Raw genomic sequence first — 57,316 nt, forward strand, 5'->3', positions numbered from 1 at the left:
TGCCGCAGCGCCGCGCGGGCCACGCCGCGCTCGCCGAGGCGCTCGCCCGGCAGAGTGGCGAACGCGCCTCCGACCGCCGGATCTGGCACCGCGCGTCCGCCGCGGCCCGGCCCGACGAGGAGATCGCGACAGAGCTGGACAGCATGGCCGCCCGCGTCGCGCAGCGCGGCGCCCCGACCGAGGCGGTGACCGCGCTGGAGCAGGCGGCCAAGCTCACCGAGGACGCGCGCCTGCGGGCCGACCGGCTGCTCCGGGCGGCGGACCAGGCCGTCGAGCTGGGTGGCCGTGACGTCGTCGTGCGGCTGCTGCGCCAGACCGAGCTGCTGCCGCTCACCTCCCGGCAGCAGGCCCAGCTGCGGTGGATCCGGGGCACTCTCAACGACGGTTCCGACGGCCGGGCGACCGGCCCGCAGGTGCTTGCCGCCCTCGCCGAGTCGGTCGCCGCCGACGGCCGGCCCGAGGAGGCGCTGCGCATCCTGTGGAGCGCCGCCCTCCAGTGCTTCTGGATCGAGCCGGGCGCCGAGGCGCGCCGCCGGATCGTCGCGGCCGCCGAAAGCCTGCCGGTGCCGGCCGCGAACCCGCTGCTGCTGGCGATCCTCGCGTACGCCGCGCCGCTCGACCGCGGCGCCGTAGTCATCGACGGCCTGCGGGAGCTGGCCGAGCAGCCCGTCATCGACCCACAGGCGGCCCGGCTCCTGGGCTCCGCGGCGGTGCTCGTCGGGGCGTTCGAGCAGGTGGAGAGCTTCTCCGCGGCGGCGCTGCCCGGGCTGCGCGCCCAGGGACGGCTTTACCTGCTCACCCGTACCCTCGCCCAGCAGGCGTGGAGCGCGGTGCACCGGACCAACCTGAACGTGGCGATCCCGGCCGCCGAGGAGGCGGCCCGGCTCGCCCTCGAGACGGACCAGCCGCAGATGTACGGCACCGCCGTGTCCACCCAGGCGATGCTCGCGGCGCTGCGCGGCGAACCGGACCGCGCTCGGGAGCTCGCGGCGCGTGCCGAGGCGATGAGCGTCGCCGCCGGCGTGCGGCCGGTGCTGGCCACCGTGCAGATGGCCCGCGGCCTGGCAGCCCTCGGCGAAGGCCGGCACGAGGAGGCATACGAGCACCTGCGCCGTCTGCACGACCCCGCCGATCCGTCGTACCAGCTCGCGCTGCGCTGCTACGTGGCGGCCGCGTACGCCGACGCCGCCGCCGGAAGCGGCAACGCCGGCGCGGCGCGGGGGGTGCTGCGCGAGCTGGAGGAGGTGGCGCGGACGACGCCCGCGCCCGCGCTGCACGTGGGCCTGCCGCTGGCCCGGGCGCTGCTCGCCGACCCGGCGGACGCACAGGCCCGGTTCGCCGACGCGCTCGCCGCCGACCACGCCCTCTGGCCGTTCGCCCGGGCGTACGTGCAGGTGGCCTACGGCGAGTGGCTGCTGGACCAGGGCGATCCCAGCTCGGCCCGGCCGCTGCTGCGCACCGCCCGCGACACGTTCGACGCTCTGGGCGTCGTGCCGTGGAGCGACCGGGCCCGGCGCGGGCTGCGCGCCTGCGGGGAGGCCAGTGCCGACCGCGTCCTGACGGCCCGCGACAAGCTCACCCCGGTGGAACTGCAGATCGCCCGCCTCGCCGCCGAGGGCCTGTCCGACGAGGAGATCGGCGAGCAGGTCTACCTGTCCCGCCGGACGGTCGGCGCACACCTGGCGCAGCTGCTGCCCAAGCTCGGCATCGACGCCCGGGCGGACCTGCCCGCCCTCCGCCGGGACCGGGCGGATTGACCCGCGCCGGCGGCAAGGGGTGGGCGGCCCGCCTAATCGGACATGGCAAGCCCGCTCCCGACACGAAGAAAGCAGGGTTTCCACGTCTAGGCCGGGAGAGGTCGGCCTACCAGGGCCGCTCCCTCCCGGGAAGCATCAACGCCGATGCCCTGGCACGACCAGCAGGGTGATCGAATTCGCCGGGTACGTCGCAGTGACCCGGCCCTGGTGCACCATGAGATCGTCACCGCGCACGATCGAGTTGAGATCGGCCGGGCTGTAGGTGAACCGCTGCGCCCTGGCGTTGCCGTGCAGTCCGGCGATCGACAACGGTGAGGTCAGATCACCGCCGGTCTTGTTGATGACCATCAGGGTCAGCGCCTTGTCGCGCGAGCGCTGCGCCCCGTACACCGCCAGCTGTCCTTGATCGCTGCTGGCCGCCGACACGCTCACGTCGCCGAACCGGCTCCCCGCGCCGTCGTAGTTGCGATACATCCGGAACGCGTAGGCGCCGGGCTGCGTCGGCTGAGGTTCGCCCCAGATGGTCGCGAGGTCGAGACCCTCACGCCCGAAGATGCCGAGAACGTCGGCCTGCGCCAGGGCGCCGTTGATGTCGTCCAGCGCGCCCCAGTTGTACTCGGTGATCGCGGTCTTCGTGCCGGGGTAGTACTGCGCGACCCACTCCTTCATCTTGCGGATGAACTGCAGGGGCGGCGCGTTCACGCCTGTGGGGCCGATCCAGGACTCCTCGACGTACGTCGGGTCCCACAGCGAACGCGTGGACCGCAGCCGCCACGCGTTGGACTCGGGGTCCTTCCCGCCGTTGATCTGCGGGTAGTAGTGCTGGTCGAAGTAGTTCAGCATGCGCTTGCCGCCGTGGGCGTCGCTGTAGTCCTTCATGTTCTTCAGGAACCACTGCGACAGGTTGAGCCCGCCGTGCGCGGCCGCGTCGGCGCCCGGCGCACATCCGTCCACCCCGGACGCGACCCACTCGCAGTATCCCCAGCCGGACGGGCCGAGCACCGCGGCGCTCGGGTCGGCGGCCTTGATGGCCGCGGCGGTCGCGGTGCTCTTGCTGCCCAGCTCGTCGTACGAGACCGCCTCGGGGTGCACGTCGCGGTGCGTGGAGTTCCACAACACCGGCTCGTTGTCGAGCTCGTAGATCGACACGCCGCCGCGCGCCGCCGTACCGAACTGGCTCACGAGATGCGACACCATCTCGCCGTCGAACGAGGCGTCCACCGGGATCGAGGTGTCCTCAGGCACCGCCCCGGTGAGGTTCGCGTTGTTGAGCCTGCCGTTGCCGCAGGCGGCGTCCCACTGGTCGAATCCGTCCTGAGCGGGGAACCGGCTGGCAGGAAATCCGCAGGCGAACGGGTGCTGGGCGGGCGAGTCCTTGGCTACCCACCCGCTCATCGGCACGGTGACGACCTGTTTGCTGCCGCGGTCCTGGTTGGTCTTGACGAACGCCTCGACCGTGTTGTCGGGCCCGGCGACGATGTTCTCGAAGTACCAGTCGCTTCCCGTGTTGTAGGTGTGGTTCTTGAAGTTGTAACGCGTAGTCGCGTTGCCACCCCAGCGCGCCACCGGCAGGCCGATCTCGGCGGCGAACGCCGGGTCGGCGCCGTTCATGCCGTAGATGTCCGGACTGATCGGGTGCCGGGCGGCGGACAGGTCCACCGACAACGTAGGACCCGCTGCCGCCGCAGCCGGGTCCAGGGCCGCCTGGACGGTCAACGTCCCCGCCACGAAGGACACCGCTACCCCGAGCGTCGTGGCCGATCGCAGCTTCCGCCGCCGTTGAGCACCCATCATCGACGCTCCCGTCAATCGATCCATCGGTCAACAATCGAGGAGCCTGACCGGGCACTTCACCGGGGTCAAGGCGCTGCAGTCGCGCGGAGGCGGGCGGCCAGGCGGAACCGAAGAACCGTGGCCCCCCTGACTTGGTGCGTCTCCAGGTCAAGCCTTGGCCGCCCCCGTAACGACCTGGCCGCGGTTCAGGAGGACTGCCTGAAAGTTGCACGCAGCCCACGAGTTCGGCCTCTCGGCTAAACGGCGACCTGCAGATCGACTTCGTGGGCTCGGTTGACCTCTATGGTCGACAACCGCGATCACTGGACAACGTCACCACCTGGTGGTGTGACCGAAAACGATCAGGGCTGATCGCTTGGTCGGACGAGGGCGTCCAGGCGTTGATCCACGCTCACCCCGACCTCTTCCGTCTGGTCACAGGGACGGAACAGTGATCGTTGAGGAGCCTCGTCAGGACACAGCGAACCCCGCCTCCCATATACGGCAGGCGGGATTTCCGCTGGTCAACCCCTACTTCAGCAGTTGGCGGGCCATGACGACGCGCTGGATCTGGTTGGTGCCCTCGTAGATCTGGGTGATCTTGGCGTCGCGCATCATGCGCTCGACCGGGTAGTCACGGGTGTAGCCGTACCCGCCGAGGAGCTGGACGGCGTCGGTGGTGATCTCCATGGCGGCGTCGGAGGCGGCGCACTTGGCGGCGCTGGAGAAGAACGTGAGGTCCTTCACGCGGGTGCCGTGCATGGCCAGCTCCGACTTCGCGGCGGCGGCGTAGGTGAGCTGGCGGGCGGCCTCGAGCTTCATGGCCATGTCGGCGATCATGAACTGGAGGCCCTGGAACTCGGCGATGGGCTTGCCGAACTGCTTGCGCTCCTTGACGTACCCGATCGCGTAGTCGAGGGCGCCCTGGGCGATGCCGAGCGCCTGGGCGGCGATCGTGACGCGGGTGTGGTCGAGGGTGGCCAGCGCCGTCTTGAAGCCGGTGCCCGGCTCGCCGATCATGCGGGAGGCGGGGATGCGGACGTTCTCCAGGATTACCTGGCGGGTCGGCGAGCCCTTGATGCCGAGCTTCTTCTCCTTGGCGCCGAAGGTGACGCCCTCGTCGTCCTTCTCCACGACGAACGCCGAGATGCCGCGGGCCCCGGCGGACGGGTCGGTCACGGCCATGACCGTGTAGTACTCCGACACGCCCGCGTTGGTGATCCACATCTTGGTGCCGTTGAGCACGTAGTGGTCGCCGTCCTGGACGGCCCGCGTCTTCATCGAGGCGGCGTCGGAGCCGGCCTCCGGCTCGCTCAGGGCGTAGGAGAACATCGCCTCGCCGCGGGCGACGGGGGCCAGGTAGCGCCGCTTGAGCTCCTCCGACGCCGACAGCAGCAGCGGCACCGTGCCCAGCTTGTTCACGGCGGGGATGAGCGAGGACGAGGCGCAGACCCGCGCCACCTCCTCGATCACTATGACGGTGGCGAGCGCGTCGGCCCCGGCGCCGCCGTACTCCTCCGGGACGTGCACGGCGTGCAGATCGGCCGCGACGAGGTCCTTGTAGACCTCCCACGGGAACTCCTCGTTCTCGTCGGCCGCGGCGGCACGGGGGGCGATCTTTTCGTCGGCGAGCGCCCGGACCGTCTCGCGGAGCAGTTCGTGCTCCTCTGTGGGCGCGTAGAGAGGGAAGCTCATAGCGCGATACTAGGACGTCCCACGACTTGGTTACCAGTCAGTAGGGTAGCCGCCGCCCCATTCGCTCCCCTGACTGGCGATGTGACTTCGCAGAAGTGGCAGGGCGACCTCGACCAGCCGGAACGGCGGCCGTACCGTTGGGCCGTGGCCGGTTTGCCCTGGTGGTTCACAGGGCAGTTGACTGGCCCGGTACCATGCCAGATCACAAAGAGTCGGTAAGAGGGGAGCATGCCGTGCCGTACCGCCTCACCGTGCTTGGGACCGGTTACCTGGGTGCTACGCACGCGGCGTGCATGGCCGAGCTGGGCTTCGAGGTGCTCGGTCTCGACGTGGACCAGGCCAAGATCGACCGGCTTCAGGCCGGCGACCTGCCGATCCACGAGCCTGGCCTGGAGGACATGCTCCGGCGCAACCTGGAGTCGGGACGGCTCCGCTTCACCACCTCCTACGAGGAGGCGGCCCGCTTCGGCGACGTCCACTTCATCTGTGTGGGCACGCCGCAGGTCAAGGACGGTTACGCCGCGGACGTCTCCTACCTGGACGCCGTGGTCGAGTCGCTCGCCCCCCACCTCGACCGCGAGTGCCTCGTGGTCGGCAAGTCCACGGTCCCCGTCGGCACGGCCGAGCGCCTCGCCGAGAAGCTCGTACGGCTCGCGCCCGCCGGCATGCAGGTGGAGCTGGCCTGGAACCCCGAGTTCCTGCGCGAGGGGTACGCCGTGCAGGACACGCTCCACCCGGACCGCATCGTGCTCGGCGTCGCCTCGGAGCGGGCCGAGAAGGTGCTCCGGGACGTGTACGCCCCGCTGGGCGAGGTCCCGATCGTGGTGACCGACTTCCCGACGGCCGAGCTGGTCAAGTCGGCGGCGAACGCGTTCCTCGCCACCAAGATCTCCTTCATCAACGCCATGGCCGAGCTCGCCGAGGCGGCGCACGCCGACGTCAAGCAGCTGTCGCAGGCGCTGTCGTTCGACGAGCGGATCGGCGGCAAGTACCTCAACCCCGGCCTCGGCTTCGGCGGCGGCTGCCTGCCCAAGGACATCCGGGCGTTCATGGCTCGGGCCGACGAGCTGGGCGCCCACCAGGCGCTCACGTTCCTGCGCGAGGTCGACGCCATCAACATGCGGCGCCGCGGCCGCATGGTCGACGTGGCCCGCGAGCTGCTCGGGGGCGAGTTCACCGGCCGCCGGGTGGCCGTTCTCGGCGCCGCCTTCAAGCCGAACTCCGACGACATCCGCGACTCCCCGGCGCTGGAGGTCGCGGTCACGATCGCCGAGCAGGGCGGAGACGTCGCGATCTACGACCCGGCGGCGCTGGGCAACGCCCGGGCCGCGTACCCGCACCTCGGGTACGCCGACAGCGCCCTCGAGGCCGCCCGCGACGCCGACGTCGTGCTGCTCCTCACCGAGTGGCAGGAGTTCGTGCGGCTCGACCCGGAGGCGCTGGGGGACGTCGTCGCCGTGCGGAACATCGTCGACGGGCGCAACGCGCTCGACGCCGAGGCCTGGCGCGACGCCGGCTGGCACTACCGCGCCCTCGGCCGCCCCTGATCGAGCCTCCCGCCCCGGCCCTCAAACCCTGACCGGGCCGCCCACTCAGACCCTCGAACCCTGACCGGGCCTCCCGCCCCGGCCTTCGAAGCCGGGGTCAGCCGGCCCTGAGGCGGACGAGGGGCATGAAGACGTCATCCACGATCTCGATGATGACGTCGTCGGGGACCGGCCGCAGGGTCATCAGCAGCTCGTGCCTGAGCAGGTCCATCGGCAGGTCCGCCAGCCGTGGCGTGAGGCGGGCGAGGTCGATCTCCCCGCGGTCGGCGGCCCGCCGGAGGATCTTCTCCAGCCAGTGCGGTCTCCCGCGCTCGGCCAGGAACCGCTCGCGCAGCTCGGCCATGCTCGAGTCGGTCTCCGCGAAGTACTGGCCCATCTGCACGCTCACCACCGCGGCCATCTCGCCGCGCCGCGACGACGCCACCCGCAGCAGGGCGACGAGGTCGTCGCGCAGCGACCCGGTGTCCGGCACCACGACCGGGTCCCGCGCGGCGTGGTGCGCGATGGCGGCCGCCGCCAGCTCGGCGCGGTTGGGCCACCGGCGGTAGACGACGGGCCGGCTGGTCTGCGCGCGCTCGGCCACGCCCTCGATCGTGAAACCGCCGTAGCCCACGCTGACCAGCTCGTCCCAGGCGGCGTCCAGCAGCGCCTCCTCCAGCTCGGCCCCGCGCCGGCGGCTTCCGGTGTTCCCTGGCACGATCCTCCTTGAAGATACAGGCACGTATCTTATTGACGGCACCCCTTCGGGTGGATTAGATACACAAGCGTATCCAATCTTCCTCGGAGGGCATCGTGACCCAACCGTCCGCCGATCGCGAACGCCTCGACCCGGCGTTCGTCCGGCTCGCGCTCGTCATGCTGACCGGCGTCCTCGCCGTGGTCTTCGACACGACGATCGTCAACATCGCACTGGACACCCTGGGACGGCAACTCGGCGTGCCCGTCTCGACCGTCCAGTGGGTCACCACGGGCTACCTGCTCGCGCTCGGCATGGCCGTGCCGCTGACGAGCTGGCTGACGGGGCGGTTCGGCGGCAAACGGGTGTGGATGTACGCGCTGGCGCTCTTCCTGGCCGGGTCAGTCGGCGCGAGCCTCGCCCCCGGCGCGCCCGCGCTCATCGCGTTCCGGGTCGTGCAGGGCGCGGGCGGCGGCCTCATGCTGCCCGTCATGCAGACGTTGCTGTTCCGGGCGGCGGGCGGGCGCTCCCTCGGCCGGGCGACGGCGGTGATCGCGCTGCCCGCCCTGCTGGGCCCGATCCTCGGCCCCGTCGCCGGCGGTCTGATCGTCGAGCACCTCGACTGGCGCTGGATCTTCTGGGTCAACGTGCCGTTCTGCGTGGCGGGGCTCGTCCTGGCCTGGCGGTTCATGCCGTCCGGCGACCGCGACCGCGAGGCGTCGCTCGACGGGGTGGGGCTGGCCCTGCTGTCCCCCGGCATCGCCGCGGTCGTCTTCGGGCTCTCCCGGGTCGGCGCCGCCGGCGGGTTCGGCCATGCCGAGGTGCTCGTGCCGCTCGTGGCGGGCGGCGCGCTCGTAGCGGCCTTCGCGGTCCGCGCGATCACGATGGACGGCATGCCCCTCGTCGACGTGCGGCTGCTTCGCGTCCCGTCGTTCGGAGCCGCGAGCGCACTGATGTTCCTGTCCGGTTTCGTGCTGTACGGCGCCATGTTGCTGGTCCCGCTCTACTTCCAGCAGGTCAGGGGCCAGGACGCGCTCACGGCGGGCCTCCTGCTCGCCCCGCAGGGGGTCGGCCTGCTGCTGACCCGCACCCCGGCGGGCCTGCTCACCGACCGCCTCGGCGCCCGCCCGGTCGCCGTCGCCGGCCTCGCGGTGACCGCGCTCGGGACGCTGCCGTTCGCCCTGGCCGGCACGGCGACCGGGACCTGGTGGCTGATGGCCGCCCTGGTCGTCCGCGGCGCCGGCCTCGGCGCCGTGACCATCCCCATCATGACCAGCGCGTACGAGGGGCTCGCCCACGAGCAGGTCCCGCACGCGAGCGTGATCACCCGGACGTTGCAGCAGATCGGCGGCTCGTTCGGGACCGCCGTGCTCGCGGTCGTGCTCGAACGCGAGCTCGCCGGTCACCGCGGCGGCGGGCCGGCGGGTGCGGCCGCCGCCTTCGGCGACGCGTTCTGGTGGTCCGTCGGCTTCACCGCGCTCGCGCTGGTGGTGTCGGCGTGGCTGCCGTCCCGCCTCACCCGCCGCGCGGCGGCTCGCTGACCGCGCCGGGCATGCCGGCGGCCTCGGCGCGCAGCCGCTCCCCCTTGGCGTACGCCTGCTCCTTGAGCGCGGCCTGGAACTCCTCCATCCGCCGCCGCAGGCCCTCGTCGGCCGCCGCCAGAATCCGTACGGCGAGCAGACCGGCGTTGCGGGCGCCGCCGACGGCGACGGTCGCCACCGGCACCCCGGCCGGCATCTGGACGATGGACAGCAGCGAGTCCATTCCGTCCAGATACGTCAGCGGCACCGGCACCCCGATCACGGGCAGCGGGGTCACCGAGGCCAGCATCCCGGGCAGGTGGGCGGCGCCCCCGGCGCCCGCGATGATCGCCTTGAGTCCCCGCGAGGCGGCGCGGGAGCCGTACTCGATCATCTCGGCGGGCATGCGGTGGGCCGAGACCACGTCGGCCTCGAACGGCACGCCGAACTCGGCGAGCGCCTCGGCGGCCTGGCGCATGACCGGCCAGTCCGAGTCGCTTCCCATGACGATCCCGACGTCAGGCATCGACAGGTCCTCTCAGGCAGGTCACGGCGTGGTGGGCGCGGGCCCTGACCTCGTCGAGGTCGGTGCCGAGCGCGGTCACGTGCCCGATCTTGCGGCCCGGCCGCACGTCCTTGCCGTAGAAGTGGATCTTGATGCCGGGATCGTTGGCCATCACGTGCTCGTAGCGGGAGTACACGTCGGGGTCGGGGCCGCCCAGCAGGTTGGCCATGACCACGACGGGCGCGGTGAGCGACGGCGAGCCCAGCGGCAGATTGAGCACGGCCCGCAGGTGCTGCTCGAACTGGGACGTGCGGGCGCCCTCGATCGTCCAGTGGCCGCTGTTGTGCGGCCGCATGGCCAGCTCGTTGACGACCAGGCCGGACGCGGTGGCGAACATCTCGACCGCGAGCAGGCCGGTGACCCCGAGGTCGCGGGCGATCGTGAGGGCCACGTGCTGGGCCTCGGCCGCGGCCTCCTCGGACAGGCCCGGCGCCGGCGCGATGACCTCCACGCAGATGCCGTCCTTCTGGACGGTCTCCACGACCGGGTAGCTCACACCCTGCCCGTGCGGGGAGCGGGCCACCAGCACGGCGATCTCCCGCTCGAACGGCACGAAGGCCTCGGCCAGCAGCGGCACCCCGGTGTCCAGCGCCTCCCGCGCCTCCTCCGGGGTGGAGCAGACCCAGACGCCCCGGCCGTCGTACCCGCCGCGGACCGCCTTGAGCACAACCGGCCAGCCGTTCTCCGCGGCGAACGCCTCGACGTCGGCGAGCGCCGACACCCGCGCCCAGGCGGGGCACGGGGCGCCGATCGCGGTGAGCCGCTCGCGCATGACGGCCTTGTCCTGCGCGTGGACGAGCGCGTCGGCGCCCGGGTGGACGGCGTGACCCTCGGCGAGCAGCGCCCTGATGTGCTCGGTCGGCACGTGCTCGTGGTCGAACGTGACGGCGTCGCAGCCCTTGGCGAACTCCATCAGGTCGGCGAGGTCGCGGTAGTCGCCGAGCCGGGTGTCGACGACGACCCGGGCGGCGCTCTCGTCGCGGGTGTTGGCCAGCACGCGCAGGTCCACGCCCAGCGCGATCGCGGCCTGCTGGGTCATCCGGGCGAGCTGGCCCGCGCCGACCATGCCGACGACCGGCGCGGTCACGACCGGGACAGGGGGTACATTCGGCCTGTTCACGACAGGTCAGCCTACCGATTCCCGGCAGGTGCGCCCGCCCGCGGCGCCCGTTCCAGCGGCTCCGAGCCGGGGTTTCAGCCGGAGGCGCCGGAGGTGATCCCGGCGAGGGTCCGGCGCAGGCCGACCGTGGTCAGCTCGTTGTCCTTGGCGACCCTCGTGGCCAGCACCACCAGGTCGCTGCCCGTCACGGCACCCGGCGCGCTCCTGCCCGTGAACGCCCGCAGGTCGGCGGCGCTCCAGCGGGGGTGGACCAGCGAGGAGCGCCCGGACCCGGGCCGCTGCGTGTAGACGACCCGCAGGGCGTGGAACACGAGCGCCGCGCCGTCCGGCAGCGCGATGGCCCGGGACGGCCCCTCCAGCCGTACATCGGTCTCGACGCGGTCGGGGGAGGCGGAGGAGGGCGCGCGGACCAGGTCGCGCAGCAGGTCGCGCATGGGGTCGCCGGAGGCGAACCGGACCCCGCTCACCCCGGCCGCGTCGGTGAGGAAGGCCACGTGGCGGGTCGGCACGAGCCGGGCCCTGAGGGCGATCCCCGGGTCGGCCTCGGCCGCCCGCACCTCGCCCTCGATCGCGGGCGCGTCGCCGACGACCGGGATCGGCCCGGCGCCCAGCCGCCACCGGCCCTCCGAGCGGACGAACACGAAGTAGGCGGGCTTGGGCTTGCGCGCCAGCACGGCGAACCACGGTGCGTCGCCGGAGCCGCCCTCCGAGTCGGGCAGGTAGAACTCCGGGTCGGTGTAGGCCGTGAACCCGGGGGCCGGCCGGCCGTTCCTGGCCGCGTCACACAGGGACTCCCCCAGGGCGGCCTCGGCCCAGGTGGTGAGGTAGGCGATCTTCGCGCAGTCCTTGTGCTTCCAGGCGTCGCCGAGCTCGCCCAGGCCGTCGAAGGCCGCTTCCGCGTCGGCCTGCGTGATCGCGACCGCCGCGGTGGAGGGCGAATCGCCGGGGCCGCCCGGCGTCTCGCTCGCGCTCTCGTTTCCGCATCCCGCCAGAAGGACGAGGCCGAGCCCGAGGGCGGTGATTCTGCGCAGCACGGTGGTGGCCACCTCTCGGGGACAACGCAGACACCGGATGGGGATGATCCGGTCGGCGGAGAGCGTAGCCCGTGTCGCCCCGCGTTATCTCTCATAGTGGGATATTTCTTGAAATGTTCTTTGTCGGACTGGGCAGAATCACACGGGGGCGGTCGTAACACCACCATCCGCCCTCTCTACCGGTAGCCTGGGAAGACCTCGCCGCCGACCAGGAAGGACCTGCGGGACGTGCAGATTCTTCGCCGCGCCTACGAGCGGTTCGCCGTGCTCGTCCACGAGCTGCTGAAGTTCGGCGTCGTGGGCGCTCTCGCCTTCGTGGTCGACTTCGGCGGCACCAACCTGCTGCGTTTCGGCGTGGGCCTCGGGCCGCTCACCTCCAAGGTGCTGGCCACGGTCGTCGCCGCCACCCTGGCCTACCTGGGCAACCGGTTCTGGACCTTCCGGCATCGCGAGCAGACCGGCCTCGCCCGGGAGTACGTGCTGTTCTTCCTGCTCAACGGCGTCGGGCTGCTGATCTCGCTGCTCGTGATCGGCTTCGTCTCCTACTCGCTCAAGCTGCACGACCCGCTCAGCTACAACATCGCGCAGGGCATCGGTCTCGTGCTCGGCACGCTGTTCCGCTTCTGGTCGTACAAGAAGTGGGTGTTCCTGGCGGCTCCGGAGCTGCCCCCGATCGACGACGTGAAGGCCGCTCCCGGCCCGCTCTCGACGCGCTGACCGCTCGTTAGGCCGGGCCGCTCCCGGCGCGCCGAGGCCGCCCGCCAGGCCGGCGTCACCATGAGGCCATGAGGGACGACGGATCCTCGGCCGCCGGTGAGCGCGTTCGTCGCGGCTCGCGGCTTGCGTGTGGTGCTGCCGAGACGCTGTGGCCGCCCGGGTAAAGGGATCAGGGCCTTCATGCGTAATTGGGGCGTGGAGCAAAGAGGACGAGAATTCAGCACGTTCTACACCGCCTCCAAGGATGACTGCCTGCGGATCGTGCTGGTCAACGTCGGCGACAGGCAACTCGCCGAGGACCTGGTGGCGGAGGCGTTCACCCGGGCCTGGACGTCCTGGCGCAAGGTGCGCGAGCACCCTGTGCCACGCGCCTGGGTGGTGCGGACAGCGCTGAACGCCCACGTGTCCTGGTGGAGGCGTCGCCGGCGCGAGCTGACAGTGGACGATCCGACAGCGTTCACAGGCCTGGAGGACAGCCATCTGGCGCATTCGGCGGACGTGGATCTCGACCAGGCGCTGGTTGCGGCGCTCCGGCGGCTTCCGCTCAGGCAGCGCGAAGTGATCACGCTAAGGGTCTTCTTCGACCTGGATACCGATGCCACGGCGAAGCTGCTCGGCATCTCCCCGGGGACCGTTGGCGCGCACCTGCACCGGGCGCTCGCCACGCTCCGCGCGCAAACACATTCCTTCAGCGACCAGGAGGTCACCTCGTGAACGACGACGACATGCTGGCGGCGATGCGAAGCTCCCTCACCAGAACCAAGGACGCCCTCAGCCACGTGCGCATGGGCCAGCGGCCCGAAGCGATCATGGCTCGGGCCCGCGGACGCCGGCTGCGCGGCGTTGCGGGGGTGGGCACGGGCGGCCTGGCGCTGGCAATCGGCGTGGCGCTGTCCTTGTCCGGCGGGACGTCTGCAGCGTCCGGCGACCAGCCCGGCGCTCCCAGCAGATCGTCCGGCTCCCGGGCGGTCCACGTCAACCTGGCCGCATGGTCGGTCAATACCTCGCCGGACGGCGTGGTGGAGGTGACGATCCGCGAGCTGAAGGACCCAGCGGGGCTGACCAAGACCCTGGCTGACGCCGGAGTCCCCGTGGTGCTGACGTCCGGGCACGTGTGCTCATCCCCCGACGACAAGCTGCAGGTCTCCGAGGTGGTGCACAAACTGCCCGGAGACGGCGGCCTCGCGATGGCGATCGACCCGGAGGCGATGCCGGCCGGAACGGAACTGGTGATCGGGATCGGCACCCTCCATGTCGGCGGGATCGAGGACGGGCCCGCTGCGGCGCTTGGCCTGGAAAAGAAGGGGTCCCCGCTGAACTGCCCCGGAAAGCCCAAAGCCAACGACTAGCACCGGCCGCAAGCCAGGACGGCCAACCACACGACGGCCTGAGCCGTGAACCCAGTGCAGGCGGGCTCACGGCCACCTGACGCGCCGACCACCGACCCTTGGCCGGGTTTGATCACGCAGCCTTGGGTCGGGGTCGGCCCCAGCTTTGTGGGCTACCGCCGTCCGGGACCCCGGACGGCATGTCACCAGACCCCGGTGAACGTCGGTGGTCAGCCCACTTAGGCCGGGCCGCTCACCACCCGGCGGTCGCGCTCGCTGTCGGTGACGTGGCGCAGGAAGATGGCGAACGTCGCGGGACTGCGCTTGACCAGCTCCAGCCGGCCTCCGTCGGCCGCGACGAGGGCCCGCGCTAGCGTGAGCCCGAGACCCGTTCCGCCCCCGCCGCTGACGCTGCGCTCGAAGACCTTCTGGCCGAGCGCGTCGGGGATGCCAGGGCCCTGGTCGGCCACCTCGATCACGATCGACCGCTCGGTGCTGGACGTGTTGATCGTCAGCGCCCCGTCGCCGTGCTTCAGCGAGTTCTCCAGGAGGGTGGACAGCACCTGGCTCAGCCCGCCGGTCGTGCCGAGCGCGCTCAGCCCGCGGTCCCCCGCGAGGATGAGCGAGCGCTGGGCCCGCCGGAACGCGGGCTCCCACTCGGTGATCTGCTGCTCCACGACGTCGTCGACGTCGATCGGCGCCGCCTGGGCGTGCCGCTGCCTGCGCGCCGCCGCGAGGAGCTCGTCGATCACCGCCGTGAGCCGTTCGACCTGCACGATTGCGGCCTCGCCCTCCTCGCGGACGATGCCGGGCTTGTCTGCGGCGGCGACGATCTCCTCCAGGCGCATGGTGAGCCCGGTGAGCGGCGTCCTCAGCTGGTGGGACGCGTCCGTGGCGAACTCACGCTCCCGCGCCAGCAGATCGCTGATGCGCAGGGCGCTGCGGTCCAGGACGTCGGCCACGAGGTCCAGCTCCGGGATGCCGGAGCGGTGCCTGCTGGGGCGCGCGTCACCCGAGCCGAGCCGCTCCGCGATCTTGGTAAGTTCCCGGAGCGGCCGGCTGAGGCGCTGTGACGTTATGGTGGCGAGCCCGACCGCGGCGCCGAGCGCGACGATCCCGAGCACGGCGGTGAACACCAGCCGCGCGTGGATGTCCTGTTGTATCTGGGCCGCGTCGCGGCTCACGAGGACGTACCCGTTCTCGGACCGCGCCTCCTCGGTCAGCTCCCGTCCCCCCGGCGGCGGCGTGCCGACCTCGAACGGCTGGGCCCCCCGGACGAAGACCTGGAGGTACCGGTCCGGGTAGTTCTTCGCGAGCTGGTCCGCGTTGATCCCCTGCTGCTGGCCGAGCGAGTACTCCACTCCGATCAGCAGGCGGTTCGCCTCGGCTCTGAGCTCCTGGGCGGCCTCGTCGTTGATGAGCCGGACGACGACCACGCCCAGGGGCACGCCTAACAGCAGGACCGGTATGACCGCCACGAGCAGCATGGAGGACAGCAGGCGCCGGCGCACGTGCTAGCTCCTCCCCGACGACCGCCTCACGGCGGCCTACTCGCGCTCGAAACGGAAGCCGACCCCTCGGACCGTCGTGATGTATCGCGGCTTGGCCGCGTCGTCCCCCAGCTTGCGGCGCAGCCACGAGATGTGCATGTCGAGTGTCTTGGTCGAGCCCCACCAGTTGGTGTCCCACACCTCGCGCATGATCTGCTCGCGGGTGACGACCTTGCCGGCGTCCCGCACGAGCACGCGCAGCAGGTCGAACTCCTTGGTGGTGAGGTGCAGCTCCTTGTCTCCCATCCAGGCCCGGCGGGAGTCGGCGTCGATGCGGACGCCCTGCACTACCGGGGTCTCGGACGTTCCGCGCCGCAGCAGCGCCCGCACGCGGGCGAGCAGCTCGGCAAGACGGAACGGCTTGGTCACGTAGTCGTCGGCGCCCGCGTCGAGGCCGACGACGGTGTCGACTTCGTCGACACGTGCGGTGAGGATCAGGACCGGGGTCCCGTGTCCCTCAGCTCTGATGCGGCGAGCAACCTCCAGCCCGTCCATCTCTGGAAGGCCGAGGTCGAGAACTATCAGGTCGACGCCCCCCGACAGGGCCCTTTCGAGGGCCTGCGGGCCATCCGGGCTCACCTCGACCTGATAGCCCTCCCGGCGCAAGGCGCGCGCCAGTGGCTCGGAAATCGAGGTGTCATCCTCGGCGAGAAGTACGCAGGTCATGGATGCGATCGTAGGACCTTAAGCGATCGTTTCCTCGGTACAGCGCGCACTTTGACTTGTCGTTGACCCATCAATTGACCTGGGCAAACACTGATAAATCCCGGATAGTCATCACGCAAGGGGCCGGGCGTTCCGGGCATTCTCCCGTTATCCGGTACGGCTATGGACTAGCCATTGAAATATCGCTTTAATCGACCAACCGCCGGGGTTCACGGCGCACAGGAGACCCCTCCCGGCGGGCGGGTGCGCGGCCTGCGGACCGGGATCAGGAGGCCGAAGGAGGCTCGGCGTACCGCTGGAGGTAGAGCTGCTCTCCCAGGCTCTCGATGAGGCCGAGCTCCGTCTCCAGGTAGTCGATGTGGTGCTCCTCGTCGGCGAGGATCCGCTCGAACAGCGTCGCGGAGGTGATGTCGCCCCGCTCGCGCATGAGCGCGATGCCGGGCCGCAGGCGCCGGACCACGCCGAGTTCGAGGTCCAGGTCGGCCTGGATCTGCTCCCTGACCGTCTGCCCGATGTGCAGCGTGTTCAGCTTCTGGTAGTTGGGCAGGCCCTCGAGGAAGAGGATGCGGTCGGTGAGATCCTCGGCGTGCCGCATCTCGTCCATGGACTCGGCCCTCGTGTAGGCGGCGAGCTTCGTGTAGCCCCAGTTCTGCTGCAGCTTGGCGTGCAGGAAGTACTGGTTGATGGCGGTGAGCTCGGAGGTGAGCTGCTCGTTGAGCAGCGCGACGATCTCCTTGTCCCCCTGCATCGCACCCCTCGATCTATGCGCTGGTGACGAGGTCCTCTGACCGTTTCAGCATCGCACAGATCTTCCGCACGCAGGACGCGCAGTCCCCTCCCGCGCCGGTCGCGTCACGCACCTGACGTGCGCTCTTGGCCCCGTTCGCGATGCAGTCGTGCACCTCGCTCTCGGTGACGGCGCGGCAGATGCAGACGTACATGGCAGGAGGGGCCTCTCAGTAGGAAGGTTAGGCATGCCTAAGATAACTCACTTCGGTAAGCCTTGCCTACGTGAGGCCCCTCACAACCTGTATTAGAGGAGGACGACCGAGCGCAGCACCTCCCCGCGGTGCATCCGGCCGAAGGCCTCCTCGACCTGGTCGAGCGCGATGGTCTCGGAGACGAAGCCCTCGAGGTCGAGCCGGCCCTGCAGGTAGAGGTCGATCAGCATGGGGAAGTCGCGGCTCGGCAGGCAGTCGCCGTACCAGGAGGACTTGAGCGCGCCGCCGCGGCCGAAGACGTCGAGCAGGGGCAGTTCGAGCCGCATCTCGGGGGTGGGCACGCCGACGAGCACGACGGTCCCGGCGAGGTCGCGGGCGTAGAACGCCTGCGTGTACGTCTCCGGGCGGCCGACGGCCTCGATCACGACGTCCGCGCCGTTGCCGCCGGTCAGCTCGCGGATCGCCTCCACGGGGTCGGTCTCCCGGGAGTTCACCGTGTGGGTCGCGCCGAAATCGCGGGCCCAGTCGAGCTTGCGGTCGTCCACGTCCACCGCGATGATCGTGCGCGCGCCGGCCAGGCGGGACCCCAGGACGGCCGCGTTGCCCACGCCGCCGCAGCCGATGACGGCCACGGAGTCGCCGCGGGTGACGCCGCCGGTGTTGATCGCGGCGCCGAGCCCGGCCATCACGCCGCAGCCCAGCAGGCCGGCGACCTCGGGCTTGGCGGCCGGGTTCACCTTCGTGCACTGCCCGGCGGCGACCAGGGTCTTCTCGGCGAAGGCGCCGATGCCGAGCGCGGGGCTCAGGACGGTCCCGTCTTCCAGCGTCATCTTCTGGGTCGCGTTGTGGGTGTTGAAGCAGTACCACGGCCGCCCGCGCAGGCAGGCCCGGCACGCCCCGCACACGGCTCGCCAGTTGAGGATCACGTAGTCGCCCGGCGCCACGTCGGTCACGCCCTCGCCGACGGCCGACACGATCCCGGCGGCCTCGTGGCCGAGCAGGAACGGGAAGTCGTCGTTGATGCCGCCCTCACGGTAGTGGAGGTCGGTGTGGCAGACCCCGCAGGCCTTGACGTCGACGACGGCCTCGCCCGGGCCCGGATCCGGCACATGGATGGTCTCCAGCGTCACCGCCTCGCCCTTGCCTCGTGCCACCACGCCCTGGACTTCGTACGGCATGTCCTGCACCTCATCTTTCGCTCGGCTGGGTCAGCCTTTTCTCTGGGTCTTGCGGGTGGTCTGGTCCGCCCTGCGGAGAACGTACGGCTGCACGACTCCGAGCCCGCGGGCGGGGCGGCGGCGCAGCTTCAGCAGCTCGACGCCGGGGGCGTCGGCCACGGCCTCGGCCAGGCCGCTGTCGGCGACGATCGTGCCCGGGCGGGCGATGGCGGTGAGGCGGGCCGCCAGGTTGACGGTCGTGCCGAACACGTCGCCCATCGCCGGCAGGACCGGGCCGTACGCGAGGCCGATCCGCACGTCGGGGCCCTCCTCGTCGGGCTTGAGCTCGTCGACGAGGTCGAACGCGATGCGGGCGGCGGTGCTGGGGTCCCCCGAGGTGAACAGCACCTCGTCGCCGAGGGTCTTGACCAGGCGTCCGTCGTGGGCCGCGATCACGTCGGACGCCCGGGACTCGAACCCCTCGACGAGGTCGGCCAGGGCCAGCTCGTCGAGCTCCCGGGACACCCGGGTGAACGCCACCAGGTCGGCGAAGCCCACGGCGAGCGTGAGCCGGGTCGGCAGGACCTCCTCGCCGATCTCGGTGAGCGAGATCAGCCGGCTGGCCGCGGCGGCGAGCTGCGACCGCCAGACGTGGACGAGCGAGTGCTCGAAGTCGGGCAGCAGGCGGCCCACGGTGTCGATGACCCGGCGCAGGTCCTCGTCGCTCGGCCGTCCCTGGGGATCGAGCAGCGCCCCGATCATGATCTCGGCCTGCCACTGGGCCAGCCTGGCCGTCGTACGGCCGAGGGCCCGGGCCATGCGGATCACGGTCGCCTCGTCGAGCCGCCCCGCCTCGATCTGGTCGCGGATGCGGTGGAGGGCCTCCAGGTCGGCCTCGGTGAACGCCACGGCGTCGTCGGCGAGCGTGGCGAAGCCGAGGGCGCGCCAGATCCGCGCCGCCAGGTCCTGCGGGACGCCGGCCGCCTCGGCCACCTGACGGCGCGTGTAGACCGGTGGCGGCCCAAGGAACAGCCGCCGCATCTCGTCGGCGCCGGGGCGCCCGTTGGTGTCCACGTCCCCCTCCCCCGGCCGGCGCGAGGCGCGCCGCGTGCTCATCTCCCGTCGATGTTCCCGTCCGAGGCGTCCTCCACCAGGCGGAAGAGCTCCTGCCGGACGAGCTGGATCTTGGGGATGTCCCGGTAGTCGATCTCGCCCTTCTCGGACGCCGACTCCACCCGGAGCGTGCCGCAGCCGAGCAGCCGTTCCACGAACCGCTGGTCGGAGCTCACGCTGTTGACCTTGGCGAGCGGGATGTCGTCGTCCGACTTGTTCAATATCCCGGTGCTGATGGCGAACCGGTGCGAGGTCAGCGTGTACGACGTGGTCGTCCAGCGCAGGTAGGGGATGAAGGTCCAGAGCGTCAGCGCGACCAGCGCGACGACCGCGACCGCGATGCGGGCGTAGCCCGCGTACTCGTAGTCGCCGGGGATGAGGAAGAGCGCGGCGCCGGCGGCGGCAAGGACGACGATGAGGGCGAGGAACGGCAGGATGAGCCGCTTCCAGTGCGGATGGAACGATAGAACGACCCGCTCGCCCTCGGTCAGGTAGTGATCCGGGAGACCCATGGCGCAAATCGTGACACGTTCGCCCTGCGTTTGCATTCCCCGCGTCCGAACACCCGTAGTCGCGGGCGCGCGCGGCGCTCAGGGGCGGCGGACGTGCACCACGTCGCCCGCGCTGAGCGCGTGCTCCTCGCCCCCGGATCGGACCAGCAGGTGGCCGGACCGGTCGACGCCCGTGGCCAGGCCGCTCAGCACGCGTTCGCCCGGCAGCTCGACCCGCACCTCCTGGCCCACGGTGGCCGACCAGGCCAGGTACGCCGGGCGGAGGCCGCTCGCGTCCGGATCGCCGTCTGCCGCGGTCCACTCCCGGTAGTGGGACTCGACCTCCCGCAGGACGGCCCTCAGCAGCGGGTCGCGGTCGGTGCAGGCCGCGCCCTCGATGGCCAGGGAGGTCGCCCGGTCCACCGGGAGCTCCTCAGGCCGCAGCGAGACGTTGAGGCCCATCCCCACGATGATCGCCCCGTCGACCCGTTCGGCCAGGATGCCGGCGAGCTTGCGCTCGCCCACCAGCAGGTCGTTCGGCCACTTCAGCAGCGCGTCCACCTCGGCGAGCCGGCGGACGGCGGATGCGGCGGCCAGCCCGATCAGCAGCGACAGCCACCCCAGGCGGGCGGGCGGCACCTCGGGCCGCAGCAGCATCGAGAACGTCAGCCCCGACCGCGGCGCGGCCGACCAGGTCCGCCCGAGCCTGCCGCGCCCGGCGAACTGCGCCTCCGCGACGAGCACGGCGCCCTCGTGGGCCCCCTCCCGCGCGGCCTTCGCCAGGTCGGCGTTGGTCGAGCCGGTCCGCTCGGCCACGGAGACCGACGTCCACAGGCCTCCGGGCCGGACGAGCGCTCTGGTGAGCGCCGTCTCGGACAGCGGCGGCCGGTCGAGGTCGGCGTACGGAGAGTCGGGCATATGCCCAGGTTATCGGTCCCGGCCCGGCAGCCGTTGATCAACCCCGTGCGCCCGGGTCCGCGCGCCCGCGCCATGGCGGGGCCCGCCGGGGACGGCCCCACGGGCGGCGGCGCCGCCGATTCGTGAGACGGTGAAGGCGGCCGATGGCGGGCAGAGCTCCCCTGAGGCCGCCGCGGCCGCATGGCGGGCCGGGGATCGACCGTACGGGAGGGCGCGCATGGACACGGCTGCGGAACCGGGGGCAACGGGGACGGCGCGCCGCCCGGGACCGGTGACCCGGATCCGGGTCACCCAGGTGACCGGCGGGTCCGTCCGCGACCGGCGCGACGACCTCGCCACCGAGGAGCCCCTGGAGATCCGGCTGACGGCCGGGGGCGAGAGCCGTACGGTCGCGATCACCATGCGCACGCCGGGGGCCGACTTCGAGCTGGCCGCCGGCTTCCTGCACGGCGAGGGAATCGTGCGGCCGGGCGACATCGCCGCGATCGACTACTGCACCGACGAGGACCTGAAGCCCGAGGAGCGGTACAACACCGTCACCGTACGGCTCCGCCTGCCCGCCCTGCCCGACATCTCCGCGCTCGAACGGCACTTCCTCACGTCGAGCGCCTGCGGGGTCTGCGGCGCGGCGAGCCTCGACGCCCTGCACGACCGCTGCGCGCCGCCCGCGGCCCGCCCGCCGGTCGAGGTCGGCGCCGAGGTCCTGTACGGCCTGCCGGACCTGCTCCGGGAGGCGCAGGGCGTGTTCGGCAGGACCGGCGGACTGCACGCGGCCGGCCTGTTCACGGCCGAAGGAACCCCGGTGGGCGTCCGGGAGGACGTGGGCCGCCACAACGCGGTCGACAAGCTCGTCGGCTGGGCTCTGCTCGGCGACCGGCTGCCGCTGGACCGGCACGTTCTGCTCGTCAGCGGCCGGGCCAGCTACGAGATCATGCAGAAGGCCATGGCGGCCGGGGTGCAGATCGTCTGCGCCGTCTCGGCCCCGTCGTCGCTCGCCGTGGACCTGGCGCGCGAGTTCGGCATGACGCTCGTCGGGTTCCTGCGGGAGGAGCGGTTCAACATCTACGCCGGCGCCGAGCGCGTCCGCACCGGGAACGGCTGACCGCCACGCCCAGGCCGGCGCCGGGACGCGCCGGCCGGGGTCCGGAGGTGCCGCCGGGTCAGCCGGTGTTTTGCAGGCCGGCGGCCACGCCGTTCACGCTCAGCAGCAGCAGCGTGGACAGGCGCTCCCGCTCCTCCTCCGTGAGGTCGGCGTCGGCCCGCAGCGCCGACAGCGCGCGGAGCTGGAGATGGCTGAGGGCGTCCACGTACGGGTCGCGGAGCTGGACGGCGCGCGACAGCACCCGGCGGTTCTCCAGCAGCCGGCCGTGGCCGGTCACCTCCAGCACCAGGCGGCGGGTGAGGTCGTACTCGTCCAGGACCTGGCCGGAGAAGTCCCCCCGGCCGCCGAGGGCCAGATAGCGGGAGGCGATGGCCCGGTCGGTCTTGGCCAGCGACATCTCCGCGTTGTCGAGCATCGAGGCGAACAGCGGCCACTCCCGGTACGCCGACCGGAGCGCGTCGAGGCCGGTCCCTTCGACCGCGGCGGCCAGGCCGCTGCCCAGGCCGTACCAGCCGGGGAGGTTGACCCGGGTCTGCGCCCAGGCGAACACCCACGGGATGGCGCGCAGGTCGTCGAGGGAGCGCGGCGCGCCGAGGCCGCGGCGGGCGGGCCGGGAGCCGAGACGCAGCGAGCCGATCTCCCCCAGCGGGCTCACCAGCGCGAACCACTCGGGGAAGCCCGGCGCCTCGGTGAGCGCCCGGTAGGCCCGCTCCGACGCGCTCGCCACCTGGTCGGCCAGCCCGCGGAACCGGGCGGCCGTATCGGCCGCGCTCGACTCGACCGCGGACGTCGAGGCCAGCAGGACGGCGTTGGTGACCTGCTCGATGTGCCGCTTGGCGATGGCCGAGTGGCCGTAGCGCGCGAAGATCACCTCGCCCTGCTCGGTCACCTTGAAGCGGCCCGCCACCGACCCGGGCGCCTGGGCCAGCACCGCCCGGTTGGCGGGACCGCCGCCCCGGCCGAGCGCGCCGCCCCGGCCGTGGAACATCGTCAGCGTCACGTCGTTGGCCGCGGCCCAGGCCGTCAGGGCCGCCTGCGCGTCGTACAGCCGCAGCGTCGCGGCGGCCGGGCCCAGCTCCTTGGCCGAGTCGGAGTATCCGAGCATGACCTCCAGCCGCCGCCCGTTGTCGGCCAGGCGGCGGCGCACCGGCTCCTGGGCGAGCATGCCGTCGAGGACGGCCGTGGAGTTGTCCAGGTCCTCGCCCGACTCGAACAGCGGCACCACGTCGAGCACCGGCGCCCGGTCGCCCAGGGCGTGCCGCGCGAGCGCGTACACGGCCGCGATGTCGTCGGCGGAGCGGGTGAACGAGACGACGTAGCGCTTGCAGGCCGTCACGCCGAACCGCTCCTGGATCCAGCCGATCACCCGGATCGTGGCCAGGACCTCCTCGGTGCGCTCCGACGGCCTGCCCTCGGCGATCTCCTTGAGGGCGGTCGCGTGCACCGCTGAGTGCTGGCGCACCTCCAGCTCCGCCAGGTGGAACCCGAACGTCTCGACCTGCCAGATCAGGTGCTGCAGCTCGCCGTAGGCCTGGCGCTCGGCCCCGGCGCCCCGCAGGGAGTCCTGCGCGAGCCGCAGGTCCGCCAGCAGCTCCGACGGCGAACGGTAGGCCAGGTCGAGATCGCGGCGGCGGGTCGCGGCGACGCGGGCGGCCACGAACAGCAGCCACTGCCGGTGCGGCTCCTGCGGCGACCGGGTGGCCATCTCCGACACCAGGTCGGGGTGGTCGTCCTCCGCCTGCGCGAGCGCGGCCCGCAGCTCCGCCGACGGCGGCGTGAACGACGCGGAGAGCGTGAGCGACCGGCCGATGCGGGTGGTGGCGTTCTCCAGCGCGATCAGCACGTGCTCGGCCTGGATCTGCATGGCCTCCCGGGTCACCTTCGCGGTGACGTTCGGGTTGCCGTCGCGGTCGCCGCCGATCCAGCTGCCGTACCGGATGTACGCCTTGGCCAGCGGCTCGCGGGTGCCGGTGCCCGGCGCGAGCGCCGCGTCGAAGGACCGGTAGATCAGCGGCACCGTGCGGAACAGCGTCTCGTCGAAGGCCGCCATCGCGGTGCGGACCTCGTCGAGCGGGTCGAGCTTGGTCGACCGCAGCTGCGCCGCCCGCCACAGGATGTCGATCTCCTCGAGCATCCGGCGGTGCGCCTCCTCGCGCTCGGCCGCGCCCCGTCCGGGCGTGTTGTACGCGTCGAGCTGGGCGCTGATCCGCTGGATGGCGGTGACGACCGCCCGCCGCCTGGCCTCCGTGGGGTGGGCCGTCAGCACCGGGCGGAACTCCAGCCCCTCGACCAGCTCCCGCAGCCGGTCGTCGCCCCTGAGCCGCTGGACGGCCTCCGCCAGTGACTCCCGCAGCGGCACGTCGTCGGTGTCCCGCTGGCGCAGGATGCGGATGCGGTAGTGCTCCTCGGCCAGGTTGGCGAGGTGGAAGTAGCAGGTGAACGCGCGGGCGATGTGGACGGCCCGGTCGACGGGCCACTCGGCCACCATGGCCGCGACCTCGTCCGCCGTCGTCTCGTGGCGCCGGGCCGCGATCACGGCTTTGCGCAGCCGTTCCACGTCGGCGAGGAGGTCGGGACCGCCGTGCTCGGCGATCACCTGACCCAGGAGTCCTCCCAGGAGTCGCACGTCGGCCCGGAGCTCGTCCGGCATCTCCGCGACGGCGTTGTGTCGTTCGGCTGGAGCGATGGCGGCCATGGTTCGAAGGCTAGCGAATCCCCTTCGGTGCCCCGAGACCGGTCTCACCAATTGGACTAGACCAGTTCACGTGACGGCCTCAGGTGGGGCGGGAGACGGCGGCGAGGAGGTCGGGCAGGCGGTTGAAGCCGATCGAGGAGGCCAGGCGGCGGCCCGCCCAGGCGACCAGCAGCCCGTACGGCACGGCCAGGACGGCGAGCCAGTACGCGCCGAGCAGGACCGGCACGACGAGGGGCAGGGCGAGCAGGCCGGTGCCGAACATGGTGCCGAACGACGCGAGGAACGCCTGGCCGCCCTGGCCGGGAGCGGCGCCGCTGAAGGCGTTCAGCCGCTCCGGATAGGTGTACGGCAGGATCACACTGGACACGGCGCCGACCCCCAGGGACACGCCGAGCACGCCCCAGGCCGTCGGCGCCGCCGCGAGCGCCCACACCGCGCTTCCGGCGACCAGCCCGGCGAACAGGGCCACGACGGTCAGCAGCGGCACGGCGATGATCGCGATGGCGAGGTGCCGGCCGGCGAGGTCGGTGCGCAGGTCGCGGGCGCCGGAGAAGACGACGGCGTTCATCCACAGCGACCGGCCGTCGATGCCGAAGGAGTTGGCGGCCTGCAGGCCCACCATCAGGGCGGCCAGGCAGGCCGGCCACACGGCGAACGCCGCGCCCTCGCCCCCGCCGGGCCCCCGGGTGGAGAACATGACGACCCCGGTGACCACGATCGCGGTGAACCAGGTGATCCGGCCCCGGGGCTCCCTGCGGGCGTACTTGAGCTCCTTGGCGACGACGGCGCCGAGCATGCCCCCGGGCAGGAAGCGCCCGGACCACGACCGGCGCACCGAGCCGGCCCCGGCGGCCGTGGAGGAGTCGGGCCGCACCAGCGCCCGCTGCAGCGCGACGATCCACAGCCAGGCCACGACGACCACGACCATGCCGAGCGCGATCAGCTCGGCCACCCCGATGAGCCCGCCGTCCGCGATCGCGTGGGCGGCCAGGCCGGGCGGCGTCCAGCGGAGCACGGCGGCCGCGCCCTCCAGCATCCGGGCGGGATCGCCCGGCAGGCCGCGGTTGAGCAGCAGGTTGGGCAGCTGGAACAGCAGCAGCACGGCGACGGCCGCCACCGCGAGCAGGTCGCGCCCTCGGCGGCTGCGCAGCGCCCCCGACAGCGCGGTGGTGATCGCCCGGGATGCGACCAGGCACAGGGCGAACTCCAGCGCCACGGCCACGACGCCGAGCAGCACCCCTCCCGGTCCCCGCGCGAGCCCGGCCACGCCGCCGGCCAGGGCCGCCAGGGACGCGAGCGGCCACGGACCGGCGGCCGACGCCGCGAACAGACCGGTCGTGAGCTGCCGGGTGGTCAGCGGGAACAGCGCGAGCCTGGCGGGGTCGAGGGTCTCGTCGAGGCCGAAGGCCAGCAGCGGCACGACGATCCAGCCCACCGTGAGGAGCGTGAAGGCCGCGATCCCAAGGTTCAGGGCGACGTCGTCCGGCGCGAGCCGGATCAAGGAGAACAGCAGGAAGCCGGAGACGGCGGCCAGGACGGCCAGGGCCACCGACACGCCGAAGCCGATCTGCCTGATCGTGTCGCCGCGCAGGCCGCCCCGGACCAGGCGCAGCTTCAGCCGGACGAACAGCGTCACCATCGGCGTCCCCCGGCCGGCGCGGTCAGGACGTGGACGAGCCGAGCCACGACAGTCCCTCCTCACCGGTGCCGCGCACGCCGACGAGGTCGAGGAACGCCTCGTTCAGCGTCCTGCCCCGCCGTACGGAGTCGATGGGCCCCTGGGCCACGATCTGCCCGCGGTTCATCACGGAGACCCAGTCGCACAGCCGCTCGACCAGGTCCATCACGTGGCTGGAGAAGACGACGGTCGAGCCCGACGCGGTGTACCGGCGCAGGACCTCGACGAGCGTGTTGGCCGAGACCGGGTCCACCCCCTCGAACGGCTCGTCGAGGAACAGCACCCGGGGGTTGTGCAGCAGCGCCGCCGCGAGGCCGGCCTTCTTCCGCATGCCGGTCGAGTAGTCGACCACCAGCTTGTCCTGGGAGTCGACGAGATCCATGATCCGCAGCAGCTCGTCGGCCCGCCGGCGCACCTCGTCGAGCGGGATGCCGCGCAGCTGCCCGTTGTAGAGGAGGAGCTCGCGGCCGGAGAGGCGCTCGAACAGCCGCAGGCCCTCCGGCAGGACGCCGATGTCCGCCTTGACGCCGACGGGGTCGGCCCAGACGTTGTGGCCGTCGATCTCGACGAGCCCGCCGTCGGGACGGAGCAGCCCGGTGATCATGCTGAGCGTCGTGGTCTTGCCCGCCCCGTTCGGGCCGACCAGGCCGGCGAAGCTGCCCTTGGGGACGACGAGGTCGACGCCGCCGACCGCGACCTGCCCGCCGAACCGCTTGAACAGTCCTTGCGTGCGCACCGCATCCGCCATGTGCCTCACTCTGCCAGAACGCCGTCCTCCGCGGCCGTCGCCGCACATCCGCGAAACGATCGGCGCCGCCGACGAGTTTCCCTGGCGCGGCGGGCCACCCCCCGGCGGGCGGCGGCGGGCGGATGGCTACCCTGTGCGACATGAGTTCGGAGCGGAGCGGGCGCGGCCGGAGCGGGCCGCGACAGGCGGATCGGCCGCGTTCCGGGCGCGGAGCGAGCGGGGAAGGGTGAGCGACCGATGAGTGCCGAACGGGCCCACGAGATCGACATCCACACGACCGCCGGGAAGATCGCCGACCTGGAGCGCCGGCTCGGCGAGGCCGCGCACGCGGGTTCCCAGCGCGCGGTGGAAAAGCAGCACGCCAAGGGCAAGATGACGGCCCGCGAGCGGTTGCGGGCGTTCCTGGACGAGGGGTCGTTCGTCGAGTTCGACGAGTTCGCCCGGCACCGCTCCACGAGCTTCGGGCTGGAGAAGGAGCGCCCGTACGGCGACGGCGTCGTGACCGGCCACGGGACGGTGGACGGCCGCCCGGTGGCGGTCTTCGCGCAGGACTTCACGGTCTTCGGCGGCTCGCTCGGCGAGGTCTTCGGCGAGAAGATCGTCAAGGTCATGGACCACGCGCTGAAGGTCGGCTGCCCGGTCGTCGGGATCAACGACTCGGGCGGCGCCCGCATCCAGGAGGGCGTGGTCTCCCTCGGCCTGTACGCCGAGATCTTCAAGCGCAACGTGCATTCCTCGGGCGTGATCCCGCAGATCTCGCTGATCATGGGCCCGTGCGCCGGCGGCGCCGTCTACTCCCCCGCGCTCACCGACTTCGTCCTGATGGTGCAGGAGAAGTCGCACATGTTCATCACCGGGCCCGACGTCATCAAGACGGTCACGGGCGAGGAGGTGACGTTCGAGGAGCTCGGCGGCGCGCACACGCACAACTCCCGGTCGGGCGTCGCCCACTACGAGGCCGCCGACGAGGAGGACTGCCTGGAGTTCGCCCGCGCCCTCCTGTCGTACCTGCCGTCGAACAACATGGACGAGGCGCCGGCCTACGACGTCGAGGCCGTCCTTGAGGCGACCGACGAGGACCGCGAGCTGGACACGCTGATCCCCGACTCGGCCAACCAGCCGTACGACATGCAGACGGTCGTGCGGCACGTGCTCGACGACGGCGAGTTCCTGGAGGTCCACGCGGGCTTCGCGCCGAACATCGTCGTCGGCTTCGGCCGGGTCGAGGGGCGCTCGGTCGGCGTGGTGGCCAACCAGCCGATGAGCTTCGCCGGGACGCTCGACATCGCGGCGTCGGAGAAGGCCGCCCGGTTCGTCCGGACCTGCGACGCGTTCAACATCCCGGTGCTGACGTTCGTCGACGTGCCCGGCTTCCTGCCCGGCACCGACCAGGAGTGGAACGGCATCATCCGCAGGGGCGCCAAGCTGCTCTACGCGTACGCCGAGGCCACGGTGCCGCTGGTCACCGTGATCACCCGCAAGGCGTACGGCGGCGCCTACGACGTCATGGGGTCCAAGCACCTCGGCGCGGACGTCAACCTGGCCTGGCCGACGGCCCAGATCGCGGTCATGGGGGCGCAGGGCGCCGTCAACATCCTCTACCGCAGGGAGCTCGCGGCGGCCGACGACCCCGACGCGGCGCGGGCCCGGTTCGTCACCGAGTACGAGGACACGCTGGCCAACCCCTATCTGGCGGCCGAGCGGGGCTACGTGGACGCCGTGATCCGGCCGTCCGACACCCGCGTCCAGGTCGTCCGCGCGCTGCGCGCGCTCCGGAACAAGCGGGCCGCGCTTCCGCCGAAGAAGCATGGGAACATCCCCCTGTGAGCGAGCGCGAGCCGTACCTGACGATCATCCGGGGCGACGCGACGCCGGAGGAGACCGCCGCCCTCGTCGCCGCGATCGCCGCCCGGGCGGCGGCGGGCCGTCCGCGGCCGGCGCCCGCGGCCGCCGCGGGGCGGTGGCGGGATCCGGCGCGCGGGATGCGGCGCCCGCTCACCCACGGGCCGGGCGCCTGGCGGACCGCCTTCCTGGGCCGCTGACCACGGGCGGAACGGCGCGCCGGCGACCACGGTGCGATTACATCAGCCGAACAGGGTGTCAACCGGCCCAAGAGTTGGGACTATCTAGAAAGTGGGGGAATATAGTCAGCCGATCAACTAGTGACGAGTCCTGGAGGACACCATGGCCATCCCGGACTTCAGCGCACACGGCATTTCCGCCAAGTATGCCGTCCTCGTGGACGTGGGTTACCTGTACGCGGCGGCCGGCGAAGTGCTTTTAGGCGCCAAGGAGCGCAAGGAGTACCGCGTCTCGGCCGACGAGCTGATCCAGTCGCTCCAGAAACACGCCCTCGAACGCATTCCCGGCGAGCTGCTGCGCATCTACTGGTATGACGCCGCCCGTGACCGCGTTCCCACCGTGGACCAGCGGGTGATCGCCCAGCTTCCGTGGGTCAAGGTCCGGCTGGGCAACCTGAACGCCCGTGGCCAGCAGAAGGGCGTCGACGCGCAGATCCGCAGCGACCTCGAGGCCCTGGCCCGTCACCACGCCGTGAGCGACACCGTACTGATCGCCGGCGACGAGGACATGGTGCCCGCGGTGGAGGCCGCCCAGGCGTACGGCGTGCGGGTCCATCTGTGGGGGGTCGAGCCGCCGTTCGGGACGAACCAGGCGGAGCGGCTGGTGTGGGAGTCCGACACGGTGGAGATCCTGAGCGCCGACTTCCTCCGCCCGTTCTTCACCCGCGCGCCCGTCCCGGTGCCCGTGCCGCCCGCGCCGTCGCCCGCGCAGGTGTTCGCCGGCCGCACGGTCAAGCCGATGCCGCCGAAGGCGCCGGTGGGGCAGATCACCAAGCTCGGCCCGGGCCGTCCCCGGGTGGAGGAGGTGGGCGAGCACGTGGCCCAGAAGTGGATCCTGACCCGCGGCCGGGACAACATCCGCGATTTGCTTCCCGGCCCCCTGCTGCCGACCGTGATCGACACCGAGCTGCTGATCGAGGCCGAGAAGGAGCTCGGCCACTCGCTCCGGCCGTACCCGGAGGCGCGCGTGTGGCTGCGCGACGGCTTCTGGGCCCGCGTCTACCGGGAGTTCGACCTCGGGGTCGGCATCTCCAGCAAGTGACGCCGGGGTCCGATTTCCGCCAGCCCACGCGGGCGGCCAGCGCATAACGTCGTGGATGTGACGACACGACAGCTTGACTTCGACGCGTGCTACCTCGCGGTGTCCGCACGCGACGCCCGCTTCGACGGGCGTTTCTACACGGCCGTCACCTCTACCGGCATCTACTGCCGCCCGATCTGCCCGGCCCGCACGCCGGCCCGCAAGAACGTGCGCTTCTACCGGCACGCCGCCGCGGCGGAGGCCGCCGGGTTCCGGCCGTGCCGGCGCTGCCGTCCGGAGCTGAGCCCCGGCGACCCGGGGTGGGACGTGCGCGCCGACCTCGTCGGACGGGCCCTGCGGCTCATCGACGACGGCGTGGCCGACGAGCACGGCGTGGCCGGCCTCGCCCACCGCCTGCACGTGACCGAACGGCATCTGCACCGGCTGTTCGCCGCGGAGCTCGGCACCGGGCCGCTGGCCGTCGCCCGGACGCGGCGGCTCCTGCTCGCCAAGCAGCTGCTCACCGAGACGGCCCTGCCGATTACGGACGTGGCGTTCGCGGCGGGGTTCGGCAGCGTGCGGCAGTTCAACGCCGCCATGAAGGAGTCGTACGGCTTCGCGCCCGGCGAGCTGCGCAAGGCGGTCGGGCCGCTGGCCGCCGCGTCCCGGGCCGAGAGGACCCCGGGGGCCGAAGGAGCCGGGACCGCCGGCGGGGCTGACGGGGCGCCGGCCGCCTCTTCCGCCGCGGCGGCGACCGGGCTGAGGCTGCGGCTCGCCTTCCGGCGGCCGTACGACGCCCAGTCGGTGCTGCGGTTCCTCGCCGCCCGCGCGATCCCCGGCGTGGAGCACGTCACGTGGGCCGGCACGGACGCGTCAGGCTCCGGGGACGCGACCGGCTCCGGGGAGGTGGCGAGGTACACGCGGGCGGTGCCCGGGGGCTCGATCACGCTCCAGCCGGCCGGGGACCACGTCCGGCTCACCGTGCGCACCGCCGACACCCGGCAGCTCGCCCGGATCGTGGCGCGGTGCCGCCGCCTGCTCGACCTGGACGCCGACCCCGAGGCGGTGGCCTCGATCCTCGGCGCGACCGCGCTCGCGCCGCTGGTGGCGGCCCGTCCGGGGCTCCGGGTCCCGGGGGCGTTCGACGGCTTCGAGATGGCCGTACGGGCCGTCGTCGGCCAGCAGATCTCGGTCGCCGGGGCGCGCACGATCCTCGGCCGCCTCGCCGCCCGGGTGGGGACGCCGGCCGCCGAAGGGACGACGGAGCCGGACGGCGACGCCGCGCCCGCGGTGGGCGTGCTCTTCCCCGGGCCCGACCGGCTCGCGGGCGCCGACCTCGGCGGCCTCGGCCTCACCACCCGCCGCGTCGCCACGCTCACCGCGCTGGCCGAGGCGGTGGCGGGCGGCGAGATCGACCTCGACGGCGCCGACGACCCCGCCGAGACGACCGCCCGGCTGCTGCGCCTGCCGGGGATCGGGCCGTGGACCGCGAACTACATCGCCCTGCGGTCGCTGGGCGACCCCGACGCCTGGCCCGACGGCGACCTCGTGCTCAGGAAGACCATGGCGCGGCTCGGCATCCCGGACGGGGAGGCCGAGCGCTGGCGCCCCTGGCGCGCGTACGCCGCCCTCCACCTGTGGAGCGCGAGCGCCGCCTGACACCCGTCACCATTCCCGGCTTTCCCAGAAGGAGGAAGCGGCGACCCGCCGCGCCCATCATGATCGTTACTCAGGTGCTGCCCACCCCCGTGGGCCCGCTCGCCCTGCTCGTCCGGGACGGCGTCCTCGTGGCCGCCGGCTTCACCGCCGACCCCCAGGAGATGGCCGTACGGCTCCCGCGGCCGCTGCGGGACCTCCCGCTGCGCGCGGGCGACGTGGGCGACGCCGCCGAGGCCGTCCACGAGTACCTCGACGGCAGGATCGACGCCCTCGACCGCGTCCCGGCCGAGCAGTCCGGCACGCCCACGCGGCAGCGGCTCTACGAGGCCCTGCGGAGCGTCCCGGCCGGGACCACCGTGTCGTACGCGCAGCTGGCGGAGAAGGCCGGGCTGCCGCGGACGGCGGCGCGGGCGGCCGGATCGGCCTGCGCGCAGAACCTCGTCGCGCCGTTCGTGCCGTGCCACCGGGTGCTGCCGTCGACCGGCGGGTACGGCGGCTACTACTACGGCACCCCGGTGAAGGAGTGGCTGCTGGCCCACGAGTCCCGGGCCTGAACGCCGTCAGGGGCGGACCACGCTCTGGACCTCCCCGACCCGCACGTCCCGGGTGGCGGTCACCTGCACCGGCTCGTACACCGGGGCGTAGATGAACGGCGCGACCGGGCCGCCGCCCGCGTTCGCGCCCTGCCCGGTGACGGGCCACACGGTCGTCACCGTGAGCGTGTAGACCTTGCGGGGCTGGTCGATCGAGGCCCGCAGGTAGCGGACGCCGCAGGTGAACGTGCCGCCCTTGACGTACGGGTGGCCGGTGGCGCCGCACTCCTGGCGGACCTCGGCGCGGTCGGAGGAGGTCCCGGCGTCGATCTTGATGCCGTCGAGCCTGGCCGTCACCGTGGCCGTCATGACCCCGGGCAGGGTGGCGGTCACCGACCGGGTGGTCGGCCCGTTGCCGTCCAGCCAGACCCAGGTCGGCAGGTTGACGTAGCTCTTGGCGTCCGGGCTCAGCTTGATCGTGGGCTTGGGGACGGTGAGGGCCGCACGAGCGATCTGCATGAGCTCCTGGATCGTGATGCCGCCCGGAGGCGTGGTCCCCGCGGGCACCCACAGGGCCCCCTGCAGGCCGGTCCAGCAGGACATGCCGTTCGGGTCGGCGGCGTTGTAGGCGGGGGTCCACCAGCGGCCGTCCTGGCCGACCTTGTCCTGGTACTGCTTGATGAACTTCTGGTACTGCTCCTCGGTGCCGCCCGGGTGGGTGTGGAACCACCAGGCGCGCATGTCCTCCTGCGTCTTCAGCATGTCCTCGGCCGACTGGCCCGGCTCGTACCAGCACGGACGCTTGATCCGGTAGCCGTCGCTCCTGGCCCCGAGCCCGCTGCCGGACAGCGTGATGCCGGAGTTCTGCAGGCGGACGCCGACCGTCCGGCCGGTCTGGAAGCTCTCGCCGTGCGGCCCGCCTGGCCCGGGGGCCGCGGCCACCGTCAGCAGGCCGCCCGCCAGCAGGGGCGCCAGCAGGGCGGCGCGCGGCCGGTGGCGGGACCCCGGACGCCGTGCCTGGATCTCGCGCTCACCGCGCCGGGTGGGCTCCGTGCTCATCGGACGCACTCCTTCGCGCGCTCGTCGGGATAGTCGGCGTGCTGGAACAACTTGACCCGCCAGGCGCCGTCGTCGCCCTTGCGGACGGCGGCGGCCTGGAAGTAGACGGAGGCGGGCGCCCTGGTCCAGGACGGCTGCTCGGCGATCTCGTCCCCCGAACGGTCGACGACCCGGATGCCCGACTCGTCCACACAGCCGTCGATCTCGGCGCCGCGTCCGCTGACCGAGGCGACGCGCAGGGCGTAGAGCTCGGCCACGCCGCGGGCCGACCTGCGGCTCCTCAGGAACCCGTCGACCCAGGCGTAGGCGTCGCGGCTGGCCGGGTCCTCGACGCCGTCGAGATACGACCGGTCCTTCCCGAGGCTGCCGACCGCCTTCCACTGGCCGGCGTAGCTGTCGCCGAACGCCCTGACCATGCCGGCCTGGTCGGCCTCCAGCGCCGCGGGCCACTCGATCCGCACCTGGAGCCCGGGGCCGGCGGCGATCGTCTCGACCGCGGGCGTCTGTCCTGCCCCGGCCGCGTCGCCGGACGAGGACGGGTCGTCCACGATCACCCCGGCCGGGGTGAAGCCGCGCTCGGGCGCGGACGCCGAGCAGGCGGCCATCGGGACCGCGCAGGCCGCGAGCGCGGCGGCGACGGCTGTCGAGCGCATTGACCAGGCCCTCCGCAGGACGTGATCCCCCGCCGCGACGACGCTAGCGAGCGTCGCGAACCGCGATCCACCGTTATGTACGGATCGGCATGGCTCGGAGGCGCTCATCCCACGCATGCAAGCTCCGATCAGGCGAGTCGGGATGTTCTGAGGTCCTGCGCGGCGGTCCGGCGCCAGTCGGGGATCAGCTCGTCGATGAGCGCCTCGGTCTCCGGCGCCATGCCGCCGCCGTAGGGGTGGGAGGCGGCCCGTCGGCGCAGGCCGTCGACGACCGCGCGCAGCCGGGCGGGGTCGCCGGTCGCGTGCGCCGCCCGGAGCAGGTCGCGCCACAGGCCCTCGTCGTCGGCCGCGAGCAGCAGGCCCGCTCGCGCCGCCGCGACGGCCGCGTCGGCGTCCCCGTGCGCGAGCCGGATCTCGCACAGGGCGTGCGCCGCGTCCGCCACCCAGGCCGTGACGTCGTACTCCAGGGGGTCGGCCGCCAGCCAGGCGTACCGGTTGGCCGGCCTGCCGTTGAGCAGCGGCCCCCGGACGAGCCCGAGCGCCTGCTCCAGGAGCCGGCCCTCCACCTCGCCGGGCCGCCGGGCGTCGGCCTGCTCGCCCGCCCGCCGTACGAGCTCCTGGAAGAGCCGCCAGTCCGTACGGATCTCGGGGCCGAGCCGCAGCCGGCCCGAGCCGTCGAGGAACAGATGGGGACGGCCCTCGGAGTCGGTGCCGAGCCATTCGGCCACTCGGGCCACGGTGGCGTCGCGGACCGCGGCCTGGACGCCGCGCGGCCACAGCACCCCGGCGAGGACGGCCGGATGCACCCCGGCCGGGTGGGTGGCCAGGTAGACCACCAGCTCGTGCGCGAGCGCGGCCCGGCCCTCCTCGAGCGGGTTCACCGGGCTGATCTCGATCGGCCCGAGGATCCGCACCTCGATCGACGGAGGCTCGTCTGACAGGCGTTCCACCGGTGGGGTCAGCGGCTCGCCCCCGGTCTCCCCTGCCGTGCGGAACAGGCGCACCACGGCGTCGTAGTGCCGCCTCGGCAGCAGGTGGGCCCGGACGTCGAAGCCGAGTGCGTCCACCCGGGCCCGGCCGTCCTCGCCGATGTGCCACCTCCAGGTGGCGTGCGGCAGGTCTCCGGCGACCACGAAGCCGGCAGCCGTGCGGCCGCCCTTGCCCAGCAGGGCGAGCCTTCGGGCCTCCTCCTCGTCCGGGCGGATCGCCGACAGCAGGTAGTGGGGGGTGTAGGCGGGGTCGGCGACCCGTCCGCGCACCCGTCCGGTCAGCACGTCGCCGTCGTGGCGGGCGCGCTCCTCGAACTCCGGCAGCGCCTCGGCCAGACTGCCCGCCGTCCTGATCCGCTCGGGCGCGAGCAGTGCGAGCTCCTCCCCGAAGCCGACCAGCGTGATCCGCATGTGGTCGGACCACCGGTTGGTGGCCAGCTCGACCGCGAGTGCCGACAGGGCGGCCACCGTGTCCGCGCCGGTCATCGCGACCACGCCCCGCGCGGCCTCCAGGTCCACCAGGACGCGCCCGCCCTCGCCCGTCCCCAGCGAGACCAGGCCGGGGTACGGCGCGGGGGCCGCGGCCAGCTCGTGCTCGTCGATCCGGCGGCCCTCGTGGGCGGGCAGCCGCCACACCTGGCCGCCGTCGTGCGCCTCCCACGGCTCGGGGGCGTCCTGGTCGGCCGGGTGGATCCACAGGTCGAGGCCGCGGCTGGACAGGTGCACGGCGTACAGCGTGGGCGGCCGCCCGCCGCGCTCGGCGACCAGGCGGCCGAGCAGGCGCAGCCCGAGGTCGAGCATGCGGCTGCCGGGGGCGTCGGCGCCGAGGCGGATGGCCACCTCGGCGTCGGCGGCGTCCCCGCGTGGCCGGACGATCCGCCGTCCGAACGCCCGCCGCCACAGCTGCTCCCTGCGCCTGCGCCCGAGCAGGGCGAGCAGACCGGCGGCGGCGAGCGTGGCGGCCCCCAGGTAGTCGAGGAGGTCGACCGCGCCCGCGTCCTCCTGCCCCGGCCGGGGGCTCTGGCCGGGGTCCGCGCGCTGGGCCTCCCGCCCCGGCGTCCGGCCGCCCGGGTGCGCCGCCGGGTCCTCGGTCGGTCGCGCTCCGGGGGCGTGGGCGGTGGCGGGCCTGGCGGGGTGCTGCGACGGCGGTACGGCCGGGTGGGCGGCCGGACCTGTCACCGCCGGCCGGGCCGTCGTGGGCGTGCCTTGCGGGGCCGCCGATCGAGCCGTCGTCGGTGTGGCCTGCGGCGACGCGGGCGGGTGCCCCGGCTCGCCGGCCGAGGGCGGGGGCATGGCGGGAGGCATGGCGGGAGGCATGGCGGGGGGCATCGCGGGGGGCGGCAGCACGATCCCCGGCTTCCCGGAGGCGCCCTGGTTCTCCGGGCCGGTCCGGTCGCCGCGGTTCTCGGGTCCGGCGCCTGCGTCTCCCCGGTCCTGCGAGCCGGTCCGGTCGCCGTGGTTCTCGGATCCGGCGGAGCCGCCGGGCTCGTGCGCGCCGCCGTCGAGCCGGTCCCCCCCGTCGAGGTGGGTGGCGCCGTCGAGCTCGGCCGGGGCGTCGCGATGCTCGTGCAGGATCGACGGGCGGTCCTCGCCGACCGGGACGACATGCACGTTGCGCGCGTCGTCCGGCATGTCGAGCACCCAGCCGGGACGGATCAGGTCGGCCATGTGCAGGCGGCTGCCGTCCGGCTGCTCCTTGTGCTGGTTGAGCCGGTAGATCTCGTGGTAGCGGCGGCCGTCGCCCAGGCACTTCTCGGCGATCTCCCACAGGCTCTCGTGGTGCCGTCCGTGCGGGGGCTGCACCACGTAGACCTTCTTGACCTCCCGGGCGTGGAGCGGCGGCCGGTCCGCCTCGGACTCGACCGGGGCCGACAGCGTCGACATGGCGGCCACCTGCGGCCGTATGGCCACCGGGGCGCCGGCACGGGCGATCGGCACGGCCACCGCGGTCGCCGTGAACAGCAGCAGCACGGCCGACACGAGCCGGTTCGCGAGCGCCTGGGTGCCGCCGGAGAGCGGGACGCGGGCCGGCATGCCGACGCGGCGGATGCCCGCGTACACCTCGACGATCACGCACAGGAACAGCTGCAGCCAGGCCAGCCAGACGACGAGCACCAGGACCGCGGTGATCGTCTCCGGGCCCACCCTGCTCGTGAACAGCTCCGGGTTCAGCAGCTCCCTGCTGACGGGCGGCCCGGCCAGGCGCAGCAGCGCGTACGGCACGCCGCCGACGAGGGCGACCAGCGCGAGCAGCGCGCCGAGACCGGCGAGGACGTCGCCCAGCGTGCGGCGGGGCGGGATGCGGGCCGGGGCGCGCTCCCGCCACGGCTCGGGAGGCCGCCGGTCGCCGGGGGGCGGCGCCGGCGGACGGCGTCCGGACGGCGTGGGCTGCCGCGTCATTCCTCACCCCTCTCCGCTCGACCCCTCCAGGGTCGTCCCGGCCGCACCGGCCCTCCAGCGACCTGCGCCGTTCGGCATGGCAGGCCGCCCGGCCGCGCCGGGAGGTCCGCGCCCACGGCACGGCGGAGGCGGCTTCCGGTCACGCCTCCCCCGGATCCGGCGCGGCCGTCGCCGTCGCCCGCATGTCCGATCCGGAGAAGCCGAGGACGGAGAGGAAGAAGGCGTCCCAGTGGACCGACACCCCCACCGTCACCTCGGCCTGGCCGCCACCCGTGGTGCACTCCGTCATATGCGCGCCGTCGACCTCCTGGGCGCCGACGATCTCCTCGGCCCGGCCGCACACCGCGCTCTCGTCCGCCATCAGCCGCACCTGGCCCGTCGACCGCAGGACCTCCGTGTCGATCCGGTCGGCGGCTGCCCGCGCGGCCTGCTCCGCGATGTCCGCCGCCTTGAGCCGCGCGTTGATCGCCGCGCCGCCGTCGACCAGCAGACCCGCCAGCAGGAACACCACGACCGAGAAGATGACCACGAAGACCGACATCGATCCGCGCTCCCCCGCCGGTCCGCCGTACGGACCCGTCCTGGCCGGGGCCGCGGAGGACGGCGGCGAAGGTGGTGGGAATCCGGCGACGGCGGGCCCTCCAGGAGGCCGCGGGGGTGTCACACCGCCGACGCGGGTCATTCGACCCTCCGGAACTGCTCCAGGGGCACCACCGCGCTGCCGGACATCCGCTTGCCCGCGCCGAAACCGAGGAAGTCGAGGTCGAGCTCGCACGTCACGGTGGTCTTCACCACGCCGCCCTCCCGCCAGTCGGTGCCCGACATGCTCACCTGCGGCGAGCAGTCGCCCGACAGCGACGACTCCGCCGCGTCGGAGGCGGCCGACTCGGCGTCCGAGAGGGTCCGCTGCACAGAGGCGGCCCGCGCCGCGTCCCTGGCGGCGCCGTTCACCTCGCCCTGCGCCTCCACGATCCGGCCCGCGCCCACCAGGAACATGAGGAACAGCAGGAAGAGCGGGGCCAGCATGACGGTCTCCGCCGTCATCGAGCCCTGCTCATGGCGCTCGCTCCGCTCGCGCGGGCTCGGGGCGCCCTTCTTGGCCGCGTCTTCCCTCGTCGCGCTCTGGTCGCTACGCTCCCGCGCGCTCCTCAGTCCAGACACGGCCGCGCCCCTCCCCTGTTCATGGCCGCGCCCCCGGCGCAGCGGGCTCGGGGCGCCTTTGAGGCCCCTCGCGTGCGGGGCGGTCACTGGCAGTCTCCGGTGCCGTCGTCGGGGCGGAAGCACTCGATGGGACCGCCGAAGTGGGACGTGATCGTGAACGTGACGGACGGCAGCAGCGGCACGACCTGGACCGCGCTGCCGGACACGTCGACGCCTCGCTGGTCGCCCTGCTCCCAGGCCTTGACCTGCGCGTTCTTCAGCAGCTCCGGGCCGACGGCCTGAACGATCTGCAGGGCCTTCGCCTCCGCCTCGCCCTGCCAGCCGTCCGAGTCGCCGGCGGCGCGGGCGACGCGGGCGCCCTCGCGGGCCGCCGCGTCGGCCACCTGCCGGCCGTGGAACCACATCGTGACCTGCACGACGAGCAGCACCACCGCGAGCACGACCGGCATGATCATGGCCAGCTCGATCACAGTGGCGCCGCGGTCACGGCCACGGGAGCGGGGGCGTGTCACTTGCCTCCGCCGCCTCCGAAGTTCGAGGTGATCTCGGACTCCTTCTGCGTGACGAGCGTCTTGATGAGCGTCGCGAGGCCGAGGGCGACCCCGGCGATGATGGCCGTGATGATCACCCACTCGACGGCCGAGGCGCCCCGCGAGGGGGCGTTGCGGGCGCGGTCGATCCGCACGTGCAGCACGGCGACCAGGTAATGGAACCAGAGCATCAGGACCCCAACATCTTCATGGCTGCCGGATAACTGAGGAAGATCACGAAGCCGGCGCACAGCAGGAGCTGGGCGACCAGCATCGACTGGGACCGCTCGCCCGCCTTGCCCTCCACCTCGGCGAGCTCGCGGCGGCGGAGGGTGGCGGCCCGGGCGGTGAGCGAGGCGCGCACCTTGGCGCCGTCGTCGGCGACGAGCCCGAGGGCGGCCGACAGGTCGCGCAGCTCGTCCACGTTGATCTCGTCGCCGAGCTGGCCGAGGGCCTGCCAGGGGGTGATGCCGACGATGCGGGCGTTCGCCAGCGCCTCCCGGATGCGCTCCATCGCCCAGTTGGACCCGGGCGGCGGGCCGGAGCCGTTGGCCGGCAGGCTGACCGGGCTGCCGACGGACACGGCCGTCATCAGCGCCTCCGGGACGCCCCTGCCGCCCGCCAGGTTCATCGCGACGAGGTCGAGGAACGCGCCGACCGCGTGACGGAAGTCCCGGCGGCGTACGGCGGCGTCGCGGCGGATCTGCACGTCGGGCAGCATGAAGAACACCACGCAGACGACGAAAGCCGACCAGAAGGGCACCTGGAGCGGCACGTCCCAGCCCATCACCGCCAGCCATCCCACGAGGATCGGGAACGCCACCAGCCCCGACACGGCGAGCAGGACCTTGGTGGCGAGGAACCCCTCGAACGACTTGCCGAGCAGCGCCAGGTCGGCCCTGATCGAGCGGGCCTCCCAGCCCCGGGCCGCGTAGAACCGGGCCATCCGCAGGCCGAGGCTCCGGCGGAACGGGCTGACCTGCTCGTCCGCGGCGATGAGCGGCGCCCGGGGGGCCTCGGTGCCGTTCCTGGCCAGGTCGAGCGCGGCCAGCCGGGCGATCAGCCCGGGCCGAGGCGGGAACAGCGCCCGCAGCAGCAGGAAGAGCCCGAGGCCGAGCACGCCTCCCGCCAGCACGGTGCCGATCACGAGACCACCTCCTGGACGCCGCCGCGGCCCTGCTCCGGCACCGCCGCGGTAGGGGCCGGCCGGTGGTAGGGCGCGAGGATGCGCGCGGGCTTGTCGAACCGGGCGAGCCGCCGCATCCAGGCGAACCCGGCGCCGAACAGGCCCGCGACCACGACGAGCACGGCCTGCCCGAGCAGGGAGTCGTACTCCTCGACGTACGAGCGGTTGAACACGACGAGCGCGGCCGCGAAGGCGAGGGCGGTGCCGACGACGATCTGCACGCTCTTGCGGGTGGACCTGCGCTCGGCCTCGACCCGCCGCCGCATGTCGAGCTCCTCGCGGGCGGAGACCGCGAGCGCGGACAGCACGTCGCGCAGGCCGGGCCCGCGCAGGCGCGAGTTGAGGATGAGCGCGGCCACCACCAGGTCGGCGGAGGTGTCGTCGAGTTCGTCGGCGAACATGCGCAGGGCGTCCGCGAGCGGCATGCGGGTGTGCAGCCGGTCGACCAGGGCCCGCAGATGGGGCTGCAGCATGGGCGCGGCGGCGCGGATGGACGACGGGATGGCCTGTTCGAGCCCGGCCGCGCCGGCGATGGTGTCGCGCAGGGACTCGGTCCAGGCGGCCAGGCCCTCCAGGCGGCGCATGGCGGCCCGTTCCTCGGCGGCGCCGCCGGTCAGGCCGCGCCAGGCCAGCACGAGCAGCACGGCTCCCGCCGCGACGACGGGCCAGCCGGTGGCGGCGAGCACGACCACGCCGGTCACGGCGGCGACGGCCGACCGGGTGGACAGCGTCCGCAGCAGCCGCCTCCGCCGGTCCGTGCCGTCGGGCCCGGCGGGCCGGGGGCGCAGGCCGTAGACGGACAGGGCGAGCAGGAAGAGCCCGCCGCCGGCCGCCGCGCCGGACAGCAGCACGAAGGGGTCGAGGACGCCGGGGGGGAGCAGCGGCATCACGGCCTCCCGGATGAGGGGGGAACGGGTGCGGTCATCGCCACGCTCCCTGCGCCGGGTCGTAGCCGTGGTGGGCGAGCTCGTCGACACAGGAGATCGGAGCGTGCGGCACGACCCGGTCTCCTGTCGATGTGAACACCTCGGAGGACAGGACGCGGCCGTCGACGCCGGTGACCTCGCGCACGCTGGAGACGAAGCGGCGCAGTGTGCCGCCGCGGTGGTAGTCGTTGCGTTTCTCGATGAACACGACGAAGTCGATGGCCCCGGCGATCAGCATGTGCGTCGCCTCGATAGGCAGCCGCTCCTCGGCCTGCAACGCATACGTCGCGATCCGGTTGAACACCTCCATACTGGAATTCGCATGGATCGTCGACAACGACCCGTCGTTGCCCTGCGTCATCGCGTTCAACATCGTCACGATCTCATCGCCCAAAACCTCACCCACGATCACCCGCGAGGGGTTCATCCGCAGCGACCGCCGCACCAGCTCCGCCATCGTGATCTCCCCCTGCCCCTCCGAGTTCGGCAGGCGCTGCTCGAAGGCCACCACGTTCGGATGCAACTCCGGAAACTGGTCCAACCCCAGCTCCAGCGCCCGCTCCACCGTGATCAACCGCTCATTCGCCGGGATCTCGTTGGCCAGCGCCCGCAACAACGTCGTCTTGCCCGCGTTCGTCGACCCCGCGATCATGATGTTCTTCCGCGCCGCCACCGCCGCCGACAGGAACCGGCCCAGTTCGGGAGTGAGCGTGCCGTTCCCGATGAGGTCGCTGAGGAAGACCTTGCCGAGGCGGGCGCGGCGGATCGACAGCGCCGGACGCACGGTGACGTCCATGACCGCCGACAGCCGGGAACCGTCCGGCAGGCGCAGGTCCAGCTGCGGGTTGGCCGTGTCGAACGGCCGCGACGACAACCCCGAGTACGCCGCGAGGATCTGGATGAGCTCGATCAGCTCCTCGTCCGACTCGGCCACGGGGTCGTGCATGAGCTCCTGGCCGTCCGCGTAGCTGACGAAGACCCGGTCGCACCCGTTGACGTCGATGTTCTCGACCTCGGTGTCGTCGAGCAGCGGCTGGAGGCGGCCGACGCCGAACAGGGCGGCGTGGATGCCCGCGGCGAGCGCCTCCTCCTCCTCGGCCGTCGGCGGGGTGCGCCCGACGCCGATCTCGTTGCGGGCGTACTCCTCGAGGACCTGGGCGATCAGGGCCCGCGCGAACTGCCGCTCGTCCTCCCCCGTCATCGGGGGCAGCCCGCTCGCCTGGTCCAGCCGCCGCTGGTGGGCCAGCCGGTCGCCGACCTCCTGCCGGAACCGCTTCACCAGCCCGTGGTCCACCGGCCGCCGGCCGCTCACGGCCGCACCCCGTTCGACGGCTCCTGGCTCTTGGGCTGCGGGACCGGCCGGTCGCCGGCGGCCACGTGACCGGCCAGGCGGGCCGCCAGCTCCCGCGCCGTCCGGATGAGCAGGCTGCGGTCGAGCCGTCCGCCCCACTGGCCGCGCAGCAGTTCGGCGCCCTTCGGGTCGTACGCGAGCCCGCCGACGAACGCGACGTCCCACCCGGAGACGATGCGCCGCACCTCCTCCAGCGAGGCGCGGTACGACCGGGGGTCGGCGATGACGACCACGCCGACCGGGCGCCCGATCAGCGTCAGCCGCTCCCGCAGGTGGGCCACGTGGTCGAGGCTGGCCCGGGTGAGCAGGACCACCTGGTCGGCCTCGGCCACCAGGTCGTTGATCTGCGGGTGCAGCCCGAGGCGTCCGCAGTCGGCCAGCACGTCGGCGTGCGGGAACGCGACCAGCGAGCGGCCCAGCGGGCCCCACAGCCAGGTCAGGCCCGCCGCCTGCTCGCCCGTGGTCAGGCCGACGAGCACGTCGAGGCCGCCGACGAGCTTCTGGGTGTGCTCCTGGATCTGGTCGCCGTGCAGCCCGCGGCGCGCGACCGCGCCCAGGCTGAGCAGGCCCCTGCCGGTGTTGAGCATGCCGCCGTCGGCGCCGGGGAGCCGGTAGGCCAGGTCGCCTCCGGAGGGGTCGCACTCGGCCAGCAGCACCGGGCGGGGCCAGACGGCGCCGAGGGCGGTCGCCGCGGTGGTGACCCCGGGCGCCCCCTTGTCGGCGGCGAGGACGATGAGCGCCACGTCACTTGGCTCCGGGAAGCTCGATGAGGGCGATCTCCCCGCTGGAGGCGTACAGGGCGACGGTCGGCGCCACCGAGGTGTCGACGACGACCGAGACCAGCCCGCTGCCGCTGCGCTCCGCGGAGCCCACGCTCTCGACCCGGGCGGCGGAGGCGAGCACCCGCTGCTGGGCGGTGGAGGACCCCCGGCCCGCCGACGGCACGTAGATCACCTGGACCATGTCGCCCTTGATGAGCCCAGAAGGCACCTGCCCGGCCTTGAGCGCGAGCCCGACGATCGCCTTGCCCGGCCCGACCTCGTCGCTGTCGGCGCTGACCATCTGCTCCGTGAGCAGGGTGCCCGGCAGCAGCGTCACGGCGGCGTACGTCTTCACGACCCGGTCGCTGAACCGCCAGGGCACGTAGTCGATGCCCGTGTCGGCGATCTGGACCTCCTGGATCGCGCTCGCCGGGATGAGCTGGCCCGCTCCCACCTGCTCCACGATCCGCACCGCCGACACCCGGTCGCCGCTCCGCATGACCAGCAGCGTGGCGGCCAGCGAACCGCCCAGGATGAGCAGGACGGCGAGGGCGGCGAGCGCCGGCTTGCGCTCCCTCGGCGGCACGGGCAGCTTGCGGGAGGCGGGCCCGGAAAGGCCCGGCCGCTCGCCCACCGGCGCCCGGCCGTCGTGCGAAGGCTTCTCGCTGATCCTCATGGGTGGGGGACTCCCAAGAATGATCGCGCCCATTGTTTCGGGCCGCACCAATGTGTTTACGGTCTTGCTGTTCGCTCCGAATTCACCACATTATGGGCAGCTTTCGGCGTTCTCCGTGCCGCGAAGCGGCGACCCATGCTTATCCGTTAGGAATACGCCTGTCAACGGCAGTGGATCTATCGCCATTTCTGCACATCGCTATCCCATCGCGCAATTTAGTGATAGTAGCTATTCACTTCCATCACACCGATCACATCCTTCACAACGATCCTGACATTGCGGTCCGCGCGGAACCCTCCGGCATCCCGAGCCACAGAGGGCATGCCCGTCCACAACCTCCGGCGGGAGCGGACACCTTTACCGATTACGGAAAACAGCGGAATGCGCGCGGGCGCCTGACTACGGTGTCCCCCCGGAGAACATCGCGGGCGGGAGGCTCGTCCGGCCGCCTGCCGGTACGCGTGATCTTCACGTCACGGCCCTGAGATGAAACGCTTTGCCCGAAGACGTTCTCCACCCCCGGGGACTTCGCCGAGGTCCTCCCGAAGAAAAGCAGCCGGTTCGCCTACGCCGGGAACCGCCGTCTGGGAGCCTGCGCATGCGGATTACGCTCACCGTGGTCGCCGAGCACGGCCGGCGTGACGTGATGGTCGAGGGCGACGAGGCGACGACGGTCGCCGCGCTCGCCGCCGCGCTCGACGGCGCCTCCGGCCGGCCCGCCAACGTCGTACGGCTCCCGCGCGCCCGCGCGCCGTACGACCTCGACCGGGGGCAGCCCGCGCAGCCCGGGACGGGCGCCAAGCTGTGGCTCGACGGGCGGCCGCTCGACCCGGACGCCGCGGTGTTCGGCCTGCTGCGCGACGGCGACATCGTGGCCCTGGACGGCCACGTGGCGGCCGCCACGATGACGGAGGAGCCCGACGGGCTGGTCGAGGTCCGCGTCGTCGGCGGGCCGGGGGCCGGGGCGGTCCACCGGCTCGGGCTCGGCGCACACACGTTGGGCTCCGACCCCGCCTGCGCCGTCTCCGTGCCCGACCCCCGGATGCCGCCGGTCGCCGCCGTGATCCGCCTGACCCCCGGCGCGCTGACGGTGGAGCCGGCCGGACAGGAGGACCGTCCCGCGCCGGCCGGAGGGCCGTTCCGGGTAAGAGGCGCCGGGCGCGACGGGACGAGTGGCGACGGACCCCGGGACGCCCTGGACGGCCCCCGGAACCCGGCCGGCGGCGACGAGACGGCCCGGCTGGACGGCGCGGCGGTGACCGAGGCCGTGCACTGGCCGGCCGGAGGCGTGCTGGCGTGCGGCGGCTCCGCCTTCTCCGCCGGGCCGGTCGAGCCGCCGGACGCCCATCTGGACGCGCTGCCCGACGGCGGGCTGGCCTACAACCGGCCGCCACGCCTGCAGCGGCCCGACCGCCGCCGGCGCGTCACGGTTCCGACCGAGCCGAGGCGGGCCGAGGGCATCCGGCTGCAGGTGCTCGCGGCGCTGCTCCCCGCGGTCCTCGGCCTGGTCATGGCCGTGGCGTTGCACCTGTGGTACTTCCTGCTGATCGCCTTCATGACCCCGCTGATCATGCTTGGCCAGTGGGCCGGCGACCGCAGGCACGGCAGGAAGAAGCACCGCCGGGCGCTCAAGGCGTACCGGGAGCGGCTGGCCGCGTTCGAGGAGGAGGTCGCCCGGGCGGTCGAGGAGGACGAGGCGGCCCGGCGGAGCGGCGCGCCCGACCCGGCCGAGGTGCTGCTCACCGCGACCGGGCCCCGGCGGCGGCTGTGGGAGCGCCGCGTCCACGACCGCGACGCCCTGCGCCTGCGGGTGGGCCTGGCCGACCTGCCGGCCGACCTGGAGTACGAGCCCGAGACCGGCGCCCCGCCGGACGCGCCCCGGCCCGAGCCGCCGTCCTGCCTGAACGTCCCGGTCGCGCTCGTCATGCGGCGGCTCGGCGTCGCGGGCCTGACCGGGCCGCGCCGGGTGGCGCTCGGCTGCGCCCGCTGGCTCGTCGGGCAGGCCGCGGCCCTGCACAGCCCCCGCGACCTGGCGATCGTCGTGCTGTCCGCCCACCCCGACAGCGCCGAGCAGTGGGGCTGGGTCCGCTGGCTGCCCCACTGCGTCCCCGACGCCTCCTCCCGCGGCGGCTCGCTGACGGCCGACTGCGCGGCGCTGGTCGCCGCCGACCCCGAGTCGGCCGCCCGCCGCGTGTCGGAGCTCGCGGCCCTCGTGGCCGAGCGGCTCGACGCCGAGGGCCGGGGCGGGCCGTACGCGGAGGTCCTGCGCGGGACGCGGCTGGGCGGCGGCCCGGCCGGCTGGGAGGACCTCGGCCGCTCGGAGCCCGGCCCGGCGGGCGAGGCGGGCTTCACGGCGTACGACGAGCGGCCGTACGACGTGTTGGTGGTCCTCGACGGCGCCCAGGTGCTGCGCGGCCTGCCCGGGATGCCGCAGGTGCTCCGGCAGGGCCCGCGCGCGGGGGTCTACACGATCGCCCTCGACGCCGACGAGCGGCTGCTCCCCGAGGAGTGCGCGACCGTGGTCTCCTGCGACGCCGCGGGCGCGGTACGGCTGCACGGCGGCGGCCTCGACCCGATCGACGGGATCCGGGCCGACCAGGTCTCGGCGTCGTGGGCCGACCGCCTGGCCCGGGCGCTCGCCCCGCTCCGCGACGTGAGCAGGGACGACCCGGCCTCGGCGCTGCCCGACTCGGTCCGGCTGCTCGACCTCCTGGGGGCCGGGGCGGCGGTCCCCAGCCCGTCGGAGCTGGCCGAGCGGTGGGGCAGGTCCACCCGGGCCGTCATCGGAGTCGGCCCGGAGGGCCCGTTCGAGGTGGACCTCGGCAGGGACGGCCCGCACGCCCTGGTCGCGGGCACCACCGGCGCGGGCAAGTCGGAGCTGCTCCAGACGCTCATCTGCTCGCTGGCCGTGGCCAACCGGCCCGACGAGATGACGTTCGTGCTCATCGACTACAAGGGCGGCGCCGCCTTCAAGGAGTGCGTACGGCTCCCGCACACCGTCGGCATGGTGAGCGACCTCGACGGCCACCTCACGCAGCGGGCCCTGTCGTCCCTGGCCGCGGAGATCAGGCGCAGGGAGCGGCTGCTGCTGCGGGCGGGGGCCAAGGACGTCGAGGAGTACCAGCGGCTGCGAGCCCGCGGCGCCACCTGGGTGCTGGGCTCGGGGGGCGTCCGGCAGGGGCGCGGGCACGGGATCTTCGGCGCCCCGGTGCCGGAGGAGGCGGCCGAGCCGGGCGAGCCCCACCCGCCGCTGCCCCGGCTCGTGCTGATCATCGACGAGTTCGCGGCGCTCGTGGCCGAGCTCCCCGAGTTCGTCGACGGCCTGGTGGACATCGCCCGGCGCGGCCGGTCGCTCGGCATCCACCTGATCCTCGCCACGCAGCGGCCCGGCGGCGTGGTCACGGCCGACATCCAGGCCAACACCTCGCTGCGGATCGCCCTGCGGGTGACCGACGCCCGCGAGTCGTCCGATGTGATCGACGGGCCGGACGCGGCCCACATCTCCCGCTCGACGCCCGGCCGCTGCTTCGTCCGGGCCGGGTCCGGGCATCCGGTCGCCGTCCAGGCCGCGCGGATCGGCGGCCGCACCCCGGGCGGCCGCGGCGCGGACGGGCGGCCCCGGGCCGGCGAGGACCTGCGCGTGGTCGACCTGCCCTGGCCGTCCCTCGGCCATCCCCTCGCTCCGCCGCCCGCGCCCGCCTCCGCCGACACCGACCTCGCGCTGCTGGTCGAGGCGCTGAGGGAGGCCGGGCGCGGCGTGCCCCGCCAGCCCAGCCCCTGGCTGCCGCCCCTGCCCGACCGGGTGGTCCTGTCCCCCGGCCCGTCGGTCCCGGCGCGGACGCGACCCCGGTACGGCGAGCACGACGGCGCCGGGGACGGCCGGCTGCTGGAGGCCGCCCGGCCGTACCGTCCCGGAGCCGAGGAGGTGCCGGCCCTGCCGTACGGGCTGGCGGACCTGCCGTGGGAGCAGGACAGACGGCCGCTCTCCCTCGACCCGCGCCACGGCGGCCACCTGCTGGTCGCGGGCGCGGCGCGCAGCGGCAGGTCGACGGCGCTGCGCACGATCGCGGGCTCGATCGCGGCCGGGGCCTCGCCGGAGGACGTGCACATCCACGCCGTCGACTGCGGCTCGGGGGCGCTGCTGCCGCTCGTCGGCCTCCCGCACTGCGGCGCCGTGGTCACCCGCGACCAGCTCGACCGGGTGGAGCGGCTGCTGACGCGGCTGCGGGCCGAGGTCGGGCGCCGCCAGCACCTCCTCGCCGAGGCCGGGTACGCCTCGCTGGCCGAGGCCAGGGCCGCGGCCAGGTCGCGGCGGCCGGCCGGCCCCGCGCCGGGCGTGGGGCGGCTGCCGTGGCTGGTGCTGATGGTCGACCGGTGGGAGGGGTACGTCGCGGCGTTCGAGAACTACGACTACGGGCGGCTGGTCGACGCCCTGCTCCAGCTGCTGCGCGAGGGACCGGCCGTCGGGCTGCGCGCGGTGGTGACGTCCGACAGGTCGGGCCTGCTCGGGCAGATCTCGACCGTCTTCGACGACCGGCTGGTGCTGCGGCTGGCCGACCCCGCCGATTACGGCCTGGCCGGGTTCCCCGCGCGGAGCCTGCCGGCCGCCATGCCCCCCGGGAGGGCCCTGTCAGCCGGGGAGCACGGCCTGGTGGAGAGCCAGATCGCGCTGCTGGGCCACGACCCGTCCGGGCCGGCCCAGGTGGCCGCCCTGCAGGAGCTCGGCCGCTCGGCGGCGGCGCGGTTCGGCGGCGAGCCAGGCCGGCCAGGGCCGTGGGTGTGGCCGTCGGAGCCGCCGCTTCGGGTCGACGCGCTGCCCCCGCGGATCACCGCCGGGCAGGCGTTGGAGCTCGCGCCGTCGTTCGAGCCGCCGTCGCCGCTGTGGGCGCTGCTCGGCGCGGGCGGCGACGCCCTCGCGCCCCTCGGTATCGACCTGCTCGGCCAGGGCCCGGCCGCCGTGGTCGCCGGGCCGCCCCGGTCGGGCCGCTCGTCGTGCCTGCTCACGGCGGCCCGCTCGCTGCTCCAGAGGGGGACCCCGGTGCTCGTCGTCACCCCGCGGCGCAGCCCGCTCCGGGAGCTCGCGGGCGCGCCGGGCGTGCTCGCCGTGCTGGACGGCAACGCGCGGAGCGTGACCGGCGGCGGGACGGACGACTTCGGCGGGCTGCCGGGCGCGCACGACCCGCTGGCGCTGGTCGCCGGGCGGGACAGGTACGTCGCGATCGTCGACGACGCCGAGCTGATCTCACCCGACTCGGCGCTCGGCCTCGCCCTCGACGAGATCCTGCGCGGCGGCCGGGACGGGGAGCACGGGATGCTGCTGGCCGGGACCACCGGCGACCTCGCGACGGCCTACCGGGGCTTCACGGCCGAGGCGCGCAAGGCGCGGACCGGGCTGCTGCTGTCCGTCCAGAGCCCGGCCGACGGCGACCTGTTCACCGTCCGGCTGCCGCGCGGCGCGGTGGGCGGCCCTCCGGGCCGCGGGCTGCTCGTGATCTCCGGGACCGTGACGCCCGTCCAGGCCGCCGTACCCGCCTGATCGCGGGGAGTCGGGCCGGGAACGACGCGAGGCCGCCCTGACGCGGGGGACGGCCTCGGCGGGACGGCCCTCGGACGGGCCGGCGTGGGTCAGCGGGTGGCGGACTCGATGTTGCCGCGGTACGTGGTGATGACCCGGGAGGCCTCGTTGAGCTCTTCGGACATGCGCTGGAACGCCGCGCGGTAGCTCTGCCAGGCGTCGTGGAAGCGCTGTGCGCCGGGGCCGGTCCAGGCGGTGCCGACCTTGGCCGCCTCACGGTCGAGGTTGGCCATCGTGGCGCGAACCTGGTCCGCCTGCTGGCTGAACTGCGCGGCCATGCTCTGCATCTCCGCGGGGTCGCCGCCGAGCAAGCTGTTACTCATCCAGTCACTCCTTCATCGACAGAGGGGCCGCCCTCACGGTAAATCTCCAGTCAATCTTGTGAAGTCGTTATGCCGAGCGGCTATGACCGCCCGGGCCGGGTATTCGTAGATATCCGGCAAGGAGGGTGGAGATCATGCGTGAAGTAGTGGTGACAGGCGGCGCGACGGGGATCGGCTACGCGATCGCGCGGGAGTTCACGCAGACGGGCCACCGGGTGACGATCACCGGCCGGCGCGAGCATGTGCTCAAGGACGCGGCCCAGCGGCTGGGCGCGCGGTACGTCGCGTTCGACGCGGCCGACCCGGTGGCGGTGGAGGGGGCGCTCCCCCTGCTTCCGGAGACCGTGCACGTGCTCGTCAACAACGCGGGGGGAAACACCGACCTCGATCGAGAGGCGGCCGGCGACCTCGCCTCGGTGGCGGAGGCGTGGCGGGCCAACCTGGAGGCGAACCTGCTGTCCGCCGTCCTGGTGACCACGGCGCTACTGCCGCGCCTCGGCGACCGTGCCCGGATCGTCAACCTCGGCTCGATCGCCGCGCGCGGCACGGGCTCCGGGTCGTACGGCGCGGCCAAGGCGGCCCTCGAGTCGTGGACCGCCGACCTGGCCGCCGAGATCGGGCGGAAGCGGGGCGCCACCGCCAACCTGGTCGCGCCCGGCCTGGTCGTCGACACCGAGTTCTTCCGGGGACGGCTCGACGACGAGGGCGTGCGCCGCCGGGTCGAGGCCACCAGGAACGGCCGGGCGGGCACGCCGCAGGACATCGCCTCCACGGTCGCCTTCCTGGCCTCGCCGGCCGCCGGCCACATCACCGGCCAGGTGATCCACGTGAACGGCGGCGCCCACCTGGGCCGCTGACCGGCCCGGCCGCTCCACGCTCCCGGCGCCGGGAGCGTGGAGCGGCGCTCACTTCGTGACCGTGGACTGGATCTCGTCGACGACGACGGTCTGGGAGGTGGACATGAGCGCCGGATCGGGCGCGAGGTTCACACCCCCGACGTTCGTGGCGATGTCCCAGACCTGCGTGACCGTGATCCGGTACGGCCCGCCGATGGAGGCGTGGCTGAACCGCACGGTGCACCCGGCGTCGGGGTCGGCGCCCTGGCTGAAGCGCGGGCAGGTGGCCCGGCCGTCCCGCACCTGGGCGCCGGGGTCGCTGACCGAGATGTCCACCCGCACCGGCGTCGCCGTGATCGTGGCCGACAGGTTCGTCCCCTCGACGTACGCGGTGACGTCGAGCTGCCCGACGCGCGGCGTGCTCACCCACGTGGGCAGGCCGACGTAGCTGCGGTTCACGCCGTTCCTGGCGGGCGGGTTCAGCCGGAAGCGCGGTTTGGGCAGCGTGAGGTTGGCCCGGGCGATGAGGGCGAGGTCCATCGGGTCGATGATCTTGTCGCCCAGGGCGGCCGGCGGCTGCGCGCCGACGTAGATCCAGAAGGGGTCGGTGCTGACGTAGCAGTTCCAGCCGGCGTCCGTGCCGTCGTCGGTGAGGAACCAGAAGATCTTGCCGGGCTCGCCCTCGTGCTCCCTGATCTTGGCGAGCATCTCCTTCTGCCAGGCGGACGCGCCGGCCTGGTCCTCCGGGCCCTGGTGGTGCCACACGAAGTAGACCCGCTGCACCCAGTCGAACATCTCGTCGTAGGTGTACTGCGGCTGGTACCAGCAGTGCGGCGGGTCGTAGTCGACCTGCACGCTGGGTTTGCCCCGGTAGCCCGAGCCCTTGATGTGGACGAGCGACTTCACGTACGCGTAGTAGCTGCCGTTCCCGTCGCCGCCTCCCCCGCCGCCGGGGTCGGCGTGCGCCGGGGCCGCGGCGACGAGCGTCGCGAGGACGGCGGCCGCCACCGCGAGGAACCTTCGTATCGTCATCGGCACTCCCTGCCCGCGGGGCTCGTGACGGGGACGGACTGGTAGGCGCGGATCCGCCAGCCGCCCGCCTGCCCCGGGACCATCATGATCCGGATCTTGTACCGCGATGTGTCGTGCTGCCCGAACGTCCAGCTCACCCGTCCGGTCGTGAGGTTCTTGGTGCCCGCGCGGGTCTCGTCTCCGCAGCCCGCCAGCGTGACTCCGCCGGCGTCCGCCGCGACCACCCGCACGTCGTGCGCGCGGACCACGCCGACCGGCCGGACGCCCTCGGCCCTCCATTCGCCCACGACCCGGGCGAACAGGCCGGTCCCGTAGGCCTCTGTGCCGGGGACGATGTACTGGAGGTAGCGCTCGTCGCGCCCCGCGGTGGTCACGGCGTACCACCACGCCCGCCAGAACTCCCCGAACGTCCGCACGGCCCCCGCCGCCTTCGCCGGCGCGCCCGACGTCGCCACGACGACCCTGAAATCACGCGGGAACGGGAAGGACGGCCGCCCCGTGCGTACGGGCGCCGGGGTCGCCGGGCCGGGGGTGCTCCCGCCCGTCGCGCCCGTCGGGGCGGGCACGGCCGAGACGGTCGCTCCGGCGGGCGGCGGCCGGTAGCCCTGGGACGGCCCGGGGGCGCACCCCGCCGCCAGCACCGCCATGAGCGCGGCCACCGGCGCCGCCGTCCCGCGGCCCGGCGGACGCCGGCGGACGCCGCGGGCGGGAGGCGGGTGGGGGGTCACGGCGGGAGCTCCTATCCGGCGGCCCGGACGGGGGCGGGCAGGAGCTCCTCGATGAGCGCCTCGGTCTCGGGGACCAGCCGGCCCTGGTACGGGGAGGAGGCGGCCCGGCGGCGCAGGGTGGTGACCCAGTTCCGCAGGGTCGCCCCGTCACCGGTCGCGTGGGCCGCCCGCAGCAGCTCCCGCCACAGGCCCTCGTCCTCCTCCGACAGGCGCAGCCCGGCCTGCGCGGCCGTCATGGCGCCCCAGGCGTCGCCCGACTCCAGGCGCAGGCGCGACAGCCGGCGGGCGGCGTCCGACACCCGGGCCGAGGCCTCGTATACCAGGCCGTCGCCCGCCAGCCACAGGTAGCGGCCGGGCGGCCGGCCGTTCAGGAGCGGGCCGCGCACCATGTCGAGCGCCCGGGTCAGGTGCTCGGCCTCCCGCGCCGGCTCCGTCCTGGCCAGCCGCATCAGCTCGCGGAACGCCAGCCAGTCGACCCGCACCTCGGGGCCGAGGTGGAGCCGGCCGTCCTCGTCCGCGTACAGGTTGGACCGCCCGACGCTGTCGGCGCCCAGCCACTGCCGCGTCCGCTCGATCGCCGCGTCGCGCACCGACGCCTCGACGCCGCGCGGCCACAGCGCCCCGGCCAGCACCCGCGGGTGGACGCCGCCGGGATGGGTGGCCAGGTACGCCACCAGCTCGGCACACAGCGCCAGCCGCTCCTCCTCCAGCGGCCGCGGCGCGAGCACCTCCACGGACCCCAGCACCCGCACCTCCACGGCCGGGCGGAAATTCGGGTGGAGCTGCGCCGCCGCCGGCCCGGACGGCTCCGGGTCGTCCATGACCACCTCGTCCCGCCCGGCGCTGCGGAACAGCTCGATCACCTGCGCGTACTGCTGCTCCGGAAGGAGCTGGCCGCGCACCTCCAGCCCGAGCGCCCGCACCTCGGCCCGGCCGTCCGGTGACAGCTCCCAGGCCCACGACGAGCCGGGGACGTCGTCGCCCGCCACCAGGTAGCCGGAGGACAGCCGGGTCCCGGTCCTGGCGAGGTCGGCCAGCCGCGCCGCCTCATCGGGGGCCGGCGGCGTCGCGCTCAGCAGGTAGACGGGCATCCACGCCTCGCCGTACACCCCCCGGCACCGGCCGGTCAGCACCGAGTCGAGGCCGGACGCCGCCAGCGCCCGGCGCACGTCGTCGGTGCGCGCCTCCAGCTCCGGCAGGGCCTCGGCCAGCGTGGGGAAGACGCTGATCCGGTCAGGCGCGATCAGCGACAGCTCCGCGCCGAACCCGACGAGGACCAGGCGCATGTGGTCCGACCAGCGGTTGGTCGCGAGCTCCACCGCCAGGGCGGCCAGCGCCGCGGCCACCACGTGCGGACGTCCGCGCAGGTTGATCAGGCCGTGCGCCGCCTCGAGGTCCACCAGCACGCGCCCCGCCTCGCTCGTGCCGAGCGAGACCAGCCCCGGGTACGGCGCCAGCACGTCGGGCAGATCGGGCAGCCGGTGCCCGTCCGCCGCCGTGAGCCGCCAGATCCGGCCGCCGTCGACCGCCGCCCAGGGCGCCGGGGCGTCCCGGTCGGCCGGGTGGATCCACAGGTCGAGATGGGTCCGCGCGAGGAACGCCGCGAACACCGTCGGCGGCGTCCGGCCCTGCGCCGCGAGCGCCTGGCTGAGGTGGCGCAGCCCGACGTCCAGCAGCCGCGACCCGTGCACGTCGGCCCCCAGCAGCAGGGCCATCTCGGCCAGGGCCGCGTCGCCCTCGGGATGCGGCAGCCGCCGCCCGAAGGCCCGGTTCCACAGCTGCGTCCGCCTGCGGCTGCCGAGAGCCGCCAGCAGCCCGGCCGCGGCGAGCGAGGCCGCCGCCAGGAAGTCCGGCCAGGCGGCCGCGATGTCCGCCACCGGCGACTCCGGCGCCTGCTGGCGCCCGCGCTGCACATCCCGCACGTGCTCGCGGATGTCCTGCGTCATCTCCGGGTCGGCCGGACGGCCCGCCTGCTCCGCGTGGCCGCCGTCCGGAGTGGTCGCCCGGCCGCCGTCCACCTGGTCGTAGTGGGTGCGCCCGTCCAGCTCGGACGGCTTCCCCGGGTGGTCGTGCAGCGTGGCCGGCCGGTCCTCGTCGATCGGCACGACATGCACGTTGACCGCGTCGTCCGGCATGTCGAGCACCCAGCCCGGGCGGATCAGGTCCGCCATCTTCAGGCGGCTGCCGTCCGGCTGCTCCCGGTGCTCGTTGAGGTGGTAGATCTCCCGGTAGCGCCGGCCCTCGCCGAGGCACTTCTCCGCGATCTCCCACAGGCTCTCGTGGTGGCGCCCCTCCGGCGGCTGGACGACGTACACCTTCTTCGTCTTCTTGACCGGCGCGAGCACCTCCTTCTCCGGCGCGGGCGCCTTCTCGCGCACGTCCGACACCGTGTGCTGCGGCGCCGGCGGGGCGACCAGCGTGCTCACGACCGGCGCCACCACCGCCGTCGCCGTGAACAACAGCAGCGCCGCCGTCACCAGCCGGTGCGCGAGCGCCTGCGGCCCCCGCGCGAACGGCACCCGCGCCGGCACCCCCACCCTGCGGATCCCCGCCCACAGCTCGACCAGGACGCACGCCACCAGCTGCAGCCACGCCAGCCAGACGAGGATCGACAGCATGTCGAGAACGGTGCTGAGCCCCACCTCCTCGGTGAGCATGCTCAGCGAGAACCCGCCGTCCGGGATCGGCGACCCCAGGAACCGCCCCAGCGCGTACGGCACGCCCGCCAGCAACCCCGCGAGCGCCAGGATGGCCAGCACCCCGAACGCGACGTCCGACGCCGTGCGCTGCGTCCTGATGTGCACGGCCTGCCGCGGTGACATGCGGTCAGCCTCCCTGTCCCGTGTCCGGCCCGGCCGTCGCCTCCGCGTCCCGGGTGCCCCCCTGCACGCCGAACACAGCCAGGAAGTACGCCTGCCAGGGCAGCCTGACCCCCACCGTCACGTGCTGGTCGTCCGGCACCCGGCAGCTCAGCAGGACGACGTCCGCGTCCCCGTGCGCCGCCACGATCGCCCGCGCGGCCGCGCAGGCCGTCCCCGCGTCCGAGATCCGCACCACGCCCGTGCTCAGCAGATGGTCCTCGTCGATCGTGTCCGCCCCCGCCCGCGCCGCCTGCTCCGCGATGTCGGCCGCCCGCAGGTAGGCGTTCATCATCGACGACAGATCGACCAGGATCCCCGCCAGGCCCAGACCCAGGAACGCGAACCCCACCATGAACACCGACAGCGAACCGCGCTCCCCGCGCGTCCTCCCCCGGGCCCTCATCCGATCCTCCGGAACCGCTCCAGCGGCACGACCGACGTGCTGCTCATGTGCAGCGTCGGCGCGAACCCGAAACCGCTCACCGACCCCAGGTCGACGTCGCAGCCCACCTCGACCCGCACGTTCCCGCCCTGCTCCCAGTCGCTGCCGCCGAGACTCACACTCGGGCCGCCCCGGCAGTCGAGCCCCGCCCGCGCCGCCCGCGCCGCCGCCTGCTGCGCCGAACCGAAGTCCCGCTGCACCGACGCCGCCCGCGCCGCGTCCCGCGCCGCACCGTCCACCTCGCCCTTCGCCTCCACGATCCGGCCCGCCCCCACGATGAACAGCAGAAACAGCAGGATGACCGGCGCCAGCACCACCGCCTCCACGGCCATCGAGCCCTGCTCCTGGCGCTCGCTCCGCTCGCGCGGGCTCGGGGCGCCCTTGAGGCCGTGTCTTCCCTCGTCGTTCGGAAGCTCGTCCCTCGCTTCCTCACTCCTCAGTCCAGACACGGCCGCGCCCCTCGCGTGTTCATGGCCGCGCCCCCGGCGCGGCAGGCTCGGGGCGCCCTTCTTGGCCGCGTCTTCCCTCGTCGCGCTCTGGTCGCTACGCTCCCGCGCGCTCCTCAGTCCAGACACGGCCGCGCCCCTCCCCTGTTCATGGCCGCGCCCCCGGCGCGGCAGGCTCGGGGCGCCCTTGAGGCCCCTCGCGTGCGGGGCGGGCGCCGTAGGGACCGGGCACGGGCCTGAGGTTGCGGCCCTCGGGCGCGGGGCGGTCACTGGCAGTCTCCGGTGCCGTCGTCGGGGCGGAAGCACTCGATGGGACCGCCGGAGCGGGCGTTGATGGTGAAGGTCATGCCGGGCAGCAGCGGGACGGCCGCGGCGACGTCGCCGGTGACGGTGACGCCGCGCTGGTCGCCCACCTGCCAGGCGCGCACGGTCGGGTTCTCCAGCACCTTCTTCCCGATCAGCGCGACCCGCGCCCGCGCCTGCGCCTCGGCCGCCCGCTGCCAGTCGCCGGCGTTCGCGCCGACGCCGGCCGCCCGGGCCACCCGCGCGCCCGCCCGGGCCGCGCCGTCGGCGATCTGGCGCGCGTGGAACACCAGCGCGAGCTGCACGATCAGCAGCATGACGACGAGGACGACCGGCATGATGATGGCGAGCTCCACCGTGGACGCGCCCCTGTCAGGGGCCGCCCCGCGCCGGCTCGCCGTCACCCTCACCGATCGCTCCCCGTCAGTTCTGCCCGGTGCCGCCACCGCCGCCGAAGTTGCTGGAGATCTCGGCCGACTTGCTGCTCACGAGGCTCTGGATGAGCGTCGCCAGCGTGAGCGCGACCCCGGCGATGATGGCGGTGATGATGACCCACTCGACGGCGGAGGCGCCCCGCGACGGCGCCGTGCGGGCGCGCCGCACCCGGTCGGCCAGCAGCGCGCGGAGGTAGACGACGGCGGGATATTCGGACGGATTCATCGGCGTGATCCCCTTTTCATGAACCCAGCATTTTCATGGCGGCGGGAAAGCTCAGGAACACCAGGAAGCCGGCGCACAGCAGCAACTGCGCGACGAGCATCGACTGCGAACGCTCGCCTGCCTGGCCCTCGACCTCGGCGAGCTCCCGGCGGCGCATCGTCTCCGCCCGGGCCGCCAGCGACTGCCGCACCTTGGCGCCGTCCTCGGCGACCAGGCCGAGGGCCGACGACAGGTCGCGCAGCTCGTCGAGGTTGACCTCCTCGCCGAGCTGGCCGAGGGCCTGCCACGGCGTGATGCCGACGATGCGGGCGTTCGCCAGGGCGTCCCTGATCC

At 73.6% G+C, this 57,316-nt stretch carries 52 protein-coding genes (2 of these 52 cut by a window edge); 14 read left to right on the forward strand and 38 right to left on the reverse strand.

The window, feature by feature from the left end:
- A protein-coding gene (locus Mco01_RS40480) for an AAA family ATPase (protein ID WP_204059921.1) crosses the window boundary here: on the forward strand, nt 1-1,757 show its 3' portion. Its footprint begins 1,006 nt before the window's first position; only the last 1,757 of its 2,763 coding nucleotides appear in the window; its start codon lies off the left edge, out of view; it ends in the stop codon at nt 1,755-1,757.
- 135 nt (nt 1,758-1,892) lie between these two features.
- On the opposite strand, the gene Mco01_RS28385 is transcribed toward Mco01_RS40480, so the two are convergent.
- Together Mco01_RS28385 and Mco01_RS28390 are read right to left on the reverse strand one after the other, a co-directional pair.
- A complete protein-coding gene (locus tag Mco01_RS28385; RefSeq protein ID WP_204059922.1) occupies nt 1,893-3,551 on the reverse strand; it encodes a glycoside hydrolase family 44 protein in 1,659 nt (552 codons plus the stop codon).
- 510 nt (nt 3,552-4,061) lie between these two features.
- Entirely contained in the window at nt 4,062-5,225 is a 1,164-nt protein-coding gene (locus tag Mco01_RS28390) for an acyl-CoA dehydrogenase family protein (RefSeq protein WP_204059923.1), read from the reverse strand.
- A 233-nt stretch (nt 5,226-5,458) separates the two neighbouring features.
- On the opposite strand from Mco01_RS28390, the gene Mco01_RS28395 reads away from it, so the two are divergent.
- Complete coding sequence (locus Mco01_RS28395) at nt 5,459-6,772, forward strand: UDP-glucose dehydrogenase family protein (RefSeq protein ID WP_204059924.1); 1,314 nt, start codon at nt 5,459-5,461, stop codon at nt 6,770-6,772.
- A gap of 97 nt (nt 6,773-6,869) precedes the next feature.
- On the opposite strand, the gene Mco01_RS28400 is transcribed toward Mco01_RS28395, so the two are convergent.
- Entirely contained in the window at nt 6,870-7,469 is a 600-nt protein-coding gene (locus Mco01_RS28400) for a TetR/AcrR family transcriptional regulator (RefSeq protein WP_204059925.1), read from the reverse strand.
- A 95-nt stretch (nt 7,470-7,564) separates the two neighbouring features.
- Here Mco01_RS28400 and Mco01_RS28405 point away from each other — a divergent pair, with 95 nt between their 5' ends.
- Nucleotides 7,565-8,989, forward strand: coding sequence for an MDR family MFS transporter (locus Mco01_RS28405; RefSeq protein ID WP_204059926.1), 1,425 nt, complete (start codon nt 7,565-7,567; stop codon nt 8,987-8,989).
- On the opposite strand, the gene purE is transcribed toward Mco01_RS28405, so the two are convergent.
- The 3 genes from purE to Mco01_RS28420 all read right to left on the reverse strand — a co-directional run bounded on the left by purE (nt 8,964) and on the right by Mco01_RS28420 (nt 11,687).
- The gene (purE, locus tag Mco01_RS28410; RefSeq protein WP_204059927.1) at nt 8,964-9,494 is read right to left on the reverse strand and encodes a 5-(carboxyamino)imidazole ribonucleotide mutase; all 531 of its coding nucleotides are present in this window, start codon (nt 9,492-9,494) and stop codon (nt 8,964-8,966) included. The two genes, Mco01_RS28405 and purE, sit on opposite strands and share 26 nt — an antisense overlap.
- On the reverse strand, nt 9,487-10,653 hold the full coding sequence (locus Mco01_RS28415) for a 5-(carboxyamino)imidazole ribonucleotide synthase (RefSeq protein WP_275410595.1): 1,167 nt from the start codon (nt 10,651-10,653) through the stop codon (nt 9,487-9,489). Before Mco01_RS28415 ends, purE begins: the two co-directional genes overlap by 8 nt.
- Nucleotides 10,654-10,727: 74 nt before the next feature.
- Nucleotides 10,728-11,687: a hypothetical protein gene (locus tag Mco01_RS28420; RefSeq protein WP_204059928.1), complete on the reverse strand. Its 960-nt coding sequence runs from the start codon at nt 11,685-11,687 to the stop codon at nt 10,728-10,730.
- Between the two features lie 228 nt (nt 11,688-11,915).
- Between Mco01_RS28420 and Mco01_RS28425 the strand changes: the two genes are divergently transcribed.
- The 3 genes from Mco01_RS28425 (at nt 11,916) to Mco01_RS28435 (ending at nt 13,753) form a co-directional block, all read left to right on the forward strand.
- The gene (locus Mco01_RS28425; protein ID WP_051458582.1) at nt 11,916-12,404 is read left to right on the forward strand and encodes a GtrA family protein; all 489 of its coding nucleotides are present in this window, start codon (nt 11,916-11,918) and stop codon (nt 12,402-12,404) included.
- A 96-nt stretch (nt 12,405-12,500) separates the two neighbouring features.
- A complete protein-coding gene (locus tag Mco01_RS28430; protein ID WP_204059929.1) occupies nt 12,501-13,118 on the forward strand; it encodes a SigE family RNA polymerase sigma factor in 618 nt (205 codons plus the stop codon).
- A complete protein-coding gene (locus Mco01_RS28435; protein WP_204059930.1) occupies nt 13,115-13,753 on the forward strand; it encodes a hypothetical protein in 639 nt (212 codons plus the stop codon). Before Mco01_RS28430 ends, Mco01_RS28435 begins: the two co-directional genes overlap by 4 nt.
- A gap of 218 nt (nt 13,754-13,971) precedes the next feature.
- Here the strand turns inward: Mco01_RS28435 and Mco01_RS28440 are convergent, their stop codons facing one another.
- From Mco01_RS28440 to Mco01_RS28475, 8 genes are all read right to left on the reverse strand, one after another.
- Entirely contained in the window at nt 13,972-15,243 is a 1,272-nt protein-coding gene (locus Mco01_RS28440) for a sensor histidine kinase (RefSeq protein ID WP_204059931.1), read from the reverse strand.
- Nucleotides 15,244-15,279: 36 nt separating this feature from the next.
- Nucleotides 15,280-15,948, reverse strand: a complete 669-nt coding sequence (locus tag Mco01_RS28445) for a response regulator transcription factor (RefSeq protein ID WP_030451323.1) — start codon at nt 15,946-15,948, stop codon at nt 15,280-15,282.
- Between the two features lie 265 nt (nt 15,949-16,213).
- Nucleotides 16,214-16,696: a bacterioferritin gene (gene bfr / locus Mco01_RS28450; RefSeq protein WP_204059932.1), complete on the reverse strand. Its 483-nt coding sequence runs from the start codon at nt 16,694-16,696 to the stop codon at nt 16,214-16,216.
- 13 nt (nt 16,697-16,709) lie between these two features.
- On the reverse strand, nt 16,710-16,889 hold the full coding sequence (locus tag Mco01_RS28455) for a (2Fe-2S)-binding protein (RefSeq protein ID WP_036328167.1): 180 nt from the start codon (nt 16,887-16,889) through the stop codon (nt 16,710-16,712).
- 92 nt (nt 16,890-16,981) lie between these two features.
- A complete protein-coding gene (locus Mco01_RS28460) occupies nt 16,982-18,067 on the reverse strand; it encodes an S-(hydroxymethyl)mycothiol dehydrogenase (RefSeq protein ID WP_204059933.1) in 1,086 nt (361 codons plus the stop codon).
- A 30-nt stretch (nt 18,068-18,097) separates the two neighbouring features.
- A complete protein-coding gene (locus tag Mco01_RS28465) occupies nt 18,098-19,120 on the reverse strand; it encodes an adenylate/guanylate cyclase domain-containing protein (RefSeq protein ID WP_239103968.1) in 1,023 nt (340 codons plus the stop codon).
- Nucleotides 19,121-19,158: 38 nt separating this feature from the next.
- The gene (locus tag Mco01_RS28470; RefSeq protein WP_204059935.1) at nt 19,159-19,671 is read right to left on the reverse strand and encodes a PH domain-containing protein; all 513 of its coding nucleotides are present in this window, start codon (nt 19,669-19,671) and stop codon (nt 19,159-19,161) included.
- 78 nt (nt 19,672-19,749) lie between these two features.
- Nucleotides 19,750-20,568: a biotin--[acetyl-CoA-carboxylase] ligase gene (locus Mco01_RS28475; RefSeq protein WP_204059936.1), complete on the reverse strand. Its 819-nt coding sequence runs from the start codon at nt 20,566-20,568 to the stop codon at nt 19,750-19,752.
- A 217-nt stretch (nt 20,569-20,785) separates the two neighbouring features.
- Between Mco01_RS28475 and fdhD the strand changes: the two genes are divergently transcribed.
- On the forward strand, nt 20,786-21,670 hold the full coding sequence (fdhD, locus tag Mco01_RS28480) for a formate dehydrogenase accessory sulfurtransferase FdhD (protein ID WP_204059937.1): 885 nt from the start codon (nt 20,786-20,788) through the stop codon (nt 21,668-21,670).
- Between the two features lie 58 nt (nt 21,671-21,728).
- Here fdhD and Mco01_RS28485 read toward each other — a convergent pair whose 3' ends face one another.
- The 3 genes from Mco01_RS28485 to Mco01_RS28495 form a co-directional block, all read right to left on the reverse strand.
- Nucleotides 21,729-24,365, reverse strand: coding sequence for a phosphoenolpyruvate carboxylase (locus Mco01_RS28485; protein ID WP_204059938.1), 2,637 nt, complete (start codon nt 24,363-24,365; stop codon nt 21,729-21,731).
- A gap of 79 nt (nt 24,366-24,444) precedes the next feature.
- Nucleotides 24,445-26,004, reverse strand: coding sequence for a hypothetical protein (locus tag Mco01_RS28490; protein WP_204059939.1), 1,560 nt, complete (start codon nt 26,002-26,004; stop codon nt 24,445-24,447).
- Nucleotides 26,005-26,026: 22 nt separating this feature from the next.
- A complete protein-coding gene (locus Mco01_RS28495; RefSeq protein WP_204059940.1) occupies nt 26,027-26,791 on the reverse strand; it encodes an ABC transporter ATP-binding protein in 765 nt (254 codons plus the stop codon).
- A gap of 237 nt (nt 26,792-27,028) precedes the next feature.
- Between Mco01_RS28495 and Mco01_RS28500 the strand changes: the two genes are divergently transcribed.
- From Mco01_RS28500 to Mco01_RS28520, 5 genes are all read left to right on the forward strand, one after another.
- The gene (locus tag Mco01_RS28500) at nt 27,029-28,618 is read left to right on the forward strand and encodes an acyl-CoA carboxylase subunit beta (RefSeq protein ID WP_204059941.1); all 1,590 of its coding nucleotides are present in this window, start codon (nt 27,029-27,031) and stop codon (nt 28,616-28,618) included.
- Nucleotides 28,615-28,833 (forward strand): acyl-CoA carboxylase subunit epsilon, encoded by a 219-nt coding sequence (locus tag Mco01_RS28505; protein WP_204059942.1) that lies wholly within the window; start codon nt 28,615-28,617, stop codon nt 28,831-28,833. Before Mco01_RS28500 ends, Mco01_RS28505 begins: the two co-directional genes overlap by 4 nt.
- A gap of 142 nt (nt 28,834-28,975) precedes the next feature.
- Nucleotides 28,976-29,914 (forward strand): NYN domain-containing protein, encoded by a 939-nt coding sequence (locus tag Mco01_RS28510; protein WP_204059943.1) that lies wholly within the window; start codon nt 28,976-28,978, stop codon nt 29,912-29,914.
- 57 nt (nt 29,915-29,971) lie between these two features.
- Nucleotides 29,972-31,552 carry a DNA-3-methyladenine glycosylase 2 family protein gene (locus Mco01_RS28515; protein ID WP_204059944.1) on the forward strand — a complete coding sequence of 527 codons (1,581 nt, stop codon included), beginning with the start codon at nt 29,972-29,974 and terminating at the stop codon, nt 31,550-31,552.
- A 74-nt stretch (nt 31,553-31,626) separates the two neighbouring features.
- Nucleotides 31,627-32,106, forward strand: coding sequence for a methylated-DNA--[protein]-cysteine S-methyltransferase (locus Mco01_RS28520; protein ID WP_239103969.1), 480 nt, complete (start codon nt 31,627-31,629; stop codon nt 32,104-32,106).
- Between the two features lie 6 nt (nt 32,107-32,112).
- On the opposite strand, the gene Mco01_RS28525 is transcribed toward Mco01_RS28520, so the two are convergent.
- The 12 genes from Mco01_RS28525 to Mco01_RS28580 all read right to left on the reverse strand — a co-directional run bounded on the left by Mco01_RS28525 (nt 32,113) and on the right by Mco01_RS28580 (nt 43,777).
- The gene (locus Mco01_RS28525) at nt 32,113-33,144 is read right to left on the reverse strand and encodes a hypothetical protein (RefSeq protein WP_239103970.1); all 1,032 of its coding nucleotides are present in this window, start codon (nt 33,142-33,144) and stop codon (nt 32,113-32,115) included.
- The gene (locus tag Mco01_RS28530; RefSeq protein ID WP_204059946.1) at nt 33,141-33,797 is read right to left on the reverse strand and encodes a hypothetical protein; all 657 of its coding nucleotides are present in this window, start codon (nt 33,795-33,797) and stop codon (nt 33,141-33,143) included. The genes Mco01_RS28525 and Mco01_RS28530 overlap by 4 nt, the downstream gene beginning before the upstream one ends.
- Nucleotides 33,798-33,925: 128 nt before the next feature.
- Nucleotides 33,926-37,186 carry a BTAD domain-containing putative transcriptional regulator gene (locus Mco01_RS28535; protein ID WP_239103971.1) on the reverse strand — a complete coding sequence of 1,087 codons (3,261 nt, stop codon included), beginning with the start codon at nt 37,184-37,186 and terminating at the stop codon, nt 33,926-33,928.
- A gap of 139 nt (nt 37,187-37,325) precedes the next feature.
- Nucleotides 37,326-37,727: a pilus assembly protein TadG-related protein gene (locus Mco01_RS28540; RefSeq protein ID WP_204059947.1), complete on the reverse strand. Its 402-nt coding sequence runs from the start codon at nt 37,725-37,727 to the stop codon at nt 37,326-37,328.
- 137 nt (nt 37,728-37,864) lie between these two features.
- Entirely contained in the window at nt 37,865-38,347 is a 483-nt protein-coding gene (locus tag Mco01_RS28545; RefSeq protein ID WP_239103972.1) for a TadE/TadG family type IV pilus assembly protein, read from the reverse strand.
- 83 nt (nt 38,348-38,430) lie between these two features.
- Nucleotides 38,431-38,817 (reverse strand): TadE/TadG family type IV pilus assembly protein, encoded by a 387-nt coding sequence (locus Mco01_RS28550; RefSeq protein WP_239103973.1) that lies wholly within the window; start codon nt 38,815-38,817, stop codon nt 38,431-38,433.
- Nucleotides 38,818-38,855: 38 nt separating this feature from the next.
- The gene (locus Mco01_RS28555) at nt 38,856-39,068 is read right to left on the reverse strand and encodes a Flp family type IVb pilin (protein ID WP_036328198.1); all 213 of its coding nucleotides are present in this window, start codon (nt 39,066-39,068) and stop codon (nt 38,856-38,858) included.
- Nucleotides 39,068-40,024 (reverse strand): type II secretion system protein, encoded by a 957-nt coding sequence (locus tag Mco01_RS28560; RefSeq protein WP_204059948.1) that lies wholly within the window; start codon nt 40,022-40,024, stop codon nt 39,068-39,070. Before Mco01_RS28560 ends, Mco01_RS28555 begins: the two co-directional genes overlap by 1 nt.
- On the reverse strand, nt 40,021-40,950 hold the full coding sequence (locus Mco01_RS28565; RefSeq protein WP_204059949.1) for a type II secretion system F family protein: 930 nt from the start codon (nt 40,948-40,950) through the stop codon (nt 40,021-40,023). The genes Mco01_RS28560 and Mco01_RS28565 overlap by 4 nt, the downstream gene beginning before the upstream one ends.
- A gap of 34 nt (nt 40,951-40,984) precedes the next feature.
- Nucleotides 40,985-42,301 (reverse strand): TadA family conjugal transfer-associated ATPase, encoded by a 1,317-nt coding sequence (locus tag Mco01_RS28570; protein ID WP_239103974.1) that lies wholly within the window; start codon nt 42,299-42,301, stop codon nt 40,985-40,987.
- The gene (locus Mco01_RS28575; protein ID WP_239103975.1) at nt 42,298-43,083 is read right to left on the reverse strand and encodes a CpaE/TadZ family protein; all 786 of its coding nucleotides are present in this window, start codon (nt 43,081-43,083) and stop codon (nt 42,298-42,300) included. Before Mco01_RS28575 ends, Mco01_RS28570 begins: the two co-directional genes overlap by 4 nt.
- A 1-nt stretch (nt 43,084) precedes the next feature.
- A complete protein-coding gene (locus Mco01_RS28580; protein WP_204059950.1) occupies nt 43,085-43,777 on the reverse strand; it encodes a hypothetical protein in 693 nt (230 codons plus the stop codon).
- Between the two features lie 598 nt (nt 43,778-44,375).
- Between Mco01_RS28580 and Mco01_RS28585 the strand changes: the two genes are divergently transcribed.
- Nucleotides 44,376-49,313, forward strand: a complete 4,938-nt coding sequence (locus Mco01_RS28585) for a type VII secretion EssC family protein (RefSeq protein ID WP_204059951.1) — start codon at nt 44,376-44,378, stop codon at nt 49,311-49,313.
- Between the two features lie 89 nt (nt 49,314-49,402).
- Here the strand turns inward: Mco01_RS28585 and Mco01_RS28590 are convergent, their stop codons facing one another.
- On the reverse strand, nt 49,403-49,675 hold the full coding sequence (locus Mco01_RS28590; RefSeq protein WP_036328213.1) for a WXG100 family type VII secretion target: 273 nt from the start codon (nt 49,673-49,675) through the stop codon (nt 49,403-49,405).
- Nucleotides 49,676-49,809: 134 nt separating this feature from the next.
- Here Mco01_RS28590 and Mco01_RS28595 point away from each other — a divergent pair, with 134 nt between their 5' ends.
- Nucleotides 49,810-50,532: an SDR family NAD(P)-dependent oxidoreductase gene (locus Mco01_RS28595; RefSeq protein WP_204059952.1), complete on the forward strand. Its 723-nt coding sequence runs from the start codon at nt 49,810-49,812 to the stop codon at nt 50,530-50,532.
- 48 nt (nt 50,533-50,580) lie between these two features.
- Here the strand turns inward: Mco01_RS28595 and Mco01_RS28600 are convergent, their stop codons facing one another.
- The 8 genes from Mco01_RS28600 to Mco01_RS28635 form a co-directional block, all read right to left on the reverse strand.
- On the reverse strand, nt 50,581-51,543 hold the full coding sequence (locus Mco01_RS28600) for a hypothetical protein (RefSeq protein WP_204059953.1): 963 nt from the start codon (nt 51,541-51,543) through the stop codon (nt 50,581-50,583).
- Nucleotides 51,540-52,271, reverse strand: a complete 732-nt coding sequence (locus Mco01_RS28605) for a hypothetical protein (protein WP_204059954.1) — start codon at nt 52,269-52,271, stop codon at nt 51,540-51,542. Before Mco01_RS28605 ends, Mco01_RS28600 begins: the two co-directional genes overlap by 4 nt.
- Before the next feature lie 11 nt (nt 52,272-52,282).
- Nucleotides 52,283-55,093: a bacterial transcriptional activator domain-containing protein gene (locus Mco01_RS28610; RefSeq protein WP_204059955.1), complete on the reverse strand. Its 2,811-nt coding sequence runs from the start codon at nt 55,091-55,093 to the stop codon at nt 52,283-52,285.
- 4 nt (nt 55,094-55,097) lie between these two features.
- Entirely contained in the window at nt 55,098-55,535 is a 438-nt protein-coding gene (locus Mco01_RS28615; RefSeq protein WP_204059956.1) for a TadE/TadG family type IV pilus assembly protein, read from the reverse strand.
- On the reverse strand, nt 55,532-56,023 hold the full coding sequence (locus Mco01_RS28620) for a TadE family protein (protein WP_204059957.1): 492 nt from the start codon (nt 56,021-56,023) through the stop codon (nt 55,532-55,534). Before Mco01_RS28620 ends, Mco01_RS28615 begins: the two co-directional genes overlap by 4 nt.
- Nucleotides 56,024-56,286: 263 nt before the next feature.
- Nucleotides 56,287-56,733, reverse strand: a complete 447-nt coding sequence (locus Mco01_RS28625) for a TadE/TadG family type IV pilus assembly protein (protein WP_204059958.1) — start codon at nt 56,731-56,733, stop codon at nt 56,287-56,289.
- Nucleotides 56,734-56,746: 13 nt separating this feature from the next.
- Nucleotides 56,747-56,983: a hypothetical protein gene (locus tag Mco01_RS28630; protein ID WP_204059959.1), complete on the reverse strand. Its 237-nt coding sequence runs from the start codon at nt 56,981-56,983 to the stop codon at nt 56,747-56,749.
- A 16-nt stretch (nt 56,984-56,999) separates the two neighbouring features.
- Nucleotides 57,000-57,316 carry the end of a type II secretion system F family protein gene (locus Mco01_RS28635; RefSeq protein ID WP_204059960.1) on the reverse strand. The gene runs 604 nt beyond the window's last position, so only the last 317 of its 921 coding nucleotides appear in the window; its start codon lies off the right edge, out of view; its stop codon occupies nt 57,000-57,002.

The sequence above is a fragment of the Microbispora corallina genome, from assembly GCF_016863035.1.
In the GTDB taxonomy this organism is placed as follows: Bacteria; Actinomycetota; Actinomycetes; order Streptosporangiales; family Streptosporangiaceae; genus Microbispora; species Microbispora corallina.

Coding starts and splice junctions, on each gene's coding strand:
- Mco01_RS28385 (WP_204059922.1), bottom strand. CDS start 3,551: ATGATGGGTGCTCAACGGCGGCGGAAGCTGCGATCGGCCACGACGCTC.
- Mco01_RS28390 (WP_204059923.1), bottom strand. CDS start 5,225: ATGAGCTTCCCTCTCTACGCGCCCACAGAGGAGCACGAACTGCTCCGC.
- purE (WP_204059927.1), bottom strand. CDS start 9,494: ATGCCTGACGTCGGGATCGTCATGGGAAGCGACTCGGACTGGCCGGTC.
- Mco01_RS28445 (WP_030451323.1), bottom strand. CDS start 15,948: ATGACCTGCGTACTTCTCGCCGAGGATGACACCTCGATTTCCGAGCCA.
- bfr (WP_204059932.1), bottom strand. CDS start 16,696: ATGCAGGGGGACAAGGAGATCGTCGCGCTGCTCAACGAGCAGCTCACC.
- Mco01_RS28455 (WP_036328167.1), bottom strand. CDS start 16,889: ATGTACGTCTGCATCTGCCGCGCCGTCACCGAGAGCGAGGTGCACGAC.
- Mco01_RS28460 (WP_204059933.1), bottom strand. CDS start 18,067: ATGCCGTACGAAGTCCAGGGCGTGGTGGCACGAGGCAAGGGCGAGGCG.
- Mco01_RS28470 (WP_204059935.1), bottom strand. CDS start 19,671: ATGGGTCTCCCGGATCACTACCTGACCGAGGGCGAGCGGGTCGTTCTA.
- Mco01_RS28475 (WP_204059936.1), bottom strand. CDS start 20,568: ATGCCCGACTCTCCGTACGCCGACCTCGACCGGCCGCCGCTGTCCGAG.
- fdhD (WP_204059937.1), top strand. CDS start 20,786: ATGGACACGGCTGCGGAACCGGGGGCAACGGGGACGGCGCGCCGCCCG.
- Mco01_RS28485 (WP_204059938.1), bottom strand. CDS start 24,365: ATGGCCGCCATCGCTCCAGCCGAACGACACAACGCCGTCGCGGAGATG.
- Mco01_RS28490 (WP_204059939.1), bottom strand. CDS start 26,004: ATGGTGACGCTGTTCGTCCGGCTGAAGCTGCGCCTGGTCCGGGGCGGC.
- Mco01_RS28495 (WP_204059940.1), bottom strand. CDS start 26,791: ATGGCGGATGCGGTGCGCACGCAAGGACTGTTCAAGCGGTTCGGCGGG.
- Mco01_RS28500 (WP_204059941.1), top strand. CDS start 27,029: ATGAGTGCCGAACGGGCCCACGAGATCGACATCCACACGACCGCCGGG.
- Mco01_RS28510 (WP_204059943.1), top strand. CDS start 28,976: ATGGCCATCCCGGACTTCAGCGCACACGGCATTTCCGCCAAGTATGCC.
- Mco01_RS28525 (WP_239103970.1), bottom strand. CDS start 33,144: ATGAGCACGGAGCCCACCCGGCGCGGTGAGCGCGAGATCCAGGCACGG.
- Mco01_RS28530 (WP_204059946.1), bottom strand. CDS start 33,797: ATGCGCTCGACAGCCGTCGCCGCCGCGCTCGCGGCCTGCGCGGTCCCG.
- Mco01_RS28535 (WP_239103971.1), bottom strand. CDS start 37,186: ATGACGCGGCAGCCCACGCCGTCCGGACGCCGTCCGCCGGCGCCGCCC.
- Mco01_RS28540 (WP_204059947.1), bottom strand. CDS start 37,727: ATGTCGGTCTTCGTGGTCATCTTCTCGGTCGTGGTGTTCCTGCTGGCG.
- Mco01_RS28555 (WP_036328198.1), bottom strand. CDS start 39,068: ATGCTCTGGTTCCATTACCTGGTCGCCGTGCTGCACGTGCGGATCGAC.
- Mco01_RS28565 (WP_204059949.1), bottom strand. CDS start 40,950: ATGCCGCTGCTCCCCCCCGGCGTCCTCGACCCCTTCGTGCTGCTGTCC.
- Mco01_RS28580 (WP_204059950.1), bottom strand. CDS start 43,777: ATGAGGATCAGCGAGAAGCCTTCGCACGACGGCCGGGCGCCGGTGGGC.
- Mco01_RS28585 (WP_204059951.1), top strand. CDS start 44,376: ATGCGGATTACGCTCACCGTGGTCGCCGAGCACGGCCGGCGTGACGTG.
- Mco01_RS28590 (WP_036328213.1), bottom strand. CDS start 49,675: ATGAGTAACAGCTTGCTCGGCGGCGACCCCGCGGAGATGCAGAGCATG.
- Mco01_RS28595 (WP_204059952.1), top strand. CDS start 49,810: ATGCGTGAAGTAGTGGTGACAGGCGGCGCGACGGGGATCGGCTACGCG.
- Mco01_RS28600 (WP_204059953.1), bottom strand. CDS start 51,543: ATGACGATACGAAGGTTCCTCGCGGTGGCGGCCGCCGTCCTCGCGACG.
- Mco01_RS28610 (WP_204059955.1), bottom strand. CDS start 55,093: ATGTCACCGCGGCAGGCCGTGCACATCAGGACGCAGCGCACGGCGTCG.
- Mco01_RS28615 (WP_204059956.1), bottom strand. CDS start 55,535: ATGAGGGCCCGGGGGAGGACGCGCGGGGAGCGCGGTTCGCTGTCGGTG.
- Mco01_RS28630 (WP_204059959.1), bottom strand. CDS start 56,983: ATGAATCCGTCCGAATATCCCGCCGTCGTCTACCTCCGCGCGCTGCTG.